This is a genomic window from Sorangium sp. So ce363 (assembly GCF_051520435.1).
GTDB classification, from domain to species: Bacteria; Myxococcota_A; Polyangia; order Polyangiales; family Polyangiaceae; genus Sorangium; species Sorangium cellulosum_B.
Genome location: NZ_CP150333.1, coordinates 6472745 through 6530415, shown reverse-complemented (window position 1 = coordinate 6530415; position 57671 = coordinate 6472745). Strand labels below are relative to the sequence as shown.

43 protein-coding genes (1 of these 43 cut by a window edge) are annotated in these 57671 nt (G+C 69.5%); 20 read left to right on the top strand and 23 right to left on the bottom strand.

Annotation, left to right across the window (positions count from 1 at the left end; all coding sequences use genetic code 11):
- Positions 1-333 carry the beginning of a DNA alkylation repair protein gene (locus WMF12_RS24410; protein WP_437849384.1) on the bottom strand. The gene continues 780 nt to the left of window position 1, outside the view, so 333 of the gene's 1113 nt are visible here — the first part of the coding sequence; it begins with the start codon at positions 331-333; the stop codon falls past the left edge of the window.
- A 101-nt stretch (positions 334-434) separates the two neighbouring features.
- On the opposite strand from WMF12_RS24410, the gene WMF12_RS24405 reads away from it, so the two are divergent.
- Entirely contained in the window at positions 435-1172 is a 738-nt protein-coding gene (locus tag WMF12_RS24405) for a helix-turn-helix transcriptional regulator (RefSeq protein WP_437849382.1), read from the top strand.
- A 116-nt stretch (positions 1173-1288) separates the two neighbouring features.
- Here the strand turns inward: WMF12_RS24405 and WMF12_RS24400 are convergent, their stop codons facing one another.
- From WMF12_RS24400 to WMF12_RS24385, 4 genes are all read right to left on the bottom strand, one after another.
- Positions 1289-1720, bottom strand: coding sequence for a nuclear transport factor 2 family protein (locus WMF12_RS24400; RefSeq protein ID WP_437849380.1), 432 nt, complete (start codon positions 1718-1720; stop codon positions 1289-1291).
- A gap of 91 nt (positions 1721-1811) precedes the next feature.
- Positions 1812-2624, bottom strand: coding sequence for a mechanosensitive ion channel family protein (locus tag WMF12_RS24395; protein ID WP_437849379.1), 813 nt, complete (start codon positions 2622-2624; stop codon positions 1812-1814).
- Positions 2625-2759: 135 nt separating this feature from the next.
- Positions 2760-3623, bottom strand: coding sequence for a mechanosensitive ion channel family protein (locus WMF12_RS24390; protein WP_437849377.1), 864 nt, complete (start codon positions 3621-3623; stop codon positions 2760-2762).
- Positions 3624-4054: 431 nt separating this feature from the next.
- Positions 4055-4483 (bottom strand): hypothetical protein, encoded by a 429-nt coding sequence (locus WMF12_RS24385; RefSeq protein WP_437849375.1) that lies wholly within the window; start codon positions 4481-4483, stop codon positions 4055-4057.
- A 262-nt stretch (positions 4484-4745) separates the two neighbouring features.
- Between WMF12_RS24385 and WMF12_RS24380 the strand changes: the two genes are divergently transcribed.
- Complete coding sequence (locus tag WMF12_RS24380; protein ID WP_437849373.1) at positions 4746-5357, top strand: Crp/Fnr family transcriptional regulator; 612 nt, start codon at positions 4746-4748, stop codon at positions 5355-5357.
- Positions 5358-5402: 45 nt separating this feature from the next.
- The gene (locus WMF12_RS24375) at positions 5403-6374 is read left to right on the top strand and encodes a type 1 glutamine amidotransferase domain-containing protein (protein ID WP_437849371.1); all 972 of its coding nucleotides are present in this window, start codon (positions 5403-5405) and stop codon (positions 6372-6374) included.
- 56 nt (positions 6375-6430) lie between these two features.
- On the opposite strand, the gene WMF12_RS24370 is transcribed toward WMF12_RS24375, so the two are convergent.
- Positions 6431-6562: a hypothetical protein gene (locus tag WMF12_RS24370; protein ID WP_437849369.1), complete on the bottom strand. Its 132-nt coding sequence runs from the start codon at positions 6560-6562 to the stop codon at positions 6431-6433.
- A 95-nt stretch (positions 6563-6657) separates the two neighbouring features.
- Between WMF12_RS24370 and WMF12_RS24365 the strand changes: the two genes are divergently transcribed.
- Positions 6658-6948 carry a hypothetical protein gene (locus tag WMF12_RS24365; RefSeq protein WP_437849367.1) on the top strand — a complete coding sequence of 97 codons (291 nt, stop codon included), beginning with the start codon at positions 6658-6660 and terminating at the stop codon, positions 6946-6948.
- Between the two features lie 339 nt (positions 6949-7287).
- On the opposite strand, the gene WMF12_RS24360 is transcribed toward WMF12_RS24365, so the two are convergent.
- The 3 genes from WMF12_RS24360 to WMF12_RS24350 form a co-directional block, all read right to left on the bottom strand.
- Positions 7288-10746 carry a Kelch repeat-containing protein gene (locus WMF12_RS24360; protein WP_437849365.1) on the bottom strand — a complete coding sequence of 1153 codons (3459 nt, stop codon included), beginning with the start codon at positions 10744-10746 and terminating at the stop codon, positions 7288-7290.
- A 242-nt stretch (positions 10747-10988) separates the two neighbouring features.
- Positions 10989-12998, bottom strand: a complete 2010-nt coding sequence (locus tag WMF12_RS24355) for a DUF4139 domain-containing protein (RefSeq protein ID WP_437849364.1) — start codon at positions 12996-12998, stop codon at positions 10989-10991.
- A 115-nt stretch (positions 12999-13113) separates the two neighbouring features.
- Positions 13114-13596: a peroxiredoxin gene (locus WMF12_RS24350; RefSeq protein ID WP_012237250.1), complete on the bottom strand. Its 483-nt coding sequence runs from the start codon at positions 13594-13596 to the stop codon at positions 13114-13116.
- Positions 13597-13800: 204 nt separating this feature from the next.
- Here WMF12_RS24350 and WMF12_RS24345 point away from each other — a divergent pair, with 204 nt between their 5' ends.
- Complete coding sequence (locus WMF12_RS24345; RefSeq protein WP_437849363.1) at positions 13801-14958, top strand: hypothetical protein; 1158 nt, start codon at positions 13801-13803, stop codon at positions 14956-14958.
- A gap of 69 nt (positions 14959-15027) precedes the next feature.
- Here the strand turns inward: WMF12_RS24345 and WMF12_RS24340 are convergent, their stop codons facing one another.
- Both WMF12_RS24340 and WMF12_RS24335 read right to left on the bottom strand, forming a co-directional pair.
- Positions 15028-15513, bottom strand: a complete 486-nt coding sequence (locus WMF12_RS24340; RefSeq protein WP_437849361.1) for a hypothetical protein — start codon at positions 15511-15513, stop codon at positions 15028-15030.
- Between the two features lie 334 nt (positions 15514-15847).
- Positions 15848-17347 carry a serine/threonine-protein kinase gene (locus WMF12_RS24335; RefSeq protein ID WP_437849359.1) on the bottom strand — a complete coding sequence of 500 codons (1500 nt, stop codon included), beginning with the start codon at positions 17345-17347 and terminating at the stop codon, positions 15848-15850.
- A gap of 179 nt (positions 17348-17526) precedes the next feature.
- Between WMF12_RS24335 and WMF12_RS24330 the strand changes: the two genes are divergently transcribed.
- From WMF12_RS24330 to WMF12_RS24310, 5 genes are all read left to right on the top strand, one after another.
- Complete coding sequence (locus WMF12_RS24330) at positions 17527-20262, top strand: protein kinase domain-containing protein (protein ID WP_437849357.1); 2736 nt, start codon at positions 17527-17529, stop codon at positions 20260-20262.
- A 44-nt stretch (positions 20263-20306) separates the two neighbouring features.
- A complete protein-coding gene (locus WMF12_RS24325; protein WP_437849355.1) occupies positions 20307-21422 on the top strand; it encodes a serine/threonine-protein kinase in 1116 nt (371 codons plus the stop codon).
- Between the two features lie 611 nt (positions 21423-22033).
- Positions 22034-22195 (top strand): hypothetical protein, encoded by a 162-nt coding sequence (locus WMF12_RS24320; protein ID WP_437849353.1) that lies wholly within the window; start codon positions 22034-22036, stop codon positions 22193-22195.
- 190 nt (positions 22196-22385) lie between these two features.
- The gene (locus WMF12_RS24315; RefSeq protein ID WP_437849351.1) at positions 22386-24044 is read left to right on the top strand and encodes a DUF1592 domain-containing protein; all 1659 of its coding nucleotides are present in this window, start codon (positions 22386-22388) and stop codon (positions 24042-24044) included.
- A complete protein-coding gene (locus WMF12_RS24310) occupies positions 24044-25423 on the top strand; it encodes a DUF1552 domain-containing protein (RefSeq protein ID WP_437849349.1) in 1380 nt (459 codons plus the stop codon). The genes WMF12_RS24315 and WMF12_RS24310 overlap by 1 nt, the downstream gene beginning before the upstream one ends.
- Before the next feature lie 259 nt (positions 25424-25682).
- Here the strand turns inward: WMF12_RS24310 and WMF12_RS24305 are convergent, their stop codons facing one another.
- The 7 genes from WMF12_RS24305 to WMF12_RS24275 all read right to left on the bottom strand — a co-directional run bounded on the left by WMF12_RS24305 (position 25683) and on the right by WMF12_RS24275 (position 35852).
- On the bottom strand, positions 25683-26762 hold the full coding sequence (locus WMF12_RS24305; protein ID WP_437849347.1) for an SGNH/GDSL hydrolase family protein: 1080 nt from the start codon (positions 26760-26762) through the stop codon (positions 25683-25685).
- A gap of 396 nt (positions 26763-27158) precedes the next feature.
- Positions 27159-28628, bottom strand: coding sequence for a PAS domain-containing protein (locus WMF12_RS24300; RefSeq protein WP_437849345.1), 1470 nt, complete (start codon positions 28626-28628; stop codon positions 27159-27161).
- 493 nt (positions 28629-29121) lie between these two features.
- Complete coding sequence (locus WMF12_RS24295) at positions 29122-30300, bottom strand: alpha/beta hydrolase family protein (protein ID WP_437849343.1); 1179 nt, start codon at positions 30298-30300, stop codon at positions 29122-29124.
- Between the two features lie 133 nt (positions 30301-30433).
- Positions 30434-31870 (bottom strand): DUF1552 domain-containing protein, encoded by a 1437-nt coding sequence (locus WMF12_RS24290; RefSeq protein WP_437849341.1) that lies wholly within the window; start codon positions 31868-31870, stop codon positions 30434-30436.
- Positions 31867-33525, bottom strand: a complete 1659-nt coding sequence (locus WMF12_RS24285) for a DUF1592 domain-containing protein (RefSeq protein WP_437849339.1) — start codon at positions 33523-33525, stop codon at positions 31867-31869. The genes WMF12_RS24290 and WMF12_RS24285 overlap by 4 nt, the downstream gene beginning before the upstream one ends.
- 192 nt (positions 33526-33717) lie before the next feature.
- A complete protein-coding gene (locus WMF12_RS24280) occupies positions 33718-34944 on the bottom strand; it encodes an alpha/beta hydrolase family esterase (protein ID WP_437849337.1) in 1227 nt (408 codons plus the stop codon).
- Positions 34945-35066: 122 nt separating this feature from the next.
- Entirely contained in the window at positions 35067-35852 is a 786-nt protein-coding gene (locus tag WMF12_RS24275; protein ID WP_437849335.1) for an alpha/beta hydrolase family esterase, read from the bottom strand.
- A 46-nt stretch (positions 35853-35898) separates the two neighbouring features.
- Between WMF12_RS24275 and WMF12_RS24270 the strand changes: the two genes are divergently transcribed.
- The 8 genes from WMF12_RS24270 (at position 35899) to WMF12_RS24235 (ending at position 46553) form a co-directional block, all read left to right on the top strand.
- Positions 35899-36033, top strand: a complete 135-nt coding sequence (locus WMF12_RS24270; protein ID WP_437849333.1) for a hypothetical protein — start codon at positions 35899-35901, stop codon at positions 36031-36033.
- A gap of 1029 nt (positions 36034-37062) precedes the next feature.
- Entirely contained in the window at positions 37063-38193 is a 1131-nt protein-coding gene (locus WMF12_RS24265) for a hypothetical protein (RefSeq protein WP_437849331.1), read from the top strand.
- Positions 38194-38761: 568 nt separating this feature from the next.
- On the top strand, positions 38762-40456 hold the full coding sequence (locus WMF12_RS24260; protein WP_437849329.1) for a DUF1592 domain-containing protein: 1695 nt from the start codon (positions 38762-38764) through the stop codon (positions 40454-40456).
- Entirely contained in the window at positions 40453-41829 is a 1377-nt protein-coding gene (locus WMF12_RS24255) for a DUF1552 domain-containing protein (protein ID WP_437849327.1), read from the top strand. The genes WMF12_RS24260 and WMF12_RS24255 overlap by 4 nt, the downstream gene beginning before the upstream one ends.
- Positions 41830-41930: 101 nt before the next feature.
- A complete protein-coding gene (locus tag WMF12_RS24250; protein ID WP_437849325.1) occupies positions 41931-43139 on the top strand; it encodes an endo-1,4-beta-xylanase in 1209 nt (402 codons plus the stop codon).
- On the top strand, positions 43136-43360 hold the full coding sequence (locus tag WMF12_RS24245) for a hypothetical protein (RefSeq protein WP_437849323.1): 225 nt from the start codon (positions 43136-43138) through the stop codon (positions 43358-43360). The genes WMF12_RS24250 and WMF12_RS24245 overlap by 4 nt, the downstream gene beginning before the upstream one ends.
- Before the next feature lie 239 nt (positions 43361-43599).
- Positions 43600-45345: a glycoside hydrolase family 43 protein gene (locus WMF12_RS24240; RefSeq protein ID WP_437849321.1), complete on the top strand. Its 1746-nt coding sequence runs from the start codon at positions 43600-43602 to the stop codon at positions 45343-45345.
- Positions 45346-45374: 29 nt separating this feature from the next.
- Complete coding sequence (locus WMF12_RS24235; protein WP_437849319.1) at positions 45375-46553, top strand: family 16 glycosylhydrolase; 1179 nt, start codon at positions 45375-45377, stop codon at positions 46551-46553.
- Between the two features lie 87 nt (positions 46554-46640).
- On the opposite strand, the gene WMF12_RS24230 is transcribed toward WMF12_RS24235, so the two are convergent.
- Both WMF12_RS24230 and WMF12_RS24225 read right to left on the bottom strand, forming a co-directional pair.
- Positions 46641-47681, bottom strand: a complete 1041-nt coding sequence (locus WMF12_RS24230; protein ID WP_437849318.1) for a Gfo/Idh/MocA family protein — start codon at positions 47679-47681, stop codon at positions 46641-46643.
- A 160-nt stretch (positions 47682-47841) separates the two neighbouring features.
- Positions 47842-48078 carry a hypothetical protein gene (locus tag WMF12_RS24225; RefSeq protein ID WP_437849316.1) on the bottom strand — a complete coding sequence of 79 codons (237 nt, stop codon included), beginning with the start codon at positions 48076-48078 and terminating at the stop codon, positions 47842-47844.
- A 943-nt stretch (positions 48079-49021) separates the two neighbouring features.
- On the opposite strand from WMF12_RS24225, the gene WMF12_RS24220 reads away from it, so the two are divergent.
- Positions 49022-50716 carry a DUF1592 domain-containing protein gene (locus WMF12_RS24220; protein ID WP_437849315.1) on the top strand — a complete coding sequence of 565 codons (1695 nt, stop codon included), beginning with the start codon at positions 49022-49024 and terminating at the stop codon, positions 50714-50716.
- Positions 50717-50731: 15 nt separating this feature from the next.
- Positions 50732-52108: a DUF1552 domain-containing protein gene (locus WMF12_RS24215; RefSeq protein ID WP_437849313.1), complete on the top strand. Its 1377-nt coding sequence runs from the start codon at positions 50732-50734 to the stop codon at positions 52106-52108.
- 298 nt (positions 52109-52406) lie between these two features.
- On the opposite strand, the gene WMF12_RS24210 is transcribed toward WMF12_RS24215, so the two are convergent.
- The 3 genes from WMF12_RS24210 to WMF12_RS24200 all read right to left on the bottom strand — a co-directional run bounded on the left by WMF12_RS24210 (position 52407) and on the right by WMF12_RS24200 (position 56704).
- Complete coding sequence (locus WMF12_RS24210; RefSeq protein WP_437849311.1) at positions 52407-53099, bottom strand: hypothetical protein; 693 nt, start codon at positions 53097-53099, stop codon at positions 52407-52409.
- 294 nt (positions 53100-53393) lie between these two features.
- Positions 53394-55004, bottom strand: a complete 1611-nt coding sequence (locus WMF12_RS24205) for a non-reducing end alpha-L-arabinofuranosidase family hydrolase (protein ID WP_437849310.1) — start codon at positions 55002-55004, stop codon at positions 53394-53396.
- Positions 55005-55189: 185 nt separating this feature from the next.
- The gene (locus WMF12_RS24200; RefSeq protein WP_437849308.1) at positions 55190-56704 is read right to left on the bottom strand and encodes an endo-1,4-beta-xylanase; all 1515 of its coding nucleotides are present in this window, start codon (positions 56702-56704) and stop codon (positions 55190-55192) included.
- Positions 56705-57671 lie beyond the last annotated feature (967 nt).

The following is a 57671-nucleotide window of genomic DNA, read 5'->3' as shown; positions in this document are numbered from 1 at the left end:
CGCGTCCTCGAAGTGATCGAGACCGCGCTTCGCCACATAGAACACGTGCGGCATGTACTGCAGCGGCGCGAGGCCGAACGCGTCGCTCCGATCGAGCTCGGGCCCGAGGGAGGCGACGATCACCCGAGCTGCCTCCGGAAAGGGCTGCGGCAGGTGGTGGTGCATGACGTCCGCGATGAGGGAGGCGCGGCCGGTGAGCTCCAGATCGGAGAGGCCCGCCAGGCAGTCGCGGGCGAAGCCGCGCTCGTCGAGGCCAGGGTGCGCCGCGCGGAGGTTGCGGGCGATCGAGCGGACGCACCGCTCGTCGAAGAGGTCCTTCAGCCGGTCAGCCATGGGTACCTGCCGGTGAGGACGCCGAGGCCGATTGGCCAGGTGTTCGCCACGTTGGACATGGGCGTTGACTAGCGCGGGACCCTGACAGATTCTGTCACCATATGTCGCGCGCCGTCCGGGTCATGGAGCTCTCCGACCTGCTTCGCGCGCGGGGTGCGACGACGGTCGGCGAGCTGGCCGCGACGCTCGGGGTCAGCGCCCGCACCGTGCGCAGGGACCTCGCGACGCTGAGGGAGCGCGGCCTCCACATCGAGGGCGAGGCCGGCCCCGGCGGGGGGATCCGGCTCGACGCCGGCCGGGGCGTCACCGCCGTGCACCTCTCGGTCGCAGAGATCGTGACGCTCTGGCTCTCCGCGCGCCTCTCTCAGGCCGCGAGCGACCTTCCGTGGAGCGACGCCGCCAGCTCCGCGCTGGCCAAGCTGCTCAGCAGCCTTCCTCCTGAACGAGCGCGAGAGCTGCGCGCCCTCTGCCGCAGGGTCATCGTCGGCGATCCGGCGAGCGGGCCAGTGCGCGCCGGAGCCGGGGCGCCCCCCGCAGAGCTGGTGAGGCTCTTCGAGGAGTCGTTCTCCGCCGGCGTCGGCCTCGGGTTCGACTACCAAGACCGCGAGGGGAGGGCGTCGAGGCGACGCGTGGAGCCGCACGGCCTCCTGATCCAGAGCCCTGTCTGGTACGTGCTCGCCCTGGACACGGGAAAGAACGAGCCGCGAATGTTCAGGATGGATCGCATCTCGACACCCCGCGTCCTGCGGGAGATCGCGTTTCGCCCGAACGCCGACGTCATCTGGGCGCTCTTGCCGGACGAATGCGCGTGGCGACCGCTCCTCGGCGAGCGACAGTGAATGTTGGCCAACGCGGACGGATACCGTTCAGGCTCCGATCCTGTGCCCACCACGGTTCGACTCAGCGGAGGAGATCCGTGCCCTCATGGCGGGTCTCCCCGGCCCCGGCCAGCCTCTCAGTTCATGAGCCGGGAGCGAGCGGGCGCCCACCGCTCGGGCCGCGGCGCGGAGAGCGGACCCGCGTGGTGGTGGACCATCTTCCATTGCCCGTCTTCGAGGACGAACACGTTGGTTGCGCACAGGTGTGCAGGCTCGTCGCCGTTCGCCTCGTAGCACGTGACGAAGGCGAAGTCCCCGAGGAGGTGCGCCGAGGCGCCCTGGCAGCGCATGCGCAGGGGCGAGGTCTGGCGCAAGAGCTGGCTCCAGCTCTCGAGCACGCTGGCGCGCCCCGAGAGCGCCTCCATGCCGGGATGGGCGCAGGCCACGGGCGCCCGCTCGGCCCACACGCGGCACATCGCCTGGTAATCCCCGGCGCGGAACGCCTCGTAAAAGGCCTCGTTTGCGGCCAGGACAAGCCGTTCCGCCGCGACGCGCTCCTCGACGCTCATGCAGCGACCATGCTCCCCGGCCAGCGCGGGCGCAAGGGCCTCGATGGCGTCGTCTCGGCGCCTCGCCCGCTCGACCCCACGCCCGGGCTGACTAGGACGGGCCCTTGCTCCGCTGGTGGAGGACGAGCTGTGTCCGGTTCATCAGCTTGACGCCGGCCGCGTCGAGCTCCTCGAGCGCCGCGACGCGGAGGTTGTGCATGCTCCCGTCCTCTTCCACGGCGCTGTACCAGGCCGTCAGCGTGAGGTCGAGCGAGCCGTCCTCCATGTCGGTCAGGAAAACGGTGGGGGCCGGGTCTCGCGCCACGCCGCTGGCCCGCTTGCCGGCGCGCACCAGGGCCTCCATCGCCGGCTCGAGATCGCGCAGCCGGCCCTCCACGGTGAGCGTGACGGCGCCGCGCAGCAGCCCTCGATCCGAGTAGTTCACGATCGGGCCGTTGGTCACCGCGGCGTTCGGGATCACGATCTTCTCGTTGTCCGTCGACACCAGCGTGGTGTTGAAGAGCCCGATGTCCTCGACGATGCCCTTGTGGCTCCCGATGGCGACCTTGTCCCCGAGCTGAAAGTGCTTGAAGAAGAGGATGAGGACGCCGCTCGCGAAGTTGCTCAGGCTCCCTTGCAGCGCCAGCCCCACCGCCAGCCCCGCCGAGGCGACCACGGCCACGAGGCTCGTCGTGTGGATGCCCACCGTCTCCATCGACGCGATGAACGTCGCCGCGAGCACGGTGTAGCGGAGCATCGACGCCAGGAACCGCGCGAGCGCCTGATCCAGGTGCGTCTTGGTCAGGGCCGTGACGGCGAGCCGGTACGCCCATTTGCTCGCGAGACCACCCGCGGTGAGGATGATGATGGCGGTGGCGATCGCCCTGAGCGTGGCGGCGGAAGGTACGAGTTCCTCGGGGTGCATGGTGCGGTGGCGCGCCGGCGGCGTGCGCGCCGCCCGGGCGTAGAGGATCCGCCCGCCGGCCTCAAGGGCTGCCGAGCAGCGCGCGGCCGCGCGCGGGTGCAGGGCGCGCGCGGCCGACGCGCGATCGACAGCGCGTCAGGCCGTCGGGTGAATCTCCGAGCCCGTGGAGCGGTGGGCAGGCGCCGCCGCGAGCTGGTTGATGTGCACGTGCTGGCTCGGGACCGGAAGCCCCATCTTGCCGAGCTCCTCGCGGATGATCTTGGTCGTGGCGAAGTAGACGTCCCAGTAATGATCGGTGTGGCAGAAGGGCCGGACGGCCAACACGGGCCCGGCGAGGGTGAAATCCAGGATCTCGACGCTGGGCGCAGGGGTTTTCGCGACGTTGGGGATGAGCGCGAGGTGCGTCTTGAGCCGCGTGATCGCCGCCTCGTGATCCGCGCCGTGGGCGAGCTGCGCGGTGCAGTCGACGCGGCGGACCGGGTTCGTGCTGAAGTTCTGGATCGTGTCGCTGAAGATCTTGTTGTTGCCCACGATGGTGCGGACGTTGTCGGGCGTATCGAGGGTGGTCGCGAAGAGGCCTATCGAGTGGACGGTGCCCGTCACGCCGCCGGCCGTCACGTAATCCCCGGTCTTGAAGGGGCGCAGGAGGATCATGAAGACGCCTGCCGCGAGGTTCGACAGGAGGCCGGACCACGCCATGCCGACGGCGATGCCGATCGCGGCGAGCAGGCTGGCAAAGGTGGTCGTCTCGACGCCGAAGACGCTGAGCACGGCGATGACGAGCAGGATGTTCAGCAGCACGGACGCCGCCGACTCCAGGTAATGAGCCAGCGTCGTGTCGAGCTTCTTCAGCGCGGAGCTGCGCTGCATCATCGACAGGAGCCCCCGGACGATCATGCGGCCGATGACCCAGACGAGGATCGCGCCCACGATCTTCCCGCCGACGCTCACCCCGAGCGCTACCGCCATGTCCACGTACCGCTGAATCCTCTCGTCCATCTCAAGCCTCCTGGCGACGTATGCGCCGCTCGCGGGGCCCCCGTGCAAGGCGCATGCGCGACGCGCCTTGCTGGATCTGCCCCCGGCGGCCAGCCTTATCACACCGGCGGGCCGCTCCGCGAGGGGCGTGACCGAGATTTTAGAGCCTCAGCGCTGCGGCCTGCGGACATCAGGCGGCCGCGGAGCGGATACCTCGTTGTAGCGAAGGAGCAACGGGCGGCGGGGCCGATCGCGGCGTGCGGCGGCGATCGAGCGGCCGACGTGCAAGGGCACGGGAGCAAGCGAGCGCGCCAGGCAGGCGTGTCCAGCCAAGGAGCTGGCCGAGGCGATCTTCGTCGCCGCCGAGGTGACGCTCGAGGAGCGGAAAGCGGACGCGGGCCAGCGGCATGGGCGGAGAACGGCGTGGCCGGCGTACAGGGCTGTGAACCGGCTCAATGAAGACTATGTCCAAAGGCTCTCGGGTTGATCGGGAATTTCAAGCCAATGACCAACCCGTACTCCGTGCCGTAAGAAGGTATCGTCGCGCCAGCCCCCCCGTCGAACGGAAGGGCGAGTCGAAAGCCCGCATAGGCGATGGGGATCGCGATGAAGGGGACGATCTGCGCTCCATACGTTCGGGCGTTCGACCGGCCCGCGCCCTCGGTGTACGCCGAGAGCTCGGCGCCGACCGGGCCGAACCCACCCTGGAAACCGAGCGCCAACCTCTCGTGGACCGGTCGGTCGGCGACGAGCTGCGCCTGCGCAACGGCGCCTATCCAGGCGAACGAGCGCTGTCCGTACCACGCGAGGCTACCCTCGACGCCGGCGCCCACGGCGCCATCGGCGTTCTCGCGGCCAGTATAGCTGAAGAGGCCACCCACGCTCACGACCGGGTCGCCAGGGCGCCCCACGTTGGGCCAGCCTTCCCCGGGATACACCACGGGGGGAGGGCTCCCCGCCGGGGGCACGCCTTCCGCCTGCGCCGATGCAGAGCCAGGGAGAAGGCAAGCGCCGACAAGGACCGCTGTGACCGCCGAATGGTTCATGCATCTGTGATCTAGCCCATGCGACTCGGCCCGTCACGATGCAGGCGCGGGCGAGCGGCAGACGCGCTCCGGGAGCGCCGTGCTAGGCTCCCCTGCCATGGTGCAGCTCTCGCGCGCGGAGCAGGTCGCGGCGCTCGCGCGCATGGTCGCCGCGCTCGACGCCCGGCCGGCGCCGCATTTCGACGCCTTCGCGGCCCTGTTTCACGGCAAGAGCCTGCGGAAGGGCGAGGCGTTCGTGCGGGCGGGCGAGGCGAGCGACTCAGTGGCGCTCGTCAACTCCGGCATCGCGAGGATGTTTTACACGCGGAGCGACGGGAAGGAGTTCAACAAAGGGTTCATCTCCGCGCCGGACTTCATGTCGGTGCTGGAGGCGCTGATCACCAGGGAACCCGCCCGGCTGACGATCCAGGCGCTGACCCCGATGCAGCTCTTCGTCGCGCCCTACTCGCGGCTGAGCGAGCTCTGTGAGCGCGACATCTACTGGGAGCGGGTGAGCCGGCGGATCGTCGAGCGGGTGTACCTGAAGAAGGTGCGCCGCGAGGCGTCGCTGCTGATGGATCCGGCCGCCGAGCGCTATCGCGCGTTCCTCGCAGAGCACGGGGCCGTGGCGCGCCGCGTGCCCGACTACCACATCGCCGCATATCTCGGCATCACACCCGAGGCCCTGAGCCGCCTGAAGCGCGCCGCGACCAGGACCGCTGCTTCTTGACCTAGGTCAAGGTGCGATCTCGCTCCGCTGGTCATGGTCTCCCGCATGACGACGGAACGAACGAAGCGAGACGGCGAACGCCCAGCAACGGAACCCACGCGCGGCCCGGGGCGCCGCGGAGCGCCGCGGGGCGCGGCCCGAAGGACGGCGCTGATCGCGGGCCTCGCGGTCGTGCTCGCCGGCCCGGCGCTTGTCGCGTGCGGCGCGGCGGCGCCGAGGCTCCACCCCGTGTTCCCCGAGCGCCCGGTGGCAGAGAAACCCAGAGGGAAGATCCTGTTCGTCCTCAGCGCCGCTCGAGAGCAGACGCTTGCGGACAGCTCGAAGCGCGCGACCGGCACCTTCCTCGGCGAGTTCTACGAACCGTACCTGGCCCTCACCGGCGCGGGGCACGAGGTCGTGTTCGCGACCGACGGGGGCGCCGCCCCGGCGATCGACCCGGAGAGCCTCGACGAGCGGTACTGGGGAGACGGAGCGCGGCGCGCGCAAGCGCAGCGCTTCGTCGAGCGCGCCCCGGAGGTCCGCGCGCCGCTCAGCCTGAAGGCGGCGCGCGCCGCGGCCGACTCGTTCGACGGCATCGTCGTTCCCGGCGGACAGGGCGTGATGGTCGACCTGCTCGACAACGCGGATCTGCACGCGCTGCTCGCTCACTTTGGCGCGAAACACCAGCCCGTGGGGCTCATCTGCCACGCACCGGCGGTGCTCACCCGCATGCGGCAGCCGCATCCGCTCAGCGGTCGGACGGTGACGTCGGTCTCGTCGTTCGAGGAGTTCTATATCGAGACCTTCGTGATGGGGGCCGACGCCCAGGTCCGGGGCATCGGCGAGCAGCTCGAGGATCACGGTTACGAGCACGAGGCCGCGTTCCCCGGGAGCGCGTACGCGCAGCGGGATTGCAACCTCGTGACCAGCCAGAACCCCTTCTCCACCGATCGGTTCAGCGCGCTGTACCTGGAGGCTCTGGCCGACTACCGGCGCGGCGCCCGCTGCGCCGAGGATGCCCGCGAGGGCCATCGATAGGCCTGCTCGGCGGAGCGAGGGCCATGGGATCTCCCTGGCCCGTTCGGCCCGCGGCGCTACGACGTGAGCGACAGGCCGCGCACGTGCTCGGCGAGCGCCCGCTCCGCGCTGCCCACCACCTTCCGCGCGCCCGGGAGCTTCGCCGACGCCCCCCGCGGAAGACCGCGCCTCCCCCGATGCCGCCGCATGGCCGCCTTCACGAGGACGACGGGCGCATGTTCAGTATCGACGCGCCACGCGCGCCGGGTTGCAATCGCGGCGACTTCACGGAGGGGTGACGAAGATGCTCATCGACGAGCGACCGAACCATTATCAGGGCGACCTTTCGTGGGACAGCCTCAAGCAGCTCATTGAAGGTTACGACGACAACGAATTCCAGGGTCTCGTGCAGGGGCCGGTGGGCTACGCTATCAAGGTCGTACGCGGAGCGCACAGCGGGAGTTTCTATCCGTATTACGGATCGAACTACTATTTCGATTTTACGGCCACCCACGCGCTTGGCGAGAGCGACATACATCACGCGATCCTGGACGCGAGCGGAACGAAGATCCTGGGAATCGCGCCGCCGCTGTGACGGAACGATCTCTGCCGCACACCGAGGGTGCCCGTGCAGCCCGAGCCGTCACGCGTCAACTGCGGTGACCTCAGCGTAGCAACCCCAGCTCTTTTCCAGACACCATGATGGGGGTGCTCAGGAGGGGAGCGGAGGCCGCGCAGGAGGGCGCCGGGCCTGCGCAGGAGCAGTGCCGAGGCTGCGCAGGTGTACGAGCGGAGCCCTGGTAACACTTCTGACCGGGAGGAGTCCAAAGGGCGACTTGACGCCGTAGCGCGCGGCGGTCTCCCCGCCAGGGTCGCTGAGCAGCGTCATGGGCAGGCGGTATTCAGCTCAGCGGGAGCAGCCGGCGATCGGAGTTCACCGCGGGATTGCCGCCCTGGAGCGGCGGAGCCTCCGCCGGAGAGCGGCCCCGATCACAGCGAGGTAGAAGGCGCTCGCCCCGCGGCCGGGCGCCCCTTGCCCCATGGTGCAGCCAGTGTCCGCCGGCTCGTCCGCTCCGGGGCCGCTCGAAGTGCTCGTCGGACCCGGGTTTCCATCGCCGCCAGCGGCGGCAGCGCTGCTGGATGCGGTCGCCGTCCCGGGGCCGCCATCGCCGCCAGCGCCGGCGGTGGTGCTCGTCGAGCTTCCGCTCGCCGAGCCGCCGCCCTCGCCTCCGGCGCCAGCATCGCCGCCCCTGCCGCCTGCACCAGCGACATCACCGCCGGCGCCGCCAATGCCGCCAGCACCGGACTCGCCGCCACCGGCGCCGCCGACGCCGCCAGTCTCGGATCCACCGCTGCCAGCGCCGCCCGTTGCGGACGTTCCGCCGCCAGCGCCGCCAGTTCCAGGCTCGCCCCCGCCCGCGCTGCCAGCACCGCCAGCACCGGACTCACCGCCGCCAGCGCCGCCAGTTCCTGGCTCACTCCCGCCAGCGCCGCCAGTTCCTGGCTCACTCCCGCCAGCGCCGCCCGTCGCGGACGTTCCGCCGCCAGCGCCGCCAGTTCCTGGCTCACCCCCGCCAGCGCTGCCAGCGCCGCCAGCACCGGTCTCACCGCCGCCAACGCCGCCAGTTCCAGGCTCACTCCCGCCAGCGCCGCCCGCGCCTCCAGCACCGGGAACACCGCCGCCAGCGCCGCCCTCTCCACCTGCGCCCGTGCTGCAGCCGTTGTCCTCGGGGCCGTGCCATCGAGGATCGTACAGCTCCGCGTCCCTGTTGGGGCCGACGATGAGGACATGGCCGCTCGGCAGGAGCGCGGACGTGGAAAAGCCATGCGAGAGCAAGGTCGACGGGGCAGGCGTCCAGGAGTTCGTCGCGGGGCTGTAAATCTGCGCCGTCGTCCCTGCGATGACGAGCACCTCGCCTGTCGTCAGCAGCGTGGCAACATGACTGACACCCGACAGCTGGCTCATGGACCCTGTGGGAGTCCAGACGTTCGTCACCGGGTCGTAGGTCTCTGCGGCTCCCCCGACGACGAGCACGCGACCGTCCAGGAGCCGCGTCGCCGTGGGCTTGCCCCGAGGCACCGTCATGGGCGCCACCAGAGACCAGCGCCGGGTCGCGGGATCGTAGATCTCGGCGCTGGCGAGCGGCTCCGCGGTCGAGATGTCGTAATCGTCGAAGCCCTGTATCCCGCCGACGACCAGCACCCTGCCGTCGTTCAGCAGCGTCGCCGCGTGCTCCGCCCGGCTTGCTTTCATCGGCTCGACGGTGACCCACGTGTCGTCGGCTGGACGATACAGCGCGGCCGATCCGGTCCTGCGGACGAGGAACGGCTCCATCGGGTAATCCATCACCGCGCCTCCCGCGATGAGCACGTCGCCGCTTCCGAGCAAGGTCGCCGTGTGGTTGTATCGACGCTCCTCGTCGGGGGCGGCCAGCGTCCAGGCATCCGCTGCCGGATCGTAGATTTCGTTGTACAGATCCGCCTCGGAATCATCGAAGCGGCCCCCGCTGATCAACACCCTGCCGTCGGCGAGGCGTGTCAGGTCGGGAAGAGCCCGCTCGAAGTTCAAAGGCGCCGCCAGGGAAAACGTCGCGCTCGATGGATCGTAGAGCTCGGTTGTCTTCGTACCGGCAGTGCCGCCCGCGACAAGGATCTTCCCGTCCTCCAGCTCCACGGTTTTCGCGTAATTCCGCAAGGCGTTCAGGGGGCCGAGCTGCGTCCCCGACGGCGTGACCGACGGGTCATAGATCTCGGCGCCCGGCGCGTTCGAAGTCCCGCCGACCAAGAGGACCCGTCCATCCGGGAGCAGCGTCGCCGTGGCGCTGCCGCGGCTCACTTCGCCCCTGGGCGCTATCGAGAAGGTCCGCGTGTTCGGATCGTAAAGGTCGGGCGGCTGGTTGCCAGAGACGAAGACCCGCCCGTCGCACAGCCGCGTCGCCGTGTGCCAGCCGCGCCGAAAGCTCATCCTGTTCTTCGCGAGCGTCCATGCGTTGGCTTCCGGATCGTAGGTCTCGGCCTCGGAATCCCAGTCATAGCCGGTCACCAGCACGTCACCGTCCCCCAGCAAGGTCGCCGTGAGCATCCACCTGGCGCGGAGCATGTCCGGCCCCGGGGTCCACGCGCCCGTCGCGGGATCGTAGATCTCGACGCTCGACACCACGCTGGCTCCTATGATCCTGCCTCCGGCGACCAGCACGCGGCCGTCCTGCAAGCGCGTCGCCGCGTGCTCCCTGCGCACGACAAGCGCCGCGGGCGTCGGCGTCCAGGCGTCCGACACGGGATCGTAGAGCTCGGCGGCGGCAGCAGGAGCGGCGCCAGCCGGCGCGCCCCCGGCGACGAGCACCCGCCAGTCGGCGAGCTCGGTCGCGGTGTGTCCCGAGCGCTCCGAGGTCATGGTCGCGGCGGGGATCCACGAGTCGGTCGTCGGATCGTAGAGCTCCGCGGTGGCGACCCACGCTGCGCCGCTCATGGCGCCGCCCGTGACCAGCACCCTGCCGTCGGCGAGCAAGGTCGCCGTGTGAGCCGACCGCGGCTGGCTCATCGGAGCGGCGGGCAACCACGCTTCGAGCGCGGGATCATAGATGGCCGCGCTGGCGAGGTGGTACTGGTCTGACGAGCCGAGCCATCGCCGCCCGCCCGCGATGAGCACCCTGCCGTCGGGAAGCGACGTCGCGGTGTGCTCGTGGCGGAGCGTCGCCTCGGAGGCGGCCGTGACGGTCCATGACGGGTCCACGAGGAGCGGCGAGCCCGTCTCCTCGACCCAGAGCGAGATCTCATCGCCTTCTACCTCCAGGCGCGTCGGGACGCGCTGGCGCGGCGACGCATAGGCCTCGGGAGCCGCCACGATGATCCGCGGCTCCCCTGCCGCGTCGAGCACCTCCACGTTCGCGCCACGGCGGCGGAGGCGCGCCCCCTCGACCTGCCATGACGCAACAGGTCCCGCGGCGGGCGCCCCGTCGGGGAACCAGAGCCACTCTTCCGCGCCGTGCCGCTGCGCCGTCCAGAGCGCGAAGCCGCCCGCGCGCGGGTACGCGAGGGCAGCGCCGATCTTCTGGACCTCACCGAGCGCGCCGCGCTCGCGCACCTCGATGCCGAGGCCACCCGGCAGGTCGAACCGCACGGCGCCGCTCCCGTCCGCGGGGAACGCGAGCGTCAGGCCGCCGCGCGACGGGCTCGCCGCGAGCTCGAAGCCCGCTGGGGTGGGCACGAGCGCGTCGTCGCCGCGGAGCGCCGCGCGGGCGCGCTCCTCGAACTGCGCCTCCAGCGCCTCGACGTCGAGCGCCTCGCTCGATGGCGCCGCGCAGCCGAGCGCGCATGTCAGATAGACAATCCAGAGCAGCGCCACGCATCGCGCGAAGCGGCACCCAGCCCAGGGAACCGTGCTTGAGCCCATACCCTCCTCGATTCTCGCGAGCGAGCCTCCGGCGAACACATCGGCCTGTCGCGCAGCGCGCCCGGCCCTCCGTGGGGTGCAGCTCGCATCGCAAAAATTCAGAGGTTCGCGACGGAATGTCGCAGCGTTCGCCGGAACGCTCGACTTGCCGCGCTTGCTCGAGGTGGGTGGCATTCAACCGCGCAGGAGGGCGGCGGAGGCCGCGCAGGAGAGCGCCGGGCGCGCGCGGCCTCCGTTTTTCGCTACGTCGTGAGCGACAGGCCGCGCACGTACTCGGCGAGCGCCCGCTCCGCGCTGGCCACGGCCTCCCGCGCGCCCGGGAGCTTCGCCGACACCGCCGCGATCCGGTCTTCCTGCTCGCCCAGCGTCTTGAGGTAGCGCTCGTGGAGCCCGCTCCCCGGGGGCACGACCTTGAGGTTGTCGCGCACGCGCGCCTGCTCGGCGCGCAGCGCCTCGATCTCGGACTTGAGGGCCGAGAGCGCGCGCTGCCTCTCGGCGACCGCGGCCTTGAGCTCCGCGAGCCGCGCGAGCGCCGCGCGCAGCGCCTCGGGGATCTCGCGCGACGACAGGACCACCTCGATCTGCTCGCTGGAGAGGCCCGTGAGCGCCACCGTGTGGGAGATGGGCTGCTCCAGCGCCACGGTCACGCGCGCCGTCTCCCCCGCAGCGACCTCGCGCCGGACGCGGTAGCGGTCGCGCGTCGCCTCGACGCCTTCCCTGGGCTCGGCGAGATCCCAGCCGGCGATGCGCGGGTGCTCGATGAGCAGGACGCGCGGCTCGCGCGCCGCGCCCACGATCGTGTAGACCGTCACCTTGCGGGCGGTCCTGACGATCTCGAGCATGCCGCCCTGGATCTTGGCGCGCGAGAACACCTCCTCGCCCCGCTCCTCGCGGTCGATTCGCACCTTCCGGTCCACGGCGAAGCTCACGATCCGCGATTCGCCCGGCGGCAGCGGCGAGAGGCGCGCGTCGCCGACGTAGGTGACGACCCCCCGGCTCGAGCGCTCGTAGACCGTGATCGCGCCGGCCGGGAGGGTCGTGTCGCCGTCGTTCCTCAGGCGGACCGAGGCGAGCGGGCTGCGCGCGCTCGCCTCCGGCTGATAGAGCCACAGCCGCTCTGCCGGGATCTCGCGCTGGACGATCGGGAGGAGCGCCGTCTGCCCGCTCGCGATCGTGAGCGGCGCCGGGAAGTGGAACACGACCTGCGTCGCCGCCTCCGCGGGCTCCGGCTCGACCTTCTCGGAGGGCACGGTGACCGCCGCGGCGGGCGCGCGGGCCTCGTCGGCGCCCCCGCCGGCGCGGTAGCCCATGCGCCGCGCCGCCCTGGCCGCGAGCCCCGCGGCGCCCTCGTCGAGCCGCGGTAGCACGCGCTCGGCGACGTCGACGGGCACCTCCGGCCGGGCCACGTAATAGATCTCGTAGAGCGCCTGGCGGAACGTCACCGGGTCCCCCGACACCAGGGTGAAATCCACGTTCTGCCAGTCGCTGCCGCTCTGGTTCTCGACGACGGCCCACCCGGCGAGCGCCCCGGTCTTCGTCTGCGCGTCCTCCGGCACCGTGAGCCGATACGTTGTCTTCCAGAGCGGCACCTCGATGACGTAGGCCACGCGGACCACCCGCTCGCCCTCGCCGGCCGTGCGCACGACGAGCTCGCGGCGGTTGCGCTCCCGCCGGCTCGAGAGCCCGACCAGCGCCGCGCCGACCTGCTGCCGCAGCCGCTCCTCGACGAGCTCCACGCTCTCGAGCTCCTCCAGGACGACCTGCTTCAGCGCGCCCTCCGACATCAACGAGAGCCGGTGCCGGTCCTCCGAGCCGCCGTGCGGCAGCGCCGCCTGCGCCGTGGTGACCGCGACGATCCGCCCGGCGATGGCCCCTTGCACCCCTCGCGTCCGCACCTCGGCGCCGCGGAGCGCGTTCAGCAGGGCGGCCTCGGACTCGAGCGCGCCCTCGTCGAACGGGAGCTCGCGGAACAGATCGCGCAGCGGCTCCCTCCCGGGAAGCGTGATATTCCCCGTCACGCCGCGATCGTCATAGACCACGATGCTCTTCAATACATCGTCGACCTGATCGAGCCGCACCTCGAGCCGGAGCTCGGCGTCGCCGCTCACGCGCGCCTCGTGCTCGAAATATCCGACTCCGCCCGTCGATAGCACCACCCGCCTTAGCAGCAGCGTGTCCGACGCGGCCCCCGAGCGGGCAGGATCCATCGCGGCGGCCCGCAGCGTCGCTGTGGTCCTCAATCCATGGTTCATCGTCGCCTCCCCCGGCGGAGGCGTGCGATGGCCCCGCCCTGGGGGTGTCCATAACGCCCCTCCGGGGGGCGTCAACGACGGTGGCTGGCCGGGAGATCGGGCGCGGCGCCGCGCGTCAGCCGCGCCGCGAGGCCTCGAGCTGCTTCACGACCGCGAGCGCCTCGTCGACGTGGCGGGTCGCGCGGAGCTGGGAGGAGAAGGCATGTCGAACGATGCCGTCGCGATCGATGACGAACGTCACGCGGCCCGGGAGGAGGCCAAAGAGCGACTTGACGCCGTAGCGCGCGGCGGTCTCCCCGCCAGGGTCGCTGAGCAGCGTCATGGGCAGGCGGTATTTGTCGGCGAATTGCTGGTGAGACCCCGCCGAGTCGGCGCTCACGCCGAGGACCTCGGCGCCCGCCTCCGCGAACGCATCGTAATGGTCGCGGAACGCGCACGACTCCGCCGTGCATCCAGGGGTGTCGTCCTTGGGATAGAAGAACAGGACAACGGTCTTCTTGCCCCGGAAGTCGGAGAGCTTGACCGTCTCCCGCTTCTGCGATTGCAGGCTGAAATCAGGGGCTGTCTCACCGACGGACAGGGTGGATTTTCCGAGCATGGCGTCTCCTCTACCCGATGCGCCGCGCCGCGTCCAAGGCCCCAGCGGAGCGCGGCGGCTCGCCGCTCGAGGAAAACGCGGCCGCCTGCCGTGGCGGCCGCCTGCGCCCCCGGATAAGGAAGAACTTGAGGAAGCGGTCATGAAGGCGCGCTGGGCGCGACGGACGCCGGCGCGGGCCGGAGATCGGGTTACCCTGAGCGCCCCATGGCCACCACGTTCGCTGCGTTGATCTTTCGACCCGCCGACATCCCGGACCGCGCGCTGTCCCAGGGCTTTGCCGTGGCGCTCGGTGGCTGGGACGTCGCCTCGCCGCGCCTGTTCATCGCGCCGCTCCCCGGCGTGCCCGGGCACGCGGCCGCGTTCTACTCGAGCGGCGATCCCGCCGGCGGCGGGGACGACGAGCTCGACCACCTCGCCGAGCTCTTCGAGGACGAGCTCTCTCCGCCCGTCGCCGTGCTCGACGCGGCCGCCGAGCTCGGCCACCCCGGCGCGACGGTCTTCGCGCTCGTGTTCTCGGAGGACGTCCTCCACGACGACGGCTGGCGCTTCGAGGCGAGCGGGTTCGTCCGCCATTTCGTGAGGGAAGGGGACGAGGGCGTCGAGGCCGGCGTGGAGGCGCCCGACCGGAGCGACATCGTCGAGGTCGACGTCGACCTGCCGGAGGGCGCGACCGCGGCGGAGGAGCGCGAGGCCATGGACCGGGCGATCCGGCCGCACCGCGGCTCGACGTTCCTCGCGGCCGAGCTGGGCGCCCCGGTGCTGGGCGCGCTCATGGGCGGCCTCTTCGCGCCGGAGCGCCGCGTCCAGGTGCACCTCGTCGCGCCGGGGCCGGGGTCGATCGCCGACGAGGTCACGCGGCTCAACCGGGTGCTCCGCCGCGAAGACGGCCGCGGCGCGCCCGCGTCCCCGCCGCCCGTCCGCGGCGTCGCCCCGCCGGCGACGTATGCGGCGTTCGTGCGCGCGTACGACTGGGCCGATCCGGCGGATCCGGAGGACCTCTACCGCGAGCTCGCGATCGGCGCCGTCGAGGGCACGCTGCGCTTCCTCCGCGAGGGCGAGCTCCTCGCCCACGACCGCGAGCCGGGCTGGGAGGCGGCGGCGGCGCGACAGCTCTACCCGATCGCGCGGCTCTCGGGCTCGGCGCTCGGCGGCGGCGCGGCCCAGCGGTCGGTCGTCGCGCTCGGGGCCGACGGCGAGCAGCTCTGGGTCGTCCGCGGCGGCACGAGCGCGGCGCTGGCCGGACCGACGTTCGGCGAGCTGCTGCGCTACCTCTCGCTGGGCTGGTCGCGCCGGAGCGACGCGGAGGAAGACCTCATCGGGGCGCTGATGCTGCGCGCGCGGCTCAGGTCGCTCGGGGGTTGAGCCCGCGCCCCGGCGTGGGATCCGCCTGCGGGGGTGAGGCGCTTTGCCTCGCGACGCGCGCGCCTCGGCTCAAAACGACGTGTCGTACGCGTGGTGCCGGTGGGCTTCCGTGTGGAAGGACGTCATGTGCGGGTCGTCCAGGACCAGGTGGAGCAGGCCGACGTCTCGCTCGCTGCGGGCGAATACGCTCACGAGGATCCCGCCCTGCCGGACGCCGGCCTGGTAGCGTTCCGCCCAGTGCCTCGGGACGCCCGCGGTGATGAGGATCTCGCGCAGGCCGCCCGTGATCCCGGCGCCGACCGCGCTGGCCACGACCGCGGCCAGCGGCCCGGCGACCACGAACCCGAGGTCGGGGACCACGACGCTCATCGAGACCGCGGCGCCGAACGTGCTCGACGGCGGCGCTACGTCCGGGCTCGGAAAGCACCTGTCGCGTGTCGCCTCGGTCATCAGCAGGCTGACCTCCTGTCGTGTGTAGCCGCAGTCGATGATGCGTTCCGCCGCGGCTTCCGCCTCGTCGTGCGTCTGCACCAGGCCAATTACGAGCTTCTCCATGGAAGAGACCTCCTTCGCGTTGAGCGCGTCCTCGCTCTGGGCCCCGGCGACGGATACCGCACGCTCTGTGCCAATCTGAAATTCTCACGCCTCGGTGCGTTCGCGCCGATTTCTGTGCCCCTTCCGCTGGAGGAGCGAGGCGGGATGTCGCAGTGCGCCCCGTGGGCCTCACCTTCCGATGTCGACATCGCCCGTGCCAGCGCGGTTGATTCCATATTTTGCCGTCGAGCGGCGCGAGCGCCCCAGTTCAACGGGCTCCGTCTGACCAGGTCGTCCGAAGGCCGCGTACATGGGCGCCCGGGGCGGCCGGTGCGCGACGAGGCCGGAGGCCGCGTCAGAAGCCGATCGTGTCCTCGACCGGCGCGGGCGGCTTCGTCCCCGTCGGGCGGCCCGTCGACGCCTCCCGCGGCGTGGCGCGGCCGCGCCCCTCCGAGGTGCCGCGCGGCGCCGCCGTCGGACCCGGCCTCCCTGCCGCGCCGGTGCGGACAGCGCTCGCCGGCTGCGCGGTCGCCGCCGTGGCCGCTGGCTGCGCGGTCTCGGCCGCGGGCGTCGCGCTCGCCGGCTCTGCCGGCACCGGCGCGGCGGCGCTCGCTGGCGCCGGCACCACCGGCGGCGCCGGGACGGACGCGGCCTGCCGGGCCGGCGCCTCCGACGAGGGGGTCACCTCGGCCGTGGGCGAATGCTTCGTTGCCAGGAAGACGACCGCCGCCACCAGCGCTCCGAACGCGAGCGCGGCCGCCAGGATGGCCGGCGCCCACCTCCGGGCCCCGTCCGTGCCCGAGGTCGCCATGCCGGCGAGCGTCCGCCCCGGCGTGCCGGTCGTCGAGAGCCGCGCGCCCGGCGCCGACGACGGCGGCGTGCCGGTCGTCGAGAGCCGCGCGCCCGGCGCCGGCGGCAGCGGCGTCGGCTCCCCGAACAGCACCGGCTGCGACGCGCTCCCGTGGAGGGCTCGCTCCCCCGCGGACGAGGGCTCGGTCGTGAACGCCGTGCGCGCGATCCCGAGGACCGCGCGCTCCAGCGCCTCCGCCATCTGCCGCGCCGACGAGAAGCGCGCCGCCGGATCGTGCGCCAGCGCCTTCTTCATCCAGGCGTCGATCGCCGGAGAGAGCTCCGGCCTCACCTCGCTCGGCGGCGTGAAGATCCCGGTGTGCAGCACCACCGACAGCGCGCCCAGCGTCTCGCCCCGGAACGGGACCTGCTCGGTGAGCGCGTGGTAGGCGACCACCGCGAGCCCCCAGAGATCCGCGCGGAAGTCGACGTGCTTCGCGCTGAGCAGCTGCTCGGGGCTCATGTAGAGCGGCGTGCCCAGCACGCTCCCGGTCGACGTCATGCCGAGCTCGCCCTGGACCCGCTTGGCCACCCCGAAATCGAGCACCTTCACGAACAGCTCGCCCTCGACGTCGAGCAGGAAGATGTTGTCCGGCTTGATGTCGCGGTGGACGATCCCGACCTGGTGCGCCCGGCCGAGCGCCTTGGCGGTCTGCGACACGATCGCCGTGACCTCGACGGGCGGCAGCGCGCCCAGCCGCTGCATGCGGCTCTTGAGGTCCTCGCCCTCGAGCAGCTCCATCACGATGAACGGCACCCCGTCCGGCGTGACGCCGTGATCGAAGACCTGCGCGACGTGCGGGCTCTTGATCTGCGCGGCCGCCATCGCCTCCCGCCGGAAGCGCTCCACGAAGCCGGTCTGGTCCGCGTAGGCCGGCGCCATGAACTTCACCGCCACCTGCGTCCCGAGCGCGAGGTGGTCGGCCACCCACACGCTCCCCATCGCCCCCTTCCCGAGCTCGCGCGCCAGCCTGAGCGTGCTCGTCACCTGCTGTCCGGGGTTCATCGGGGGTCCCTCTTCGATCGGCCAAGCCGACGGTCCTGAGGGGGCGTCCTGTGCGGGCGGCGCGGCCCTCTGGGTGTCGGCGCGTGTCGGCGCGCACAGCGTACAACAAACACCCTGGACCGTCACCACCGAGCGCTCGCGCCGCGCACCTGACGGGAGCTCTCGGATAAGCTGGCGCCATGCGCGAGGGCACGCTGGTCGCAGGCCGGTTCGAGGTGCACCGCCTTGCCGGCGCCGGCGGGATGGGCACGGTCTACCGGGCGATCGATCAGCTGACCGGGAGCCCCGTCGCGCTCAAGGTCGCGCCCCCGGAGCTCGCCGCCCGCTTCCGGCGCGAGGCGCGCATGCTCGAGGCCGTGCAGCACCCGCTCATCGTGCACCACATCGCGCACGGCACGGGCGACGACGGCGCCCTGTGGCTCGCGATGGAGTGGCTCGAGGGCGTCACGCTCGACGCGCGCCTCCAGGAGGGGGCGCTCCCCGTGGCCGACGCGCTGCTCGTCGCGCACCAGATCGCGGAGGCGCTCGCCGCCATCCACGCGATCGGGATCACGCACCGCGATCTCAAGCCGAGCAACGTGCTCCTGCGCGACGGCAGGGTCGACGGCGTGGTCCTGCTCGACTTCGGCGTCGCCCGGGCGGCGGCGTCGACCTCGCTCGTCACGGAGGCCAGCTCGCTGGTCGGCTCGCTCGGCTACGTCGCGCCCGAGCAGGCGCGCGGCGACGTCGAGGTCGACGCGCGCGCGGACGTCTTCGGGCTCGGCGTCCTGCTCTTCGAGTGCCTCGCCGGGCAGCGCCCCTTCGCGGCCGACGACCCGCTCGCCGAGGTGTGCCGCATCCTCCTCGAGGAGGCGCCGCGCCTCGTCGAGCGGCGCCCGGACGTGCCGCCCTTCCTCGACGAGCTCGCCGCGCGCCTCCTGGCGAAGGACCCGGCGGCGCGCCCCGCGGACGGCCGCGCGGCGGCGGCCGCGCTCGCGGACGCGCGCGCCCTGCTCGCGCGCGCGTCCAGCGCGGGCGCGGACGGCGCGCCGGCGTCGGTCACGGACGACGAGCGGCGGCTCGTCAGCGTCGTCCTCGTCGATCTGGGCGCCGCCGACCCGGAGCCGGCGAGCGATCGCGGCGTCGAGCGGATCGTCGCGGACCTCGCCGAGGCGTTCGGCGGCGAGCGCGTGCGGCTCCCGGGCGGCACGCGCATGGTGCTCCTGTCCTCGCAGACCGACGAGGTGTTCTCCGGCCGCGGCGGCGCCGGCACGATGGCCGTCTTCGACCTCGCGGCGCGCGCCGCGCAGTGCGCGCTCGCGCTGAAGGCGCGCCTGCCCGGGCGCCCGGTCGCGCTCGCCACGGGCCGCGCGCAGGTGGGCGAGCGCCTGCCCGCGGGCGACGTGATCGACCGCGCGGTCGCCCGCCTCCGCGAGGCCGAGGGCGACGTGCGCATCGACGAGGTCACCGCGGGCCTCGCGGCGCCGCGCTTCGAGGTGATCGGCGACGGCCCCTCGTTCCTGCTGAAGGGCGAGCGCGACGGCACCGAGCCCGAGCGCACGCTCTTCGGCCGCGTCACCTCGTTCGTCGGGCGCGACCGCGAGCTCGCGACGCTGCGCGGCCTCTTCGAGCAGAGCGCCGACGAGCCCGTCGCGCGCGCCGCGCTCGTCCTCGGCGAGGCCGGCATCGGCAAGACGCGCCTCCGCTGCGAGCTCATCCGCGCCGTGCGCGAGCGCGACGCGCGCGCGTCGGTCTACGTGGCGCGGGGCGACCCCCTCGGCGCGGGCGCGCCGTTCGGCATGCTGGGCGAGATCGTCCTCGCGGCCGCCGGCTGCCTGCCCGGCGAGGCGCTCGAGGCGCGCCGCGCCAAGATCCGCGAGCACGTCGCGCGGGCCCTGCCCGCGCCGGTCGACGACGCCCCGCGCGTCGCCTGGTACCTCGGCGAGATCGCGGGCACGCCGTTCGACGACCCCGAAGCCGAGCTGCGCGCCGCCCGCGGGGACGCGGTCGCCATGGGCGATCAGGCCCGCCGCGCCGTGCTCGAGTGGCTCGCCGCGCGCTCGGGCGAGGGGCCGGTCGTCGTGGTGCTCGAGGACATGCACTGGAGCGATCACGCCTCGGTCTCGGTGCTGGACGAGGCGCTCCAGGCGCTCTCGGATCGCCCGCTCCTCGTGCTCGGCTTCGCGCGCCACAGCGTGATGGAGACGTTCCCCGGCCTCTGGGGCTCGCGCGGCGTGCAGCACATCAAGCTCGGCGCGCTCAGCCAGCGCGCGGCCGAGCGGCTCGTCCGCAGCGTGTTCGGCGAGGAGCTCGCGCTGCCCGAGGTGGCGCGGCTCGTCGAGCACGCCGACGGCCACCCCTTCTTCCTCGAGGAGCTCATGCGCGCGCGCGCGGAGGGCCGGAGCGACATGCCGCCCACGGTCGTGGCCCTGATGCACGCGCGCATCGAGGCGCTGCCCGCCGAGGCGCGGCGCACGCTGCGGGCGGCGAGCCTGTTCGGCGGCAGCTTCTGGCCGGACGGCGTGCGGCAGCTGCTCGGCGCCGGCACCTCGGCCGAGTCGCTCGATCGCTGGCTCAAGAGCCTGCTCTCGGAGGAGCTCGTCGCCCGGCGCGGCGTGTCGCGCTACCCGGGGCACGACGAGCTCACGTTCCGTCACGCCCTCGTGCGCGACGCCGCCTACGGGATGCTCACGGACGGCGATCGCACCGCCGGCCACCGGGCTGCGGCGCGCTGGCTGCGCTCGGTGGGCGAGACCGACGAGCGGGTGCTGGCCGAGCACGCCGAGCGCGGCGGCGACGCCCCCACGGACGGCGAGGGCCTCGTCGCCCGCGGCCCTGCGCAGGATCGCGGCGGCGGAGGAGGGGGAGGACAGGGGCGCCCCCCGGAGCGCAAATCAGAGCGTGAACGGAACGAAGCGCAAGGGGGCCAAGGTTGATGAACAACCATTGACGTGATAACCCGCCGCCCGGAGCAGTGAGCATGGATTCTTCTGACCTGGGCGCCGTCGGTCCTTACGAGCTGCTGGTACAGCTGGCCAGGGGCGGCTCGGCCGAGGTCTTCATCGCGCGTCGCGCCTGCGCTGCAGGCGGAGGGGACGCGGGCGGCGCGGCGGGGGCGGGCGGCGCGGGTCCGGAGCGCGAGTCGCTCGTGGCGGTGAAGCGGATCCGGGCCGATCTGCGCTACGAGTCGAGCTATGCGTGCATGCTCTTCGACGAGGCGGGCATCGCGTCGCGCGTCGCGAGCCCCCATTTCGTTCCTGTCCTCGGTTACGGTCTCGACGAGGGCGCGCCGTACATCGTCATGGAGCTCGTCGTGGGGGTCACCCTCAAGCACCTCACCCGGGGTCCCGAGGCGCTCGGGGTCGGCGACGCGATCGAGCTCATCGCGCAGGCCGCCGAGGGGCTGCACGCGGCGCACGAGGCGCGCGACAGCTCGGGGGAGCTGCTCCAGGTGATCCACCGGGACATCTCGCCATCCAACATCCTTGTCGGCGTCGACGGCCGGGCGTCCATCTGCGATCTCGGGCTCGCGTATGCCCTGCGCCGCACGACGCGGACGAAGACCGGGATGGTGAAGGGGAAGCTGAGCTATTTCTCGCCGGAGCAGGCGAACGCGAGGCCGCTGGATCGGCGCTCGGACGTGTTCTCTCTCGGGGTCGTGGCGTGGGAGGTGCTGGCGGGCAGGCGGCTGTTCGCCGGCGGCAACATGGTCTCGACCCTCCATGCCGTCCTGGAGCGCGAGGTGCCGCCGCTCTCGAGCGAGCGCGAGGGCGTGGGCCAGGCCGTCACGGCCGCTGTCGCGCGGGCGATCGAGCGCGATCGCGACGCGCGCTGGCCCACGGCGGCCGATTTCGCGCAGGCGCTCCGGGCCGCGGCCGGGGAGGAGGGGCACGCGGCGTCGCGCGACGCCATCGGCGCGCGGGTCGCCGAGGTGCTCCCGCCGCCGCTGAAGCCGCTCGCGCCGTCCTACGTCTCGGGCGGGCCGTGCGTCACGGAGGAGATCATCGCTGCCTTGCAGTCGATGCGCGCGGCGGGGCCGGTGGGCGAGGGGGAGTCGGGCGGGCTCCTGGAACAGCGGCAGCCCTCGCGCGGCTGAGCCCGCTGCTGCGGTTCCGGCGTCCGCGGGGGAGCCCGGAACCTGGGTATGCGCTCAACACCATGATCTCGTTCAGCTGCACGACCGTGGTACGGCGGCTGCTCCTGTTGACGCGGCGCTCCGGAGGAGCGCCATCGGCCTTGTCCTCCCTCGGGTTGGCGGACGCGCGCGGGACGGTCGATAGGCGTTGACATCCGGGATGTGAGCGTTCACATTGCAGAGGTATCCTTTCGCTTTGCTCTGGGTGGGTCGCCATGCGCATTGCGGGCTTCGTGGTCGGGCCTCGGGTCGTTCCAGGCGCCGGTTACGTTCGGTCGTTGCGCAGATGATCGTCGAACGATGGTGATCAGCGTTTCGCCAGGAGTGAATCACCGGAAAACGCGACAGACCTCGGTTGTTCCACGATTGTCGTGAAAAATCATGAATGCTGTTCACCGGTAGCGTCGGTGCGCAGGGTGTGGTCCGCGCGAGCGTAGCTACCTCGATGGTCGTGTCACCGCAGGCCACATACATCGTGTCATCGTCGTCGATGATGTCTGCCTTGTGAGTCGTTTCCTTACCATTCCGACAGGAGGCCACATGGCTTTGATGACGAGAGGCAGAGGCGGGTGATGGAGGAGCAGTTCCCGATGTTCTGGAACCCCGAGAACGTCAAAGGCATCACGCTCCGGGGCTACGCCCATGGCACGACGTGGGTGAGGGAGTCGGGCCTCATCAGGGACGGCCAGCCGCGCCCCGCCATGGAGTGGTTGATGGATTTTCTCGGCAGGTAGTAGAAATATCTTCAGGCCGAACTGGCCACGAGCTGTCGCGACACGGGCGAGGGTAAACACCAGATCCCGCCTGCGCTCCACTTTAGCGTGCCCACAGCGGGCGAGGAGAGAGAACATGGTTAGGCCCTCAGATCATGAGAAGGCGCGTCCTCTCCTGGGCTCTCGGTCAGCTGTCTCGATCGCGTTGATCGTGGCCAGCGGCTGCACGGGAGACCTGGGCGGGTTTCGCTCCGACGATTCCGATTCCACACCGAACGACCCGCCGCCCACCTCGACGGGCACGGGCCCGACGGACCCGGCCGCTTGCGAGGACGGCGCGGTGTACCCCGGGCGAGCGCCGCTGCGGCGGTTGACGCGCTTCGAATACAACAAGACCGTCCGCGACCTCCTGGGCGACACGACAGAGCCGGCCGTTTCACTTCCGAGCGAGGATGTCGGGAACGGCTTCGGCAATGACGCGGACACGCTGTCGGTCTCGAGCCTGCTCGCCGAGCAGCTGGGCACCGTCGCGGAGGGCATCGCCAAGCGCGCGACCGCCACCCCGGAGGCGCTCGCGAAGCTCGACCCTTGCGCGCGCAGCGTGACGGCGGAGGGCGAGCAGGCGTGCGCCCGCACGATCATCGAGCGACTCGCGCCGCTCGCGTATCGAAGGCCGCTCGCCGCCGGCGAGGCGGACGAGCTCCTCGCGCTGTACAGCGCCGGCCGGACGGACGCCACGTTCGACGCCGGCATCGCGACGGTGATCGAGGGGCTGCTTCAATCGCCGGATTTTCTCTACCGCATCGAGTATGGCACACCCGACCCGGAGCGCCCCGAGCTCCGCCGGCCCACGGGCGACGAGATGGCGACGCGCCTATCGTACCTGCTCTGGGGCACGATGCCCGACGAGGACCTGCGCGTGGCGGCGCAGGCGGGCGAGCTCTCGACCAAGGAGGGCGTGCGCGCTCATGCCGAGCGCATGCTCGAGGATCCTCGGTCCCGGGTCACCGTCCGGTACTTCTTCGACAACCTGCTCCCCATCAGCAGCCTCGCGGATCTCGAGCGAAACGCGGAGTCGTTCCCGACCTTCTCGCGGACGATCGGCTCGCTCATGCACGAAGAGACGCAGCGATTGCTCGAGCACGAGATCTTCGAGCAGAACGGCACCTGGGCGTCCGTCTTGACGGCCCCGTACACGTTCATGAACGGACCTCTCGCGGCGTTCTACGGCGTCTCCGGCGTGACGGGCGACGACTTCCAGAAGGTGCAGCTCGACACGACCCAGCGCCTCGGGCTCCTCACCCAGGCCGGTATGATGGCCGGGACGACGCACTCGAACAACACGAACCCCGTGGTCCGCGGCGCGTTCGTGCTCGACAAGCTGATGTGCCAGAAGATCCCGCTCCCCACCGGCGACATCCTGGAGAGGGTGAAGCCGCCGGATCCGTACACCGGCGCGACGGCGCGGGATCGCTTCAGCCAGCACAGCAAGGATCCGGTCTGCGCGGGCTGCCACCAGTTCATGGATCCGGTCGGGTTCGCGCTCGAGAACTACGACGCGGTCGGGCTGTTCCGCACGACGGAGAACGACGTCCCGATCGACGCGAGCGGCGGGGTCCCGGGCACGGACATCAAGGTGAACGGGCCGATCGAGCTGGTGCAGGGGCTCGCCCAGACCGAGGCGGTGCAGAACTGCTTCGCGACGCACTGGGCCGAGTACGGCTATGGTCTCACGCTTCGCGCCGGGGACGCTTGCACCAAGAAGGCTGTCACGGACGCCTTCAAGGCGTCCGGATACAATGTAAAGCAGCTCCTGATCGAGCTCACGCAGACGGATGCCTTCCACTACATGGCTGCCCAGGAGGAGTGATGGTTATGTCGAACTTTCGTTTGAGCCGACGTGCCGTGCTGCGCGGCGCTGGCGCCATCGCCATCGCGCTCCCCTGGCTGGAGATCATGGGCCCCGAACGCACGGCGAGCGCGCAAGCCACCCCCGCCAAGCGTTTCCTCGGCGTCTACACGCCGGGCGGGACCGTGATCAACCGCTGGCGGCCGACCGGCACCGAGACGAACTTCACCCTGGGGCCCATCCTGTCGCCGCTCGCGCCGGTGCAGGACAAGCTGATCGTCGTCGACGGCCTCGACATGAAGAGCGCGGTCGGTGAGCAGCACCAGGCCGGGATCATCGCCTGGCTCTCGGGCACGACCCAGGCCCCGAACGGCGGCTACGCGGGCGGACCGTCCGTCGATCAGGTGATCGCCTCCCGGATCTCCGCCGGTCAGAAGGCGAAGGCGAGCATCGAGATCGCGGTGCGCTGGGCGACGGGCAAGTCCCACGGCCTGCTGTCACCGATGAACTCCGCGAATTTCGAGAGCGCCGCGCCGTTCAGGCCGATCTCGCCGCGCCTCGATCCGACGGAGATCTTCACCGATCTCTTCGGCACGCTGGATCCCAGCGCCGGCAACGACGCCGCCCGCCGACTCGCGCGAAAGAAATCGATCCTCGATTTCCTCGACGGGCGCTACTCCGCCCTGTCCAATCGGCTCGGCGCCGCCGACAAGCAGAAGATCGATCAGCACCTGACGAAGATCCGCGAGATCGAGAAGAGCCTCGACAGCGCGCCGCCGGTCGAGACGAGCGCGTGCAAGGCGCCGGCGAAGGTCGACACGTCCGACTACAACCCGCGCACGGGGCTCAGCGCGGACAACGACGGCAAGGTCAAGGACACCTCGACCGACGCGGCGATCCCGAAGGTCGGCAAGCTGATGATGGACATGATGGTGATGTCGCTCGCCTGCGACATCACCGCGGTCGGCACGCTGCAGTGGAGCGACACCGAGGCGAAGCACACCTTCCCCTGGCTCAACCTGAGCGAGCACCACCATTTCTACCAGCACGACGGCGGCTTCAGGCCAAACGAGTGCGAGCTCATCTGCAACTGGTATTCGAAGCAGCACCTCTATCTCTTGCAGGAGATGGCGAAGGTCGACATGGGTGGACACTCGCTGCTCGACGAGAGCGTCGTCTTCTTCGGGTCCGAGCTCTCGGATCCGCCGAGCCACAACAAGTCGAACATGCCGTTCTTGCTGGCCGGCGGCGGCGGAGGCCTGCGCACTGGACGCTGGGTCCGCTACCCCAACCTCCCGCACAACAACCTGCTCGTCTCGATCTTGAACCTGTTCGGCGACAGCCGGAACACGTTCGGCGACCCGAAATTCTGCACCGGGCCGCTCACGAACCTGACGTAGCCGTCGCAGGGGCGGAACGCCGGCCGGAGCGGTATCAACGACGCCGGTCGGCGCTCCTTGATGTAGGGGCTGGCGCCGTCACACGGCGCGAGCAGGCGGGTCGCACGGAGAAGGCGCGACCGAGACGCCGCTTCACCGCAAGAGGTCGCCGATCGCCCCGTACCAGACGTTCGCCATGCGCACGTAGCCGGCCTCGTTCGGGTGTATCCTGTCCGGGAGCTCCGCTGTCGGAAATCCGGTGTGCGTTCGCCTTTCGATTTCAGCGGAGGTACGGACTCAACGCCTGGAACCAAACCTCGGCCATGCGGTTATACCCTGCCTGGTTCGGGTGGAGATTGTCGCCGAGGAGGGACTGCCTGTAGTTCGTGTCGTTGGTGAACGCTGTGTACATGTCCACCAGCACGATGTGCTGCCCCTTGCTGACGCGCGTCGAAACCAGGTCGGGCATGGCCGCGTTGTAGGCCTTGATGGCGTTGTTCGTGCCGTCCGTTCTCGTCGGCACGATCTGCGCGAGCACCACGAGGATGTTCGGATCACGCATGAAAATCGAGTCGAGCAGCTTGCCCAGGCGATTCGGTGCGTCCGCAAGGTTGATGTTACCGTTGATGTCGTTCGTTCCGATCATCAACGTAATGATGTTGGGCTTGTAATTCGGAATGCTGGTGCCCACGAGCTGCGCGATGCCGTTGTTGCCCTCGATCGTCCAGCCGCCGTGACCCTCGTGGTTCCTCGGGAACGTCACTCCGTCCACCATGGGCACGCTGTAATCACTGGCGGAACCGACGAAGGTGATGTCGCGGTTCGCTTCGAGCGCGAGGTGGAACAGCGGGGCGCGGTAGCCGCCGGCGACGTTGAAACCCTGCGTGATTGAATCGCCGAAGGGCATGATCTTACAGGAGCCGCTCGCCGGGCAGGGCTGGAATGACGGGCCGCCGCCCGCGCCAGCGCTGCCCCCTGCGGCACCTCCGTCGCCCGTGGTACCTCCGACACCGTCGGATGCGCCGCCCATGCCACCCGAGCCCGCTTCGCCGGCGCCCCCGGTGCCGCCGCCGTCACTGCCGCCCGAGCCTGTCGAGCCGCTCGTGGCGACTCCCCCTCCAGCGCTCCCGCTGGTCACGCCGCCGCTCGTCACCCCCTCGCTGGTCGCGCCCGTCGTAGCGCTTGCGCCGGCTCCGGAGCTGGTCGACGTCGCTCCTTCCGGATCATCGGAACACCCGCTGAACATCGCCACCAGCGCGGCAGTCCCCACCAGCGTGGCCCACGTCGAGCGGCGCGGTCTCCGGATCTCCGCATCGTTCCGCTCGCGCGACCCACACAGCGAACCATTCTCTTGAACCATACGCATCGCATTCCTCCGTCCCACGCACGCCGAAGCGGAGAGCCGCAGGATGCGAGCTCCGCTGCGCCGTCGGGATGATCGACCGAGAGCCGCCGAAACGACACGCGACGCCCTCGCGACCTCGCCGTTGCTCGCGTCCGCGACGACCAGGCGAATGGAATCGGCGCAGAGGGCGAGCCCGAGCCCAGGGACGAAGGGCCGGCGCGAACGACGGCCTGTTCAGGGCAACGCGAAAGGAAACCCCAAGGCGCACTGTGAGCGTTCACACTGCTGGTGTCAAAGAAAATGGACCGGCGCGTTCGCGAGCGTCGGGGCGAGCTCGTAGCCGGGTCGCGCGCTCCAGTCGCCGCGCGGGGGAGGGGTCTCGGTCTCTTTAGGATGCAGCCGTGGCGCGCTTCACCGGGCGACGCGCGGGCGCTCCGTGGGCCGGAGCGCGTACGCGATGCCGCTCTGCAAGGTGCCCATCGTGACGATGCCGGTGAGGTCCGCGCCGAGCTCGATCAGGGCGCGCGCCACCTCGGGGCGGATGCCCGTGAGCACCACGCGCGCGCCGAGCATCTGGGCGGCGCGCGCGGTCCGCGTCAGCGCATCGGCGACGAGCGTGTCGACCGCGCGAACGCCGGTGATGTCCAGGATCGCGGTGTGGGCGCGCTGGCTGCCGATCCCGGTGAGCAGCGTCTCCATGATCTGCCCCGCGCGCGCGCCGTCCACCGTCCCGACGAGCGGCATGGCCAGGACGCCGTCGGCGAGCGGGATGAGCGGCGTCGACAGCTCCCGGAGCGCGTCCTGCTGCGCGGCGATGATCTGCTCCTGCAGCGCGGCCCGCTCCGCCTCCGCGCGCCTCAGGTCGGTGTCCTCTCTCACGACGCCGCCGATGCCGACCAGCTCGCCGCGCTCGTTGCGAACCGGGAACTTGACCGTGAAGAAGTAGAAATTCTGGCTGCCGTAGTCCAGGACCTCCTGGTACCGCATGGCCTGGCCGCTCGCGAACACCTCCCGTTCCTTCGTCACGATCCGGTCGGCGACGCCGGGAGGCGTGGCGCCGAACTCATGCTCGTCCTTGCCGAGGAACTCGATGGCGTGCCGCCCGAGGGCCCGCGCGTAATGGCGGTTGACGAACACGTAGCGCCCCTCCGCGTCCTTGATGAACATCACATTCGGCGAGTTGTCCACGAGCTGCAGGAGCATCCGATAGCGTTCGTGCAGCAGGCGCTCCCTCTGCCGCGGATCGTCGCCTTCATCCACGATGGCCGCGATCTCTCGGACGTCGCCTCGCTCGTCGCGCAGCACGGCGTAGGTCCACCGGCAGGTGATCTCGTTTCCCTCTCTCGTCCTGCCCGCGCTCGTGGTCGTCGCGAAGAGGCTCTCGCCAGGATCGTGGTTGAACGCCTCCGCCTCCTGGGGCGACACCGGATCCGCGGCAACGAGCTCGGAGAGCCGGCGGCCCACGGCCTCGCCCTCGCTCCAGCCGAAGAGGTACCCCGCGGCGTGGTTCCAGAGCGTCACGGTGCCATCCAGGCGCCAGCGGATCAGCGCCGGCACTTGCGTGGCGCCCAGAGCGAACGGAGCGTCGAGGTACGCCGCCGCCGCGCTGACCAACCCTCTCTCGCGCCCGAGCTCGCCGCGCCGACTGGCCAGCTCATTCTCCAGCTCCTCGACCCGCGCGCGCAGCGCCCAGCACTCTGCCTTGTAGTCAATCTCGCCATCGATGCGCGCGGACACCCCGCCCGGCGCGGGGCCCCCGTCGAGCTGGCAGGGCCCGCCCGCCGTGCTCCCTGCTGCCGAGTCGTGGTCCCCTCCGGACACCCCATCCGCGTCCGCGCCTCCGAACGGTCCGGATGTCCGCTCGCCCCTGTCGCGACCCATGCTCGCTCCTCCGCGCGCCGATCCGCGAGCGCGCCGCCCGTAGTCTAACGGTTCCGCAAGTCGATCTCGCCGGAAAGTCGACAAGGCCCGCCGCGAGGCGCGCCTGTCGTCCCCCCGCGGCGGCGATGGCCCAGTGACGAGCGCCTGCGCCACCGCGCCGGCCCTATCGTCGAGCCGCCGGATCGCGTCAAGACGCGTGCAGCCGATCGGGCTTGCACTCAAGTGTGTGAGCGCTCACGTTCTCCTGGGCCGCCGCTTCGGCTTGGCCCAGGACTGGGCTCGTCATGCGCACGGGGGGTTGCGCTCATCCGCTCGACGAAGTGCAGGAAATGGATGTGTCCGCTCGGTCGGCGCCGGGCCAGGTGAGGCCGCGTCCCCATCGGCGGCGCGCGCGGAGCGGGGGGCGGGCGGCGCGCCTTCCAGCTCCGCGTCCTCCGCGTCCGCGGGGGCTCCTGGCTCCCACTCGCGAGGAGCGCCGGTCGCGCGCCGCACGTCAGTCCATGTTCTTCGACTCGATGGTCCATGCCCGGTCGGTGCACAGGCCGCAATTCGCGCCGACGAACATGCCCTTGCCGGTCGCGCCCATGTCACCCTTCAGCTGCCAGCCCAGCCAGGCGACGCCGACCCTGCCGAAGACTCCGCCGTTGTCCTGGCCGTAGGTGCCGCCGTGGCCCACGTTGGTGCTCGCAAGGACGGCGGGCACGTCGCGGGTGTTCCGGTAGTCCCGGGTCCCGTTCGGGTAAGCGACGTCATCGGGGCCGCCGAGGATGAACGCGATCGGCGCGTGGAGCGCGTCGAGGATCTTCTGATCGGGATTGATCATCCCGCTGCTCCAGATCACTGCGGTCGTCACGCGCGGGTCGCCGGCAGCACCCTCGGCCATCAGTCCGCCGCAGGACCAACCCATGACCGCGATCTTGTCGGCAGCCAGGCGCTGGTAGTACTGGCTGCACGCTCGCCCGTTCTCCTTGATGGCCCACTCCACGGAGTCGATCAGGGGCTTTCCCATGGCCTTGTAGTCTTCGACCATGGGCCTCGAGCCGGAGCCGTTCGGTTCGCCATCGGAGATCACCAGGTACCCGTGCGACGCGAGCTCGCCCAGAAAATCTGGGTTGGTGGTGCCGTTCAAGGAACAGGCGCCCTCTCCCCAGGCAACGATCGGGTACCTCTCGGCGCCGCCCAGGTCCTTCGGCCTGTAAATCGTGCGGCCAGACAGACCAGGGTCCTTCTCGACCACGACCTCGTGTGAGCCGGTAAACGCGGCCCCCATGGCTCTCACGTTGACCGCCGTCGGATCGGGGGTCTCGTCCGCGGGGTCACACGTCGCCGCGCCACCCGCGCCCGCCCCCGCGCCACCCGTGCCCGCCCCCGCGCCACCCGTGCCCGCCCCCGCGCCACCCGCGCCACCCGCGCCACCGTTGCCCGTCGCTCCGCTGGAGCCGCCCGCCGCTCCGTCGGAGGCGCCCCCACCCGCCGTGCCACTGGTCGCGCTCACGCCGCCGCCGCCGCTGCCCGCGGACGCAGCGCCTGTGGTCGCAGCGCCGGCAGAGCCGGCAGCTCCGCTCGAGCCCGCCGGGGTGCCACCGGTCCCCGAGGGCAGCGCGTCGTCAGCACCGCAGCCGAACAGGATGACGGCGATGGCCGCTGCCGTTACTCGCGTCACTGCTTGCATCAAGATCTCCTCTCGTGCGATCGCCACGCTCACGACGTGCTTCTTCGTCTGCTCACGGGTGTCTCCCGGAGTCGAGTTGAGCGTTCGCAGTTCTGGTGCCGAATCCAGGGAGGCGCACCGCCGACGATGCCGCTCAGGCGAGCATGCCGTCGATGGGCCCGGAGCCCTTGCCCTCGCCGAAGTTCTCCGTCCACTCGGTCTTGTCCCGAACGGCGGCGGCGATGAGGCCGTTGAAGAGCCGGTTGTTCGTGGCGTCTTCGGCGTCGATGAAAGCACCCTGCTTCAGGTAGCCGCCGCCGCTCCCGGCGATGATCGTCGGAACGTCGCGGAAGCTGTGCGACGGGCCGTCCGACACGTGGTTCGTCCACAGGATGATGGACTTGTCGAACAGGCCGCGCGCCTTGAACTGATCGAGGCCGTGGAGCAGCGTCTGCATGCGGAGCACGTCGATCTCGGCGTGCGCTTGCTCGGCCGTCGGGTTGCTGCCCGAAGAGGCGTCCGACTGCACACGGTGGCTGATGTGGTGGAAGGGCCACCCGAGCTTCTCGTTCGCCGGCACCGCATACTTCGTCTGATCCGTGCCGTCGCCGTGCTGCAGCGTCGCCACGCGGTTGAAGTTGCAGGCGAACGCCAGCGCCACGAGCTCGAGATGGAGCTTCGCGACGTCTTCTATCATGCCGTCCGTCTTGAACGCGAAGCCGCCCTCGAGCGCCTCGAGCTCCGACGTCGAGAGGCCGGCCTGGCTGCAGGCCCCGGCCATCTCGCCCATCGTGACCTCGGCGTCGCGGATGGCGGCGAAATGTTGCTCGAGGCGCTGCTTGTCGGCGGAGCTCAGCGCCGACATCCGCATCAGGCTGTTCAGCTCCTCGCGCACGAAGTCGTTCGCGCTCTTGCGGCTGCGGATGAGCTCCTCGGCGACCTGCCCGCCGCTGCTACTACCGCCGCCGCTGCTCGTCAGGCCGACGAGCTTGGAATAGAGCGTGTACGGGTTGTCGTCCGCGGAACGCACCTGTCCGGAGCCGCTGCCCTTGAAAGAGATGCGCTCGGCGATGTACCCGTTCTTGCGGTTGCCGGCGTAAAGCGTGAGCGGCTCGGCGCCGCCCTCGTTCACCAGCTGGGCGACGACCACGTCCGCGGACACGCCGGTCGAGGCTGCGGTCCTGCCGCCGCCCTGCGCCGGGCGCGCGGTGAGCGCCTGACACAGGCCCTGCGCGTGGCCGCAGTTGGTGGGCCCTCCCATCGGGAAGTTGATGCCGCGGATGAACAGCAGGTCCGGGGCGTGAGGCGCGAGCACGTGCGTCGCCTTGTCCGTCATGGCGGCGAGCCCGTCGGTCGTGAGCTGACCCGTCTCGTCCGGGAAGAACCGCTTACCCACCACGCCGCACGCCGCCACGATGTAGAGGCTGAACACGGGCGTGCTGTCCGCGGCCCAGGCGGAGCGCGACGGCAGACCCTCGAGGAACGGAAGGGCGATGGCGACGCCGCCCGCGCGCAGGAACGCGCGCCGATTCATGCCGCGCCGGTGCGCTGCGTTCGGAGGAGCGAGGTTCATTGCGATCTTGGGGTTCACAGCGTACCTCCCATGCGAGTCCGGAATGCTTCCTTCTTCACGAGCTCGAGCATCATCTCTTTCACCGAGCCGCTGGCGCCGCGGCTCACCTCGGCGAGCGTCTCGACGAGCGGCAAGTCCGACGGGACGACGTCGCGCTGGAGCGCGAAGCTCGCGAGCTTCTTGGCGTAGCAGAGGTGAGCCTGCTCGCCCTCCGCCATGTGGCGCATCAGCTCGCCGGCGTCCGCGAACGACTTGGCCCCTTCGGAGAACGTGTAGACACCGCTGCTGTCGATCGGCAAGCCTCCGTTCTCCTCGTCCCGATATTGCCCCATGCCGTCGAAGTGCTCGAAGGCGAAGCCGACGGGGTTGATGAGCTGGTTGTGGCACGCGCCGCCGCAGGCGGAGGTGAGCCGCGTGATGCGTTGACGGTTCGTCTGCCCGGGCTCGAGGGGCGGGACGGGCGGAATGTCGGGGGCCGGCGCGCCGAGCGGCGCGCACAGCACGTCGAAGTTGATGTTGGCGCCGCGGTGGATCGAGTCCGACTCATCGTTCAGGGCGTTCAGCGTCAGGTAAGGGAGCTGCGAGAAGAAGCCGACGCGATCAGGACCGAGGTCTCGCTCCACGACGCGGCTCCCGCTCGGCGAAAGGCCGTAGAGGCTCGCCATCCCCGGCCCCACGAAGCCCTTGGTGGACGTGAGGATCTCCTTCACGCCGAGACCCTCGGTGAAGATCTTGTCGAAGAACAGGTACGCGCTCTCCTCGTACTCCGCGTTCAACGATTCGTCGTAGTTCGGCACGCCGAGCTTGCTGATCGTGGCGTAGCGATCGAAGTGGAGCAGCTCGCGATGGAAGTACCGCATGCCCTCGGCCGCGGTGGGCTCCTCCAGCATGGTCTCGGCGACCGCGGCGATCGCCTCCGGCGTCGTGAGCGTGGGCGCCTTGTCGAGCAGCTCGTCGCTCGGCGCGGCGTCGCGCAGCCAGAGCGAGAGCTTCGCCGCGATCTCGTAACCATCGAGCGGCTTGCGATCCTCGCCGAGCTCCGTGCGGTAGAGGAAATGCGGCGACTGGAGCATCGTCCGGATCACGAGCTGCGCGCCCTTGGCGAACGCGCTCTTCGTGCCGGACATCGCCGCTCCGGTCTCGAAGAGCTCCTCGTACCTGGCGATCTCGTCGTCCGTCAGCGGACGGCGATACGCGCGGCGCCCCACGGCTTCGATGAAGCCGGCCGCGTCCGTGCCCGGGTAGACATCGGCGAGCGCCTCCTCCGAATCCGTCACCTCCTCGGCGAGCGCCTCCGCCGCCGATTGGTAGTCGCTCCACGAGCGCTGGTTCACGCTCAGCAGGTGCTCGTTGTTCGTGAAGTCCGTCGTGCCGGCGACGGGCTTCTCGAACCCGTCGGACAGCGACGGAGGAGCGGCGAGGTTCAGGACCACCTGCACGCTGCGCGCCCACTGCGAGTTCGTGAGGCGCACGAACCGGTGGTACTGCGGCCCACCCGGCATGTCGATGCCGCGCGCCACCCCGCCGGTGGGTGGGCCGCCGCCGTCCGGAGGAGGGCCGCCGCTCCCCTCCGGATCCGGATCGCCCAAGGCGCCCGTGCATCCCGCGAGCAGGAGCGCGGTGACGCAGAGCCCCGCGCCCAGCGCCCGCCTGCCGCGTGGCAAGCCGGTCATTAAAAAAGACGGTGGGGTCATGATTGCCTCCGGACCAAGCTCGGGTGACGAATCAGCTATTCAGCGCAGTTACAATGCAACCATCATCCAGTGACTGTCTTGTTCATCTGAAATCGAGAATCCATGCATCGAACAGATCGCGTTCACTCCACGGCCTGTGGGAGGCCGCGTCCACTCCACGGTTCGCGGAGCTCACTTGAGCGACTGGAAGAAGCGCCAGGCTCGCCCGCCCGCGCCGGACGGTACGTTGTGACCGCCGGGGTGCGTGCAGTACACGACCGGCTGGCCCTCCTTGCAGCCCTGGTACTCGACGCACGCGTCGCCGAAGCTCGATCGCATCGTGGTCGCCTGGCAGCCGTTCCGGCCGCGCCAGAAGTCTCGGGTCGCCTGTCCCAGCTGGGGGGTCACGGTCCCGTCGGTGTCGCCTTGCGTTTGAATCAGCGCGTGCGAGGCGCTGGCGTCGCTGCACGTGGGCTGGGATCCGTTGGGGCCCCATCCAGCGACCGGGGCGAGGCCGCGGAACACGGAGGCGCGCTGGCAGCCGAGCGTGTTCGTCATGAAACCACCTTGGCTGAACCCGACCGCGAAGACGCGCTTCGTGTCCACGCAGTAGTTCGTCTTGGCGTGCTCCAGCATGGCATCGAAGAACGCCAGGTCGGCCGTCATGCGCGCCTGATTGGCGTTGGGCGGCGGACCGCCCCAGTTGGAGTCTGCAGTGCCCCACTGCGATTCGGTGCTCGGAGGCCTGGATTGTCCGTCTGCCGGCAAGCCCTGCGGGTAGATGAGCAGCGCCTGGTTGTTGGTCTCCTGGATGAGCTGGAATCCGCTGTTGTCGTGAGCGGCCCACACGTTGTTCATGTTCAGGCCGTGGATACCGAAGACCAGCGGCAGCGGCTTGCTCGGGTCGTAGTTCTCCGGCACGTGAATCAGGTAGTAGCGCGTCACCCCACCGACCATCAGCGTCTGCTGCGTGCGAGGGTTGGGGCGCGTCACGGCCTTGCCGCAGCCCACCGAGCCGCCGTCGCCAGGGTTCATCGTTCCGCCGTCGCCGGCGCCCGTCGAGCCGCCGTCGCCAGCGCCCGTCGAGCCGCCGTCTCCGGCGCCCGTCGAGCCGCCGTCTCCGGCGCCCGTCGAGCCGCCGTCTCCGGCGCCCGTCGAGCCGCCGGCACCGGTGCCGGACGAGTCGCCGCCCGTGCCGGCAGAGCTGCTCGTGCTCGCGACCGTGCTCGCGGCCGTGCTCGCGCTGCTGCTGGACGTTCCGCCCGACGTCGCTCCCGAGGTGGAACCGCCGCTCGTGGATGCGCCAGAGGAGCCACCAGCGCCGGGGTCGACGGGATCCGCCTCCGAGCCGCATGCGGCCAGCCCCGCCGCCACGCCTACGGTGAAGAGAACGTTCAGTCGAAACACAGATCTACTCATAAGGACACCACCTCGATAGCTTCTGCTCGCCGGGGGCTCGGGTGATCGCGGGTCGTTCGTCACGCCCCCCCGGCTGGTTGACAGGCGTCATGCACCGGGCGCCGCCGGGCCAATCATGATTCTCAATAGGTCGAGAACAGGCTCCAGAGGAACTTGGGCGCGAACGCGGGCCAACCATGATTGGTGTTTTGGTAGTTCGGGTCCCCGTGCTGGCACCAGTAGACCGGATAGTCCTCGTCGCAGCCCTGAGCCAGGACGCAGTTCGAGAGATCGTCCGTGTACCCGTCGACCGGCGTCGTGCTCGCCTGGCAGTGGTTCAGCTCGGTATAGAAGTCGCGCGTCTTCGGGCCGTTGTCCGTCCCGACCACAGAGTCGCGCTTTCCGTGGATGACGACCGCCGTGACCTGCCCGGTACACTTTCGGGTGTCGGCGTTGAGCGGGTACTGCTGTACGTTCTTGGTGGCGCACGGGCCCACCGCGCGCAGCTTGTCCGCGTGCTCGCAGCCGAGGATGCTCGAGAAGTCGCCGCCCGAGCTCTCGCCCGCCGCGAACACGCGAGCTTTGTCGATGCAGAAGTTGTCCGTGATCTGATCGTAGAACGGCTGAAAGAAGGAGACGTCGTTCGCCCCCCAGCCCGAGCTGGAGTTGGCCGGGTGAGGGTAGACGCGGATCCAGGCTTCCTTGGGGCCGGTCACCTCGAAGCCCGCGTTCTGCTCTGCCCAGCTGATCGGGTTGCCCGTCGGGTTGAACATGATCATCACCGGATACGGCTTGCCGGCGTCGTAGTTGGTCGGCAGCTTCACGTAGTACTGGTGACCCGATACGGTGAGCGGGCTCTGCGCGCTGCCCGTCTGCGGATTGGCCTTGTCGCAACCCGCGCTCGGCTGCGCGGGGACCTTGCCTCCCATCGATCCGCCCGAGCCGCCCGCTCCCGGCGAACCGCCGGTTCCGCTCGTGCCTCCCTCACCGCCCGTTCCACCCGCGGACGCGCTGCCCTCGCCGGTCGTGGTGCCGCCGCTGGTCGTGGCGCCGCCCGTCGTGGTGCTGCTGCTGCTGCCTGAGACGGCGGCCCCGCCCGTCCCGGCGTGAGGGTCGTCGCCTGACGAGCTCGCGCCGTCATCGGCGCCACCTCCGCAAGCCGAGAGAGCGCAAGAGCCGGCCAACGCCGCGAACAATGTGGCTCGAACGAGTGTAGATTGGTTCGTCATTCGAATACCCAGGCGCGATTTTTCCCTCACCGGCGGCGTTCCACGAGGAGGTGCGCCCGCAGCGTGAGGCCGTTTCCAGTTGATTGAAGGATCCGAGTCCGACGGCTGAGCTGGGATTCAGCGAGCTTGCGCGACTTTGATGTAAACAAGCCGTCTCGCTGGATTTCGCTCGCCGCGCTCGCGGCAAGTTGCTCATTGTGATCGTTCACATCATCGATGTCAACTCCTGTCGACAGGACCGGCGTGGCTCCTCCGACGAAGCGGCGCGTCAAGCGGGGCACCGGGCCGCGCGTCAGTAGAGGGCCTGTGCGACGAGGGTGCCAATGGCATCGTAACAGTCGCCCCGCAGCGCAACAGAGGCGTCGGCGGCGGACGTGCTCCGCCACGTCTTCTCCGATCAGCCTGTGGGCGCTGTGTCGAGAGAAGGCCGGTCGATTCGAACGCGGTGGTCGCCGTCGACCCGCACGGCGGTGAGGCGGCCTCGAGCCGCCATCTCCCCGATCTGGGCCATCGGACGGTGGGGCACCTCACCACGTCGCGCAACTGGCTCGAAGCCGACCAGAACACTCGGGATCGAGGAGAGCCGTGGGCTGGTCAATTTTGTTTGACGCCCTGAATGTGATCGTTCACGGTGCGCCCTCGGGGGCCTGCTGCTGACATCGTATTTGCGCAGGCACACGAGCCGCGATGCGCGAATCGGTGGTCCAGTGGAACGGCTCGAGGCATCGCGCTGGGTGCCGCCGGATCCTGCGGGCGCCAGCAGCTCGCTCGTGACGTGAGCTTAGTTGGTGTCAGTGCATTTTTCTGCGATCCGTGAACAAGCCATCGAGTCGCGCGCCACGAGGCCTCGGAGAGCCACGATCGCTCGGCAGCGCGTCCAGAACGGGCTGATCTCGTCCCCGGAGTGAGCATGACGACACGTCGATTCCTTTCGTCACTGGCCTGCATCGGTTGCGCGCTGTCGCTCGCCGCTTGCGGGAGCGATGATGCCGGCAGCGGCGCCGCCTCCACCGGCCAAGGCGGGGGCGGCGCCAGCGGGCCGGGCGCCGCCTCCAGCGGCCCGAGCGGGGGGGCTCCTGGAGGCGCCTCGGCCAGCGCGGGAGTTCAAGCGGGCGCCGGCACGGGCGGCGAAGCGCCCAGCGGCGGGACGACGGCGGCCGGCGGCGAAGGCGGCGCCGCAGGGGTGGGCGGGGCGGGCGGTTCAGACGAATTCGAGCCGGTGACCATCTCGTTCGGGACCACGCTCGATCCGCGCACCCAGGTGCTCGAGGCGCGGGCGCTCGCCGAGTCCGTCGCCGATCCCGGCTCTCCGCAGTGGCGGGCCAAAGGCGACCAGCGCAGGACGTATCGCTTTCCAGAAGCGGGCGCCGACGTTCCCTACCGCGTCTGCGTCCCGAATGGCTGGGACGGGACGTCGAAGCTGCCCCTCGTGATGTTCTTGCACGGCGCAGGGAACGACGAGAGCTCGTACCTGGATCAGAACAGCAAGCAGATGGTGAATCTGGCCGACCAGCATGGCGTTCTCCTGGTCTCGCCGCTCGGCTACCAGGGCGCCTACGGCAACTTCCTGCGGCTGCCGGCCGTGTTCGGGCAACCCGAGGAGGCGGAGAAGCTCCTGGCCATGCGTACGCCCGAGCGAGAACGCGACCAGGAGCTCAGCGAGAAGGACGTCATCAACGTCCTGGAGCTGGTGCTGCACGAGTACCCCATCGATCGGAGCGCGATGTTCCTCACCGGACACTCGATGGGGAGCGGCGGCACCTGGTACATCGGCGGCAAATACGCGGACTACTGGACGGCTCTGGCGCCCATGTCCGGCCCCTTCGTCCAGGAGTCGGGCTATCCGTGGGACCGGCTGCTCGACGTGCCCATCTTCGTGACGGAAGGGACCCGCGGCACCCCTTCCCTGACCGGCAGCCGGGCGCTGCGCGACTGGATGATGGCTGGCGGCTACACGATCACATACAAGGAAGTCGATGCGGACCATGCAGGCATGGTTCCGCTCGTGCTGCCCGACGTTTTCGACTTCTTCGACCGCTAGCAGCCTCCGCGCTCGTCGCGCGTCTTGGCGTCGCTCGGCGTACGCAACGGCGCTCTCAGCATGCGTGTCGCTGGCGGAAAGTTCCAGTCCTCACGGTCCCACGGCCATGCCAGCGTCCTCGCTCGGGCCGGAGCGACCATGCGGGTGGGTCGATTGGGTTTGACATCGATCTTGTGATCGTTCACATTGCTTCGGAGCGGTATCCTTTTGCTTCGTCTTGGGTGGGTCGTCACGCGGACCGAGACCTCCGTCCTTCGATGGATGTCGGCACCGGCCCCGTTCGCTCGGCGGTGCGCGCCGCGGGCAGCGGATCGGCGCCCCGCAGGCCGTTGGGTCGCCCTCTCGAGACCGCGCGATCTCTCGTGATCGCGTTCGTTCGCGAGCTCACGAGTTTCGATCGTGTTTGAATCGTCCAGTGTTGAACGGCTGCGGGTCCCATGCGACAGGCAAGATCGACGCCGCGCTCGATGACGGAGTGAACACCACGGCTTCTGTGGATGGTAGTCGCGTTGAGAGCCACGCTGAACTGGCCGCCCGGTCGCCAGCGCTTCACCAGGAGAGAGAGACGATGACCCCACCGTCTATTTCGATGATCCTCCTGCCACGCTGGAGACGCGCGCTGGGCGCGCCGCTCTGCGCCGCGGCGCTCCTGCTCGCGGGGTGTACGGGCTCTCTGGGCGCCCACGAGGAGGGCGACGGCCCCTTGCCGGGCGGCGCGGCGGCGCCGCAGGTCGCCGAGCGTAGCATGTTCCCGCGGCTGAGCCACGCGCAGTGGGAGAACACCGTGCGCGACCTCCTGCGCCTCGACGACCGCCCTGGCCTCTCGGCGTCCTTCACGAGCGATCCGCTCGGCGGCGTGTTCGACAACAACGAAGCTGCGCTCCTGGTGACGCCGGGCCTCTGGAGCGATTACCAGCGCGCCGCGGAGGAGCTCGCGGCGATGGTGACCGCCGACGAGGACAAGCTCGGCCGGATCGTGCCCGCCGACCTGCCGGTCGAGCCGGAGGCGCGGGCGCAGGCGTTCATCGAGCGGTTCGGCGAGCGGGCGTTCCGGCGCCCGCTCACGGCCGAGGAGCGGGACACGTATGTCGCGCTGTTCCGTCGCGGCGAGGAGCTCTTCGAGGGCGAGGAGCCGTTCGCGGCCGGCGTGCGCGCGGCGCTCGAGGCGTTCCTGCAGTCACCCCATTTCGTCTACCGGGTCGAGCGCGGCGCCGGGCCGGCGAAGGGCGGGCTCATCCCGCTGAGCGGCCACGAGATCGCGGCCAAGCTCTCGTACCTCTTCTGGAACTCGATGCCCTCCGACGAGCTCCTCGAGGCGGCGAAGGCGGGCGAGCTCTCGAGCCCCGAGGCCGTCCGCGCCTTCACGGACAGGATGCTCGAGGATCCGCGCGCCCGCGAGGTCGTCCGCGCGTTCCACCGGCAGCTCTACGATTACGAGCAGTACCACGACCTCAACAAGGACAAGGCGCTCTACCCCGAGTTCGTCCCCGAGATGGGCGACGACATGCAGCGCGAGGCGGAGCGCTTCGTGGATCATGTCGTCTTCGAAAGGGAGGGGGGCCTCACCGAGCTGCTCACCTCGCGCACGGCGTTCGTGAATGACCACCTCGCGGCGGTCTACGGCGTCGAGGGCGACTTCTCGGACGAGCTCGAGCAGGTGGAGCTCGACGAGGTCGAGCGATCGGGGCTGCTCACGCGCCTCGGCTTCCTCGCGGCGAAGGCGACGGCGCGGCAGCCGGACTCGATCCACCGCGGCGTCTTCGTGAACCTCAGGATCCTCTGCGCCGCGCTGCCGCCGCCGCCCGACGACGCGACCTCGCTGCCGCCGGGCGAGCAGGCGACCAACCGCGAGCGCGTCGAGGCGCACACGGGCAAGGGGACGTGCGGCTCGTCGTGCCATGGGCTGCTCATCAACCCCGCCGGGTTCGCCTTCGAGCACTACGACGCGATCGGCAAATACCGCACGACCGACAACGGGGTGCCGGTCAACTCCGCCGACGTCTACACGCTCGGCGGCCAGCCGCGGAAGTACGCGGATGCCATCGAGTTCAGCCAGCTGCTCGCCGAGAGCAGCGAGGCGCACGCGTGCTACGCGGAGCGCTGGCTCGAGTTCGCCCACGGCCGCGACGCGGACGTGAAGGACAAGGCGTTCGTCAAGCAGCTCGGCGAGGCGTCGCGCGGCGGCTCCTCGACCAAGGAGCTCCTCCTCGAGATCGTCTCCTCCACTCCGTTCCTCGCTCGAGTTCCCGCGGAGGCGCCATGATCACCCGACGACGTGTGCTTCGAGGCCTGTTCGGCGTCACGGTCGCGCTCCCGTTCCTGGAGACCTTCGCGCCGCGGCGCGCCTCGGCCGGCACGGGGGACGTGCCGCCCTTCGCGATCTTCATGCGCCAGGCGAACGGCGTGGCGCAGGCGGCCGGCGACGAGCCCGAGATGTTCTGGCCCAGCGAGACAGGCGCGCTGACCGCCGCGTCGATGGAGCGGGACAGCGACCGCGCGGTCAGCGAGCTCAAGGACTACGCGAGCAAGCTCATCCTGCTGCGCGGCGTGGATTTCGCGTTCAAGGCCAACGGATGCGGCCACTCCGGCGGCGGCAACCAGTGCCTCACGGCCGCGCGCGTGTCGGACCAGCCGGCGGGCAACGAGTCGCTCGCGATGGGCGAGTCGATCGACAACCGCATCGCGACCGAGCTCAACCCGGCGGGCGTCGAGCCGCTGACGCTCTACGCGGGCAGGATGTCCGGGTACATCAACGAGGTGCTCTCGTACCGCGGGCCGAAGCAGCTGCGCGCAGCCGAGCGCAACCCGGCCAACGCGTACAAGAAGCTCTTCGGGCTCGCCGACGTGGACACCGAGGTCCAGCAGTCGCTGGCCGAGCGCCGCACCAGCATCAACGACCTGGTGCGCGGGGAGATGAAGGCGCTCATGAGCCGGAAGGACATCAGCAAGAGCGATCGCGAGCGGCTACAGCTCCACTTCGACAGCATCCGCGATATCGAGGTCGCGCTCGCGTGCAAGCTCCCGGAGGTGCAGGTCGCCGAGATGGAGGCGATCTCGCCGAACGTCGGCAGATCCGAGAACGTGGAGGCCGTCACGCGGATGCAGATGGATATCATCGCGCTCGCGATGGCGTGCGGCGTCACGCGCGTGGCGACGCTCCAGGTGGGCGACGGCAACGACGGGACCGAGTACACGATCAACGGCGTGCGGCAGAAGAGCTACCACAAGATCTCCCACCGCATCGACAGCGACGGCACCTCGGGCCCGCCGATCGAGGGCGCGCAGGAGCTGCACCACCAGATCGACCGGATCCACGCGCGGCTCTTCAAGCACCTGCTCGACAGGCTCTCGTCTTACGAGCTCGGCTCGGGGACGCTCCTCGATCAGGGCGTGGCGGTGTGGCTCAATGACAACGCCGACAAGTACCACGGGTTCCGGAAGGTCCCCTACATCCTCGCCGGCGGCGCCGCGGACTACCTGAAGACCGGCCAGTTCGTCGACGTCAAGATCACCAACAACAAGCTGCTCAACACGATCGGCGCGGCGGTCGGATGCACCAACAGCCAGGGAGGCCCGCTCGACGACTTCGGCGACGAGAGCCTCGAAGGCGGGCTCGTCGACCCGATCATCGCCTGAAGAAGCAAAGAGTCCAGACGTTCCGGAGGTCGAGCCGCCGCCTGTCGGCTCGCCGCTCAAAGCACCTCGATCTTCAATCGCTCAACTTGCGGAAATTCAACATGAACAAGAACCGTTCTTCTCGATGGCTGCGCGGTACGACGTGGATCGCGCTCGGGGTCGCGACTCTCGCTGCATGCGGCGACGGGGGCGACAGCGGTGGCGAGGGCGGCTCGGGGGGAGCCGGCAGCGCCACGACGGGCGCCGGCACGACGGGCGCCGGCACGACGAGCGCCGGCACGACGGGCCCTGGCACGACGAGCGCCGGCACGACGAGCGCCGGCACGACGGGCCCTGGCACGACGAGCGCCGGCACGACGAGCGCCAGCAGCGGCGGATCGAACGAGGGCGGCGGCGGTTCGGACGCCTCGAGCAGCACGTCCACCGGAGCCGGCGGCTCGGAGCCCACGGGGAAGTTCGTCGGCAACATCACGACGCGCGGCGCCGTGCGCGACGGCTTCGCGAACTACTGGAACCAGATCACGCCCGAGAACGAGGGGAAGTGGGGCGAGGTCGAGAAGAGCCGCGGGAACAAGGACTGGAGCAAGCTCGACAGGATCTACAAGTACGCGCAGGACAACAACATCATCTTCAAGCACCACGTCTTCGTGTGGGGCTCCCAGCAGCCCAGCTGGGTCGGGAGCCTCCCCGGCAACGAGCAGCAGGCGGCCGTGCGGGACTGGATGAAGTCGTTCTGCGAGCGCTACCCCAAGACGAAGTACATCGACGTGGTCAACGAGCCGCCGCCCCACACCACGCCCTCGTACAAGAACGGCATCGGCGGTGACGGCGCCAGCGGCTGGGACTGGATCGTCAACTCCTTCAAGTGGGCCCGCGAGTTCTGCCCGAACGCGGTCCTGATCCTCAATGACTACAACAACATCGAGTACCAGAACGACCACAACAACTTCATGAAGATCGCGCGGGCGGTGATCGCAGCGGGCGCCCCGGTCGACGCCATCGGCGCGCAGGCCCACGACGCGTACAAGATCAACACCAACACCGTGAAGGGCTTCGTCGACGGGCTCGCCTCGCTGGGCAAGCCTGTGTACATCACCGAGTACGACATCGGCGAGGCGAACGACAACAGGCAGAAGCAGATCATGGAGGAGCAGTTCACGATGTACTGGAACCACCCCTCGGTCCAGGGCATCACCTTGTGGGGCTACATCGTCGGCACCACCTGGCGGGACAACACCGGCATCCAGTATGATGACAACAGGATGCGGCCGGCCATGCAGTGGCTGATGGAGTTCCTGGATCGCCAGTGATTGATGTCGCGCTGAAGGACAGCGGCTGGGCGGCGCAAGGTCCGCCCGAGCCGGGCAAGGGCAGCGGCGCGCACAGCTGCGTTTCGTACACGGGCTGCTCGAGCGGGCACCCCACGCGCTGGCGTGCGTTCGACGGGGATCACACCCCCTCGCCGAAGGACAACGGCCAGCCGACGACCCGGGATCCTCGCGAGGTCTGGGGTTTCTTCACGCAGCTCTGAGATGAGGGTTGAGCGGCGGCGCTCGGCGCGCTTCGCCGGAGAGTCGCCGGGCCGGGGAGCTCGAACGTCGTCTGCCGCCGATGCCCACCTTCCGCGCTAGGCGATGTCCGCGAGCTCGCCCAGCGGGCTGCCTTCACGGCGAAGCACCCCGGCGAGAGGCGCCGGAGCGCCATGAGCCGAGCGACCCGCGACATGGACAATGCCTGACCGAGCTTCAGGAGAGCAGCAAGGATTTAAGAATGTCGACGAGCACGAACTCCCTCCAACGTGAGCTCCTCGGGGCGGCGTTGTTGCTCTGTGGCGTGACCGCGTTCCCGTCGGTCTCCCTGGCAGACAATCCCGTCGTACAGACCATTTACACACCTGACCCTGCCCCCATGGTCCACGATGACACGGTATACCTCTATACCGGGCATGACGAGGACAGCGCCACGGACTGGTTCACGATGAACGAATGGAGGGTGTACTCCTCCAAGGATATGGTGAACTGGACGGATCACGGGTCACCGCTGAAATTCAGCGATTTCAGCTGGGCAAAGGGAGACGCGTGGGCAGGCCAGGCCATCCCCAGGAACGGGAAATTCTACTATTACGTTCCTGTCACGAGCCGCTCGCTGAACAGGATGACCATCGGCGTGGCCGTGTCGGACAGCCCCACCGGTCCCTTCAAGGACGCCCTGGGAAAGCCGTTGATCACGGCCGATTGCGGCGACATCGACCCGACGCCGTTCATCGACGACGACGGCCAGGCTTATCTGTACTGGGGAAACCCGAGCGTGTGCTACGTGAAGCTGAACCAGGACATGATCTCCTACCAGGGAGACGTCGTGCGCGTGCCCATGACGGCGGAGAGCTTCGGACAGCGCACCGGGAATGACGATGGTCGCCATAAGACCAAGTACGAAGAAGGCCCGTGGCTCTACAAGCGCGATGGGCTGTACTACCTGGTGTACGCGGGTGGCCCTATCTCCGAATACATCGCCTACTCGACGAGCAGCAAACCCACCGGCCCGTGGACTTACCGGGGGGTGATCATGCCCACGGAGGGCAGCAGCTTCACCAATCACGCGGGCGTCATCGACTTCAAGGGGAACTCCTACTTCTTCTATCACAACGGCGCCTTGCCGGGCGGCGGCGGTTATCACCGTTCGGCGGCCGTCGAGCGGTTCACGTTCAACGCCGACGGTACATTCCCGACGATCAAGATGACCAAGGAGGGCCCGCCTGGCGTCGGCAACCTGAATCCGTATGTCATGACGGAGGCCGAGACCATCGCCTGGGGATCCGGGGTCGAGACCGAGGTATGCGGCGAGGGGGGAATGAACGTCGGGTCGATCGAGAACGGGGACTACATCAAGGTGAAGGGCGTCGATTTCGGCACCGGCGCGGTGTCCTTCGACGCGAGAGTGGCCTCGGCGACCAGCGGCGGCAGCATCGAGCTGCGCCTCGACGGCCCGACGGGCACGCTGGTGGGGACCTGCATGGTTGAGGGTACCGGCGGCTGGCAGACCTGGGCCACCACGTCCTGTGCTGTCGACGGCGCGACAGGGAACCACGATCTGTACCTGAAGTTCACCGGTGGGAGCGGTTTCCTGTTCAATGTCAACTGGTGGAAGTTCACTCCGCTCGACGCCCCGGATCCGACCGGCGCTGGGGGCGCTGGCGCGGGGGGCGCTCCGGACGTGGGTGAAGGGGGAGCGGCGGGCAGCGGCGGGTCGGGCGAGGGGGCGAGCAGCAGCAGCGCAGCGACGACCGGCAGCGGAGCAACGGCGGGCAGCGGAGCGACGGCGGGGAGCGGCACGGGCGGCGCTGGCGGTACCCCCGCTGACGGCGCCAGCGGCGACGAGGGCGGGTGCGCCTTCCGGGTCCAATCGGGGCCCAGCTCCCCCGCGGGCGCGCTCGCCGCCTTGATCGCGCTGGGCGCGGTCGCCGCGCGGCGGCGTCGTGCCCGAGGAGCCGGGCGGAGCGGATCCGCCGCGAATTGACGGTTGGTGCAATCATTGGAGGTTTGATCATGTTCACGAGAGTCCGCGCAGGTCTGATGCTCGCCGCTGCCTCGCTGGCGCTCGCGGTCAGCTCGACCGCGGCAGCGAAGCCGTACAAGGGCGCAGAGCTTTACTCGGCCCAGAGCTATCTTCACGGTCGCATCGAGATGCGCATGCGCATGGTGCGCGGGAGCGGCATCCTGTCGACCTTCTTCACCTACAAGAACGGCTCGGAGATGTCCGGCGCGTTCTGGGAGGAGATCGACATCGAGGTCTTCGGGAAGGACAACGCCCGGAGCTGGCAGTCCAACATCATCACCGGGATGGGCACGAGGGTGACGTCGGAGGGGGTGCACGACGCGGGCGTCTCCCTCGCGGACGGCTATCACACCTACGCGCTGGAGTGGACGCCGGACTACGTGGCCTGGAGCATCGACGGGCGAGAGATCAAGAGGTCGACGGGGGCGCAGGTGACCGCCCTGAAGAATCCCCAGTCTTTCCGCTTCAACACGTGGTCCTCGGATGCCACCGAGTGGGTCGGGCCGTTCGACGATTCCGTCCTCCCGCAGCACCAGTTCGTCAACTGGATCAAGTATTATCGCTACAACAACGGGGGCTTCGAGCTCGCGTGGCAGGACGACTTCAACTCCCTGGACAGCGCGCGATGGAGCAAAGCGGACTGGACGTTCGACGGGAACCGCGTGGACTTCGACCCGCAGAACGTGACGGTGAAGGACGGCACGCTGGTGCTGTCGCTGACACGGGAGGGGCAGACCGGGTTCACCGGAAATGTGCCCCGCGATGAGGACACCGGGTCCGGCGCCGGCGCGGGTGGGGCGGCGACGGCGGCCAGCTCCTCCGCCAGCGGCGCGGGCGGGGCGGAGACGGCGACCTCCTCTGGCAGCGGCGAGGGCGGGGCGGCGACGGCGGCCAGCTCCTCCGGCAGCGGCGAGGGCGGGGCGGCGACGGCGGCCAGCTCCTCCGGCAACGGCGTGGGCGCGGCAGGGACGGCTGCCAGCTCCTCCGGCAGCGGCGACGCGTCGGGCGAGGGAGGTGGGGCCGGCGGACCCCTGCCGGACGAGGAGGCCTCCGACGGCGGTTGCGGGTGCGTCGTCGCCGGAGCCAGCGCCACGTCGAGCTCGTGGGCCGCGGCGCTCGCCGTGGGGCTCTCCGCCCTGGCGATGCGGCGGCGCCGGCCCCGCGGCTGACCTCATCAGGATGCTCGAAGGCGCCGCGGGCGGGGGAGGGTGCCCTCGCCGCCGCGGCCGTGACGAGGGCGGCGCCGCGGGGCGCCGCTAGATCTTCTCCCAGCGCCTGCTCTCGGCGGACCGGAACAGCGCGTCGATGACCCGCATGTTGCCGACCGCGACCTCGATCGAATTCTCGACCGGGCTGCCCGTGCGGATGGCGCGCGAGAACGCCTCGCTCTGCAGGTGGTACTGGTCGACGACGGGGAACGAGGTGACCTTGGCCGAGCTGCAGTTCAGCGTCGAGCCGTCATCGAGGAAGATCTTGCACGGCCGGTCGGCGGGCGCGTTGAACGGGATCTCGATCTCGATGCGGCCCTTGGTGCCGAGCGCGTTCACGCGCTGGTAGGCCACCGCCTGCGTGCTGCACGTGAACGTCAGGTGCGCGCCGCCGTAATCGAGCAGGCCCGAGGTCAAGCGATCGGTGCCGAACTCGGGATCGCGCTCGACGAGCACCATCGCCCGCACGGGCTCGCGTCCGAACAGCAAGCGCGACGTGTTCACCGCGTAACAGCCGATGTCGTAGAGCGCGCCGCCCCCGACCTGCTCCCTGTTGCGGATGTTGGTCGCGTCCCGGTTGAAATACGAGAATGCCGCCTGGACGCTGACCAGCTCGCCGATCCGGCCGCTTCGCACCCAGTCCCTGGCCTGCTGCCACTGCGGGTGATAGCGGACCATGAACGCTTCGGCGATCCGCTTGCCCGTCTCGTGCTCGACGTCGACCAGCGCCGCGGCGTCCTTGGCGCTGAGCGCGATCGGCTTCTCGCACAGGACGTGCTTGCCGGCGCGGGCAGCGCGCGCCGACCACTTCACGTGCAGGTGGTTGGGCAGCGGGATGTAGACGGCCTCGATCTCCGGGTCGTCGAGCAGCTCATCATAGCTTCCGTACGCCTTCGGGATCCCGAGCGCCTCCGCGGCGGCGCGCGCCTTGTCGATGTCGCGCGACGCCAGCGCGGCGACCTGGGTCAGGGGCCCCAGCCTCATGCTGGGCAGGCTGACCTTCAACGCGAAGTTGCTCGCCCCGAGGACGCCCCAGCGCACGGGGGTGATGGATTCGCTCGACTTCGGATCTTGCGCGGATGTGGACATGGACACCTTGCAGCGCGCGACGCTGGCGGCCGACGGCGCGTCTGAGAACGCTCGACGTGAATCGACCCGGCGGGTCAGGCCAGGGGCTGGAAGGAGAGCGCCCGCCCTGCGCGAGGAGCGGAGAGGGCGAGAGCAGGGCGCGGCGCCTCAGAAGGCGTCGTCACGGTGCTTCGCCTCGTACTCCACCCTGTACAGAGCCGTCTTGATCCAGCCCCTGTATCGGACAGGCACTCTGTCCTTTGTCGCCGCAGCTGAAATCCTTCCCTTCGGCAACCGATGCGGGGATGTTTGCCGTCCCGCCCGCGGCCCATGCTGCGCCCGCAAAGCCGCCTGCAAACCCGAAGGCAAAGCCAATGCCGACGCTCATCATCACGGCACCCATCAGCTTCACGCTCATCCACATCCGATGTCTCCTGATCAGGGAAGGGGCAAGCTCAGCCGCATGATCGCAGCTCGGAGACGGATTGTGATCGTTCACATGATGGGGGTCAATCAAAATTGACCGGTGCGCAGCCATCCTCGGCCTCGATCGATACGTGGCGGCGGCCGGCGATACGTGGCGGCGGCCGGCGATACGTGGCGGCGGCCGGCGATACGTGGCGGCGGCCGGCGATACGTGGCGGCGGCCGGCGATACGTGGCGGCGGCCGGCCGCGGCGCCCGCGTGAGCTGTCACACGAGCTTGGCTTGTGCGAGATCGTGGGTTCCGGGGAGCCCGGAGGGGGCTCTTGCGCTGCACCGGCTCGGCCTCGACCCGGATGCGCGCGGCTCTGGAGCACCCCGCCAGCGTCGTCCTCCCTCGGGCTCGAGGGGGGCCCGCGCGCCCGTCGATTGGCGTTGACTCCTCGGATGTGATCGTTCACATTGCGCTCAGGGGCATCTTTTGGCTTCGCCCTCGGTGGGGCATCCTGCGCGCCGAGATCTTCGTCTTCTTGATCGGTCCCGGTGCCGATTCCGTTCGCTCGGCCGTCGCTGACGCGATTGCCGATCGATGGTGCTTGGTGTCTCGCCAGAGGTGATCACCAGAGGCCACGACAAGCCTTGCTGATTCGATGGCTGTCGTGAACCCCTAGGTGCTGTTCGCTGGAATTTTCTTGGGAGTCCGGCGAAGCGGCCGGATGGCAACTTCGGGGGCGGCGTGACCTATGTTGCGGCGGGCTATGCTCAGCCCCTCCTCGGACGCAGCAGTGCCATCACACAGGCCCCGTCCTGGTTCTGGTGCTCCAGGCTCCATCACGCCGGGCGAGATGGGCTCCGTGATGCGAGCGCCTGCTCTGAGGCATGGTCACGAGATGTGGGTCCCCGCGCGTCGTCACCCCCCTTGCATTATCGGAGAGCAAGATGAAGAAGCCGTCATGGCACGAGCTCCGTTTCTCGAGAGAAGTGGCCGCAGTTTGCGCGCTCGCGTTCGCTGCCGCGTGCACGGGCGCGCTGGGTGACCCGACGGAGGGCCCTGGGGAGTCCTCTTCCTCTGCCGGGGGAGATGGAGCGTCGACGGGCTCGGACCCGCCGCCGTTCCAGCCCGCGGCCGGGATGCTGCGCCGTTTGACGAGAACGCAGTTCCGCAACGCCGTGCGCGACATGCTGGGCGTCGAGGTCGATATCCACCAGCTCGACGCCGACAGCTGGAACGGGAACTTTGCGGTCGTCGGCGCCGCGACCGTCGTGACCTCGGAGCGAGGCGTCGAGCAGTACCACGCGGCCATCGAGGGCGCCGTCGACGCGGTGTTCTCGGATCCCGCGAGGCGAGACCAGTTCATCGGCTGCGCGCCGAGCGGGGCGGAGGACGACGCTTGCGTGCGTGGTTTCCTCCAGGCGCTGGGGCTTCGCGCGTGGCGCCGCCCGCTCGAGGCCGCCGAGGTCGACCGGCTCGCGGCCGTCGCCACGAAGGCCGCGGCCGAGCTCGAGAGCGCCGTCGAGGGGGCCCGCTGGGCGACGGTGGCCCTCTTCACGTCTCCGAACTTCCTGTATCGCCCGGAGCTCGGCGCTCCGAGCGCCGACGGGTCGCTTCGCTTGACGGGCTACGAGATGGCGTCCCGGCTCGCGTTCCTTGTGTGGAACAGCCTGCCAGACCAGGAGCTGCTCGACCAGGCCGCGAGCGGGGCGCTCGGAACGGTGGAGGGGATCCGCGCGGCGGCGACGCGGCTGCTCGAGGCGCCCGCGGGGCGCGAGGCGGTCGGCGCCTTCGCCGAGGAGTACATGCGGCTCGATCGGATCAGCACGCAGGCAAAAGACACGGCGCTCTTTCCTGAGTATAGCCCCGCGCTGCGAGCGGCGATGGTCCGCGACATGCGAGGCACCTGGGAGGTCCTCGCGTTCGACGATCGAACGAGCGCGCTCGACCTGTTCTCGACCACGAAGGTCGTCGTCAACACCGAGCTCGCCCAGCTCTACGGTCTCGACACGGCCGGCCTCGGCTCGGGCGCCTTCGAGGTCCGCTCGTTGCCCGCGGACGGCCCGCGCATCGGGATCCTCAGCAAAGCCGGCTTCCTCTCGCAGTTCGCGAACCAGAAGGAGGGCTCTCCCACCTTGCGCGGCAAGTTCATGCGTGACGCCCTCATGTGCACGCCCATCCCGCCGCCCCCCGGCGACGTCGCCCTCGAGCTCCCGGAGCCGCCTGCGGACAAGCCCCTCACGAAGCGTCAGCGGCTCGAGATCCACCGGACCGAGCCGGCCTGCGCCGGCTGCCATTCGTACATGGACCCGCTGGGCCTGCCGCTCGAGACCTTCGACGCGATCGGCCGCTTCCGCACGACCGACCACGGCCTGCCGATCGACCCGAGCGGCGAGTTCGACGGGGTGCCGGTCGCCGACGCGCGCGCGCTCGGCGTGACCCTCAGCTCGGACGCCTCGGTCGCGGAGTGCCTCGTCCGCAAGTACTACACGTATGCAGCGGGTCACGAGGAGAGAGACGTGGACGAGCGCGTGCTGGACGCGCTGACCGCTTCGTTCGAAGGGTCGGGGTACAAGCTGCGCGAGCTGGTCCTCGACGTCGTGACCAACGACGCTTTCTCGTCCGTCGCCCCCCAACCCTGATCGCAGGTACCCCCAATGACGAACAAAGCTTTGAACCGACGAACTGTTCTCCGGGGCATTCTGGCGACGGGCGCCGCCGTCACCATCCCGCTCCCCTTGCTGGAGATCATGCTGAACGAGAGCGGCACGGCGCACGCTCAGACGAAGACGCCGGTGTCGCCGCTCTACGTCACGTGGTTCTTCGGGAACGGCACGCTGCCCGGTCGCTGGAAGCCGACGCGCACGGGCTCCGGTCAGGCCTGGGACCTCAGCCCCGAGCTCGAGCCCCTCGCGGATCTCAAGTCGTATCTCACGGTGATCAGCGGCCTCGAGAACAAGCTGGTGGTCTCCGGCTCAGAGCACCCCACGGGGTCGGCGGGGGCCACGACCGGCGCGCCGCTCAGCGGGAACGCCGTGCGGGCCGCGTCCATCGATCAGGTCGTCGCGAACGCCATCTCGGAGGGGGCGCCGTACCGCTCTCTCGAGGTCGGATTGACGCCGGCGACGCCGGGCGGCGCTCCGGACTCGCTGCATACGGTCTCGCACAGGGGGCCGAACGCGCGCAACAACCCGGAGTTCGATCCGAAGGCCGTGTTCAATCGATTGTTCATGAACGGCTTGCCCGAGCCCAGCGACGACGGCGCGGAGCAGGCCGCGAAGCTCGCGAACGTCCGGAAGAGCGTGCTCGACTCCGTCCTGCAGGACGGCGCGAGCCTGAAGCAGCGGCTCGGGGCGGCCGACAGGCATCGTATCGAGGAGCACCTCGAGTCGATCCGCGCCATCGAGCAGCGCCTCGAGACCATGCCGTCCGACGGCGGCGCGACGGCGGCGTGCAAGAGCCCGACGGCCCCCACCGCCGGCAAGGACTCGCAGAGCGAGGCGCCCCCTGCGGTGAACACCGCCATGGTCGAGCTCTCGGCGCTCGCGCTCGCCTGCGAGAGGACGCGCGTGCTCTCGTTCATGTTCTCGCTGCCCGCCGCGCACGTCTACTACCGGCACCTCGCGCAGGACATGAACGACGACTTTCACGACACCATCTGCCACGGAGATGCCGGGGATCAATCGAGCCAGCCTCGCGTCGACAAGGGCGTGATGTACACGATGCGCTGCCTGAACGAGTTCTTGACGAAGCTCAAGAACACGCCGCACGGCAGCTCGAACCTGCTCGACAGCTCGCTCGTGTACGTCACGTCCGACACCGCGTGGGGTAAAGTGCACACGAGGACGGAATGGCCGGTGCTCTTCGCGGGGAAAGCCGGAGGGCGGCTGCGCGGCGACGAGCACCGCAACTTCCCCGGCGACAACCTGAGCAAGGCGCTCCTGACGGTCGCCCAGATCATGGGCTTGAACGTGACGGAGATCGGCGTCGACGCGGGGCGGGTCACGTCGCCGCTCGCGGGCATCCAGGTCTGAGCGCGGCGTCGCCGCGTCTGGAAGAGGCGCTCGGCAGGCGCTCGCCGACCTGCCCGCGCCGCCCATCGTCCACGGATCGAGGACAACCCACCTCGCGATCGAGCGGCCCGCTGCGCCTCGTCTAGACCGACGAAGCGAGGCTGTCCGAAGGTCTGAGCCGCATTCACACCACGTTCGTGGCGCCGCGTTTGGCGCCGATGCGAGGACGAACGGGTCCACCCTTTCGCCCACGTGCGCGGTCCACGTCAACGTGACGGAGGGCTCGCTCGATGTGCCGTTCGTCAAAGGCGAGTGAGGCTCACCGGCACGGGAAGTCGTCGAAGCGGCCGCAAACGGATAGGTCGGTGCGGCCAGCGCCTACGGATAGATCCCACGCGATCGTCGAAGGCGTCCCGACGTATGGCTCGATCGTCAGCGTGCCAATGAGGGGATCGGGCTGCAAGCCCCTGGCGGCCAGCGCCATGCCGTGCGGCGTCTCGACACCGAGCGTGAACGTTCCCGGTTGCCCGTCCCACCTCACGATCCCGAACACGAGCACATCGTCCAAGACGTCCGCCGCGGGCAGACAGCCGGAGCCTCTCGGCGAGATCTCCACGAAGAGCGTCGAGTCGGCGGTCTCGTCGCCGCAATCGATATAGCTGTAGACCCGATCGGGCGGCACCGTCCAACCGGGTGATGAGGACGAACTGCTGGTATCGCTGCTTCCGCCGCCTGGCGCTGACGTGCCGCCGTCGCCATCGCCGTCGCCGCCGCCGTCGCCGTCGCTCGCGCGATGGCCGTCCTCGCGAACGACGACGGTGCTGTCACAGGCGCTCGCGAAGAGGAGCGCACCCAAGAGGACCACCCACACCATGAGGGCCATCTTAACACGCGCGAAGGATCCCAGCGAGGGGCGCCCCGCAGGCTGTGGCTGTGGGGTGAAGGCGGCGATTTCAATGAGTGAAGACGTAGTTGATTTGGCGTTGCTTTTCCCGGAGGTTCTGGAGCGCATAAGGAAATGTTCTCTCGGCTACAGCGTGGCTGTACGAGACGCGAGCAGCAGCGAGGGCTTCACTTCTCGGAAGCCGTTTGCTGTAGAGCACCGAACAGGTTGAAAGTTCCCTGTGTTCAATGCGTTGCGAGGCCCGACCGACCTGCCGGGAAGCAAGCTCCAAGGGAAAGGAACGCGGGAAAGAGGGGTACCGGTAGAGCAGCGGGCGGCCGGCGTTTCCGCCGGCTCCCCGCTGCTCTACCGGTTCGTCTTCCCTTCTATTGATTTTCTCGGGACTCCGACGTGAACAGTGTTCTAGCGAACCGCCTTCAACAGGCCGAGGCGGTACGGGAGCTGCGAGTATTCGCCGCCCGAGCTGGGGTTGCGTCCTTGATACAGGAACTGCAGATTGCAGGTGTCGATCGTCGCGGTTTCGTCGTTGCCATCGCGCACCAGCTCGCCATGGCTGACGTCGTCGCTCCAGTCAGCCACGCCTGGCGCGTAGGTGACGTTGTTTTGACCTGCGAACGGCGCGTTCCAGGTATGCGCGAGCGGGGTCCACGCGCCGTCGAGGCGATCCGCGGTGAATGAGCGATAGAACCTGGCGCCCGTCGGGCCGATGGCCTCGATCACGGTCAGGTACTTGTTCATGCCCTTGATCTTGTACGTGGAGCTCCCCTCGAACAGATTGTTACGATTCGAGTCCTGAAGGGCGATCGAGACCGGGCCGAATCCGTTCGGGAAGTTCTGCACTGTGGTCTGGCTGCGGTACATCCGGCCGTCGTCGCCGGTGAAGAAGAGATAACAGTTGGCGCTGTCGCAGATCACCCAGTAATCGATGGGCAGGCTGGGCATGCCAGCGGGCGTGGACGCGAAGAAGTTCTGGGGCCTGGTCCAGGTGTCCGGGCGGCTCGGGTCGCTGGTCGTGGAGAACTGCGGCGGCTGCGATTGATAGATGAGGTACCACTTGTTCTGAGGCCTGAAGAAGAACATCTGCGGCGCGCACCGATAGCCGCTGAAGCCAGGCGTGCGATCCATGTAGTAATGCGATGCGGACGCGGCCTGGGACCAGTCGGTGAAGTTCAGGTAAGTCATCTGCCAGTTGCCGGCGGTGTTCGCCGTGGTGGCGTAGATGTGCCATCGATCGTTGAAGAAGGAGACCGTCGGATCCTTGATGGACACGATGTTGTGAGTCGCGTCGGACTTCGGGCTCACCAGCGCGCTGCTCGACTGCCAGCGGAAGGTGGTCGGCAAGCCGCACCCTTCGCCGCCGCCGCTGCCGCCGCTGCCGCCGCTGCCGCCGGTGCCCCCCGTGCCGCCGGTGCCTCCCGTGCCGCCGGCGCCGCCGGTGCCGCCGGTGCCAGTGCCCGAGCTCACGGGCGTGATCCGGAATTGCTGGTTGGTCCCGCCGTTCGATGTCCATTGAATCAAGGCGGTGCCGTCCGCGGTGCCGCGGCCGTAGACGTCCAGGGACTTGCCGCTGTTGCGTGCGGTGAGGCGCACGACGCCGCTGGCGACGTCCGTGAAGGACCACTGCTGGTTCTCCCCGGTCCAGCAGGAGTATTGCTGGATGCGAGCGCCGTCGCTGGTGGAGGCGCCCGCGACGTCCATGCAACGGTTGCTGTTGACGTTGCGGATGCGATAGTAGCCGCCGCCCGCCGATTCCATGCGGAACTGTTGCCGCGTCGAGCCGTTGCAGCTGGCGATCTGCAAGGCCGCCGCGTCCGCGGTGCTGCCTCCGGCCACCTCGACGCATTTTCCACTCTGGACGCCGACGATCGTGTAGGTCGCCGCGGTATCGATGGTGACGCTCTCGGCGAGCTCGTCGAACTCGTAGCCGTCTTCATCGAGCTGCTCAGCGGAGACGCACGCGGCCGTGGCGGCGAGCGTCGTGAGCAGCGACCATCGTCTGAATCGGATTCTCATCATCATCCCCTCTGTTCAAAGGCATACGAAGCGGGAAGCAAGAACCATGGGAAGGCGCCCGGGATCGGCCGCGCAAGCGCTGGCCTTGCGGGTCGACTCCGTCGATCTGCGACCGAGCCGACGAGCCTGCGCGGCGATCTCCGGGCGCGTGGATCTCCGTGAACCGCGCGTCAGCGCGTCCGGCGTCAGCGCCCCAGGTAGCTCATCAGCCAGGACATGGCGGGCCGCATCTGGCCGCTGCTGCTCATGAGTCCTGAGTTGGCCACCCACGTCTGGCCGCTGATGTACCCCCACAGCGTGATGCCTTTCACGCTCGGATGGTCGTAGAACATGGGGAACTGGCTCTGCATCACGTTGAGCTGCTGCGTGTCGTTCGCCAGGTTGATATCGTACTCGGTGATATACACCGGTAAGCCGGTGCCGGCGAGCCGGTCGAGGAAGCCCTTGACGGTGCTGGTGTTGAGCTTGTACGCGTCGTGAGCCTGAGCTCCGATGCCGTCGATGGGAGCCCCCGCCGCCCGGATCCGATTGACGATATTCAGCGTGTTCTGATTGTCACCGCTGTACTCGATGTTGTTGTAGTCGTTGAGCAGCAGCTTGGCGTTCGGGCAGTACTGCCGCGCCCACTTGAACGCTTGCACGATCCAGTCGTAGCCGCTCGAGCCCGCGCCGCCGAGGGCGTTCATGTACGACGGGGTGGTGTGCGGGGGCGGCTCGTTCACGACGTCGATGACGGCGACGTCCGGGTAGCGCTGGCAGAACGCCTGGATCCACTCTTCTACCTCTGCGCGTTGCTCGCTCTGCGACAGATTGGCGATCCAGCCCGGCTGCTGGGCACCCCAGATCAGGGTGTGGCCCTTGTAGGGAATGCCCTTCTGGCGAGCGTAATCCCGGACTCGGTCCATGCCGGCCCAGCTCATGACGTCCCGCGTGGGTTCGACGGAGCCCCACTTGCCCTCGTTCTCCGGGCTGATCTGGTTCCAGTACCGGGACAGATCCGCTCGCACCTGCCCGCCGGTTGTGATGTTGCCGACGAACTTGCCGCCTGCCCCGCCGCCTCCGGCGCCGCCGCTGCCGCCGGTGCCGCCGGTGCCGCCCGTGCCGCCGGTGCCGCCGGCGCCGCCGCTGCCGCCGGTGCCAGTGCCCGAGCTCACGGGGGTGATCCGGAATTGCTGGTTGGTGCCGCCGTTCGATGCCCATTGAACCAAGGCGGTGCCGTCCGCGGTGCCGCGGGCGTAGACGTCCAGGGACTTGCCGCTGTTGCGTGCGGTGAGGCGCACGACGCCGCTGGCGACGTCCGTGAACGACCACTGCTGGTTCTCCCCGGTCCAGCAGGAGTATTGCTGGATGCGAGCGCCGTCGCTGGTGGAGGCGCCCGCGACGTCCATGCAACGGTTGCTGTTGACGTTGCGGATGCGATAGTAGCCGCCGCCCGCCGATTCCATGCGGAACTGTTGCCGCGTCGAGCCGTTGCAGCTGGCGATCTGCAAGGCGGCTGCGTCCGCGGTGCTGCCTCCAGCCACCTCGACGCATTTTCCACTCTGGACGCCGGTGATCGTGTAGGTCGCCGCGGTATCGATGGTGACGCTCTCGGCCAGCTCTTCGAACTCGTAGCCGTCTTCATCGAGCTGCTCGGCGGAGATGCACGCGCTGAGCGCGATCGTCGTCAGCAGGGTCCAGCGTTCAAATCGCATTCTCATAAGGTTCTCCTGTACTTAAGCGGGAATGTCGTAGTGGCGTGAAAGCGGCCCCTTCGACGCGTAGATAAGTTGTTGATATGGCGTCGCTCTCCCGTGGGGCCGGATCACATGGAAAGAATGTCTGTCAACCCAGGGCAGCTCCCGCAGTTGGGGCTTGACGTCTCCGAGGCGTTTGGACCTCCTTCTCCCCCCCGACGCGCAGGTCGAGGTGTACCTGGTCGAGCCGGTGTCGGCCGAGTCGAGCCCCCGCGCGCGGGTCGTCGTCGGACGTGCCGACCCCCCTCGGGGCGGCGTCGTCGCCGGCGCTGGGGCTCAGCGCGCCGAAGAGCTCGGTGGAGATCGAAGTCTCATGGATCAGCCCACTGGCCCGCGTGGCCCGTTCTCGTAGAGATCTCAGTGCGCATGACCACCCTTCCGATGCGAAGCAAAAGAATACCGACGAGTGCCAATGTGAACGCTCACATCTCCGATGTCAATCGCGGAAGGCTGTTGAGGGAAGACGGCTCCTTCGATTCATGGGTAAGTTGTCGATATGGTGTCACTTTTTCAGGGAGGCCGGATTGCGCGGAAAAATGTTCTGTCGATCCAGGGCAGCTTCCGCAGTTGGGACTTGACGTCTCCGGAGGGTTTGGACTTCCCTCTCCGCCTCTCCACATTGGACTTCCTTCTCCCACATCGGGTCTCTCTCGTTTCCTACATTGGAGTTCCTTCTCCCCCAACGAGCGCGAGCTGCACGGCGCGCAGACGCCGCTCGTCCCGTAGCGCCGGGCCAGCCGCTCGTTCACGAAGGCGAGCGGCGCGGTGAGCCGCGCTTCGTTTCACGGGCCTGACGCGGTGGTGCCAGGTCGTCCTTGTCACGTGGTGGGCTGTCGCCGCTGGGGGGCGGCGCGGGCTGCGCCGTATCACCCCTGTCACACCTGACACGTGCCACACCGGTCAGTGTGGCAGGCACCCGGCCGGCGCGCGT

Bases quoted from the DNA above. Each gene is read 5' to 3' on its own strand.
- WMF12_RS24360 (WP_437849365.1), bottom strand. From the start codon at position 10,746: ATGGGCTCAAGCACGGTTCCCTGGGCTGGGTGCCGCTTCGCGCGATGC.
- WMF12_RS24250 (WP_437849325.1), top strand. From the start codon at position 41,931: ATGAACAAGAACCGTTCTTCTCGATGGCTGCGCGGTACGACGTGGATC.
- WMF12_RS24240 (WP_437849321.1), top strand. From the start codon at position 43,600: ATGTCGACGAGCACGAACTCCCTCCAACGTGAGCTCCTCGGGGCGGCG.
- WMF12_RS24255 (WP_437849327.1), top strand. From the start codon at position 40,453: ATGATCACCCGACGACGTGTGCTTCGAGGCCTGTTCGGCGTCACGGTC.
- WMF12_RS24325 (WP_437849355.1), top strand. From the start codon at position 20,307: ATGGATTCTTCTGACCTGGGCGCCGTCGGTCCTTACGAGCTGCTGGTA.
- WMF12_RS24400 (WP_437849380.1), bottom strand. From the start codon at position 1,720: ATGAGCGTCGAGGAGCGCGTCGCGGCGGAACGGCTTGTCCTGGCCGCA.
- WMF12_RS24320 (WP_437849353.1), top strand. From the start codon at position 22,034: ATGGAGGAGCAGTTCCCGATGTTCTGGAACCCCGAGAACGTCAAAGGC.
- WMF12_RS24305 (WP_437849347.1), bottom strand. From the start codon at position 26,762: ATGGTTCAAGAGAATGGTTCGCTGTGTGGGTCGCGCGAGCGGAACGAT.
- WMF12_RS24295 (WP_437849343.1), bottom strand. From the start codon at position 30,300: ATGCAAGCAGTGACGCGAGTAACGGCAGCGGCCATCGCCGTCATCCTG.
- WMF12_RS24215 (WP_437849313.1), top strand. From the start codon at position 50,732: ATGACGAACAAAGCTTTGAACCGACGAACTGTTCTCCGGGGCATTCTG.
- WMF12_RS24210 (WP_437849311.1), bottom strand. From the start codon at position 53,099: ATGCGCTCCAGAACCTCCGGGAAAAGCAACGCCAAATCAACTACGTCT.
- WMF12_RS24285 (WP_437849339.1), bottom strand. From the start codon at position 33,525: ATGACCGGCTTGCCACGCGGCAGGCGGGCGCTGGGCGCGGGGCTCTGC.
- WMF12_RS24390 (WP_437849377.1), bottom strand. From the start codon at position 3,623: ATGGACGAGAGGATTCAGCGGTACGTGGACATGGCGGTAGCGCTCGGG.
- WMF12_RS24220 (WP_437849315.1), top strand. From the start codon at position 49,022: ATGAAGAAGCCGTCATGGCACGAGCTCCGTTTCTCGAGAGAAGTGGCC.
- WMF12_RS24340 (WP_437849361.1), bottom strand. From the start codon at position 15,513: ATGGAGAAGCTCGTAATTGGCCTGGTGCAGACGCACGACGAGGCGGAA.
- WMF12_RS24335 (WP_437849359.1), bottom strand. From the start codon at position 17,347: ATGAACCCCGGACAGCAGGTGACGAGCACGCTCAGGCTGGCGCGCGAG.
- WMF12_RS24205 (WP_437849310.1), bottom strand. From the start codon at position 55,004: ATGAGAATCCGATTCAGACGATGGTCGCTGCTCACGACGCTCGCCGCC.
- WMF12_RS24265 (WP_437849331.1), top strand. From the start codon at position 37,063: ATGACGACACGTCGATTCCTTTCGTCACTGGCCTGCATCGGTTGCGCG.
- WMF12_RS24300 (WP_437849345.1), bottom strand. From the start codon at position 28,628: ATGGGTCGCGACAGGGGCGAGCGGACATCCGGACCGTTCGGAGGCGCG.
- WMF12_RS24345 (WP_437849363.1), top strand. From the start codon at position 13,801: ATGGCCACCACGTTCGCTGCGTTGATCTTTCGACCCGCCGACATCCCG.
- WMF12_RS24405 (WP_437849382.1), top strand. From the start codon at position 435: ATGTCGCGCGCCGTCCGGGTCATGGAGCTCTCCGACCTGCTTCGCGCG.
- WMF12_RS24260 (WP_437849329.1), top strand. From the start codon at position 38,762: ATGACCCCACCGTCTATTTCGATGATCCTCCTGCCACGCTGGAGACGC.
- WMF12_RS24200 (WP_437849308.1), bottom strand. From the start codon at position 56,704: ATGAGAATGCGATTTGAACGCTGGACCCTGCTGACGACGATCGCGCTC.
- WMF12_RS24395 (WP_437849379.1), bottom strand. From the start codon at position 2,624: ATGCACCCCGAGGAACTCGTACCTTCCGCCGCCACGCTCAGGGCGATC.
- WMF12_RS24380 (WP_437849373.1), top strand. From the start codon at position 4,746: ATGGTGCAGCTCTCGCGCGCGGAGCAGGTCGCGGCGCTCGCGCGCATG.
- WMF12_RS24355 (WP_437849364.1), bottom strand. From the start codon at position 12,998: ATGAACCATGGATTGAGGACCACAGCGACGCTGCGGGCCGCCGCGATG.
- WMF12_RS24310 (WP_437849349.1), top strand. From the start codon at position 24,044: ATGGTTATGTCGAACTTTCGTTTGAGCCGACGTGCCGTGCTGCGCGGC.
- WMF12_RS24235 (WP_437849319.1), top strand. From the start codon at position 45,375: ATGTTCACGAGAGTCCGCGCAGGTCTGATGCTCGCCGCTGCCTCGCTG.
- WMF12_RS24330 (WP_437849357.1), top strand. From the start codon at position 17,527: ATGCGCGAGGGCACGCTGGTCGCAGGCCGGTTCGAGGTGCACCGCCTT.
- WMF12_RS24280 (WP_437849337.1), bottom strand. From the start codon at position 34,944: ATGAGTAGATCTGTGTTTCGACTGAACGTTCTCTTCACCGTAGGCGTG.
- WMF12_RS24375 (WP_437849371.1), top strand. From the start codon at position 5,403: ATGACGACGGAACGAACGAAGCGAGACGGCGAACGCCCAGCAACGGAA.
- WMF12_RS24225 (WP_437849316.1), bottom strand. From the start codon at position 48,078: ATGAGCGTGAAGCTGATGGGTGCCGTGATGATGAGCGTCGGCATTGGC.
- WMF12_RS24275 (WP_437849335.1), bottom strand. From the start codon at position 35,852: ATGGGAGGCAAGGTCCCCGCGCAGCCGAGCGCGGGTTGCGACAAGGCC.
- WMF12_RS24230 (WP_437849318.1), bottom strand. From the start codon at position 47,681: ATGTCCACATCCGCGCAAGATCCGAAGTCGAGCGAATCCATCACCCCC.
- WMF12_RS24370 (WP_437849369.1), bottom strand. From the start codon at position 6,562: ATGCGGCGGCATCGGGGGAGGCGCGGTCTTCCGCGGGGGGCGTCGGCG.
- WMF12_RS24350 (WP_012237250.1), bottom strand. From the start codon at position 13,596: ATGCTCGGAAAATCCACCCTGTCCGTCGGTGAGACAGCCCCTGATTTC.
- WMF12_RS24365 (WP_437849367.1), top strand. From the start codon at position 6,658: ATGCTCATCGACGAGCGACCGAACCATTATCAGGGCGACCTTTCGTGG.